Annotated in this window: 50 protein-coding genes; 21 read left to right on the top strand and 29 right to left on the bottom strand. The window is 74.0% G+C overall.

Going from position 1 to position 56,043, the window contains the following annotated elements:
- A partial coding sequence (locus tag EUS26_RS17400; RefSeq protein WP_238149005.1) for a hypothetical protein occupies positions 1–187 on the top strand: 187 nt, incomplete at its 5' end.
- A gap of 197 nt (positions 188–384) precedes the next feature.
- Here the strand turns inward: EUS26_RS17400 and EUS26_RS14405 are convergent.
- The 5 genes from EUS26_RS14405 to EUS26_RS14385 all read right to left on the bottom strand — a co-directional run bounded on the left by EUS26_RS14405 (position 385) and on the right by EUS26_RS14385 (position 7,502).
- Complete coding sequence (locus EUS26_RS14405; RefSeq protein WP_238148999.1) at positions 385–591, bottom strand: toxin; 207 nt, start codon at positions 589–591, stop codon at positions 385–387.
- A 29-nt stretch (positions 592–620) separates the two neighbouring features.
- Positions 621–875, bottom strand: a complete 255-nt coding sequence (locus EUS26_RS14400) for a ribbon-helix-helix domain-containing protein (protein ID WP_130014523.1) — start codon at positions 873–875, stop codon at positions 621–623.
- Positions 876–1,444: 569 nt separating this feature from the next.
- Positions 1,445–2,605: a tyrosine-type recombinase/integrase gene (locus EUS26_RS14395; RefSeq protein ID WP_130014522.1), complete on the bottom strand. Its 1,161-nt coding sequence runs from the start codon at positions 2,603–2,605 to the stop codon at positions 1,445–1,447.
- Between the two features lie 306 nt (positions 2,606–2,911).
- On the bottom strand, positions 2,912–3,862 hold the full coding sequence (locus EUS26_RS14390) for an NmrA family NAD(P)-binding protein (RefSeq protein WP_130014521.1): 951 nt from the start codon (positions 3,860–3,862) through the stop codon (positions 2,912–2,914).
- Positions 3,863–4,076: 214 nt separating this feature from the next.
- On the bottom strand, positions 4,077–7,502 hold the full coding sequence (locus EUS26_RS14385) for an ATP-binding protein (protein WP_165368634.1): 3,426 nt from the start codon (positions 7,500–7,502) through the stop codon (positions 4,077–4,079).
- Between the two features lie 141 nt (positions 7,503–7,643).
- Here EUS26_RS14385 and EUS26_RS14380 point away from each other — a divergent pair, with 141 nt between their 5' ends.
- The 6 genes from EUS26_RS14380 to EUS26_RS14355 are packed head-to-tail and all read left to right on the top strand — an operon-like array spanning position 7,644 to position 13,440.
- Positions 7,644–10,631, top strand: coding sequence for a DUF4040 family protein (locus EUS26_RS14380; protein ID WP_130014519.1), 2,988 nt, complete (start codon positions 7,644–7,646; stop codon positions 10,629–10,631).
- On the top strand, positions 10,628–10,960 hold the full coding sequence (locus tag EUS26_RS14375; protein WP_130014518.1) for a sodium:proton antiporter: 333 nt from the start codon (positions 10,628–10,630) through the stop codon (positions 10,958–10,960). The genes EUS26_RS14380 and EUS26_RS14375 overlap by 4 nt, the downstream gene beginning before the upstream one ends.
- Positions 10,957–12,471 (top strand): monovalent cation/H+ antiporter subunit D family protein, encoded by a 1,515-nt coding sequence (locus EUS26_RS14370; RefSeq protein ID WP_337590224.1) that lies wholly within the window; start codon positions 10,957–10,959, stop codon positions 12,469–12,471. The genes EUS26_RS14375 and EUS26_RS14370 overlap by 4 nt, the downstream gene beginning before the upstream one ends.
- Positions 12,468–12,848 carry a Na+/H+ antiporter subunit E gene (locus EUS26_RS14365; RefSeq protein ID WP_130014517.1) on the top strand — a complete coding sequence of 127 codons (381 nt, stop codon included), beginning with the start codon at positions 12,468–12,470 and terminating at the stop codon, positions 12,846–12,848. The genes EUS26_RS14370 and EUS26_RS14365 overlap by 4 nt, the downstream gene beginning before the upstream one ends.
- Positions 12,845–13,105, top strand: coding sequence for a transporter (locus tag EUS26_RS14360; protein WP_130014516.1), 261 nt, complete (start codon positions 12,845–12,847; stop codon positions 13,103–13,105). The genes EUS26_RS14365 and EUS26_RS14360 overlap by 4 nt, the downstream gene beginning before the upstream one ends.
- Positions 13,102–13,440, top strand: coding sequence for a cation:proton antiporter (locus tag EUS26_RS14355; RefSeq protein WP_130014515.1), 339 nt, complete (start codon positions 13,102–13,104; stop codon positions 13,438–13,440). Before EUS26_RS14360 ends, EUS26_RS14355 begins: the two co-directional genes overlap by 4 nt.
- A gap of 78 nt (positions 13,441–13,518) precedes the next feature.
- Here EUS26_RS14355 and EUS26_RS14350 read toward each other — a convergent pair whose 3' ends face one another.
- The 6 genes from EUS26_RS14350 to EUS26_RS14325 all read right to left on the bottom strand — a co-directional run bounded on the left by EUS26_RS14350 (position 13,519) and on the right by EUS26_RS14325 (position 21,686).
- Complete coding sequence (locus EUS26_RS14350; RefSeq protein WP_130014514.1) at positions 13,519–14,079, bottom strand: DUF5063 domain-containing protein; 561 nt, start codon at positions 14,077–14,079, stop codon at positions 13,519–13,521.
- 86 nt (positions 14,080–14,165) lie between these two features.
- Entirely contained in the window at positions 14,166–14,783 is a 618-nt protein-coding gene (gene recR, locus EUS26_RS14345) for a recombination mediator RecR (protein WP_130014513.1), read from the bottom strand.
- A gap of 92 nt (positions 14,784–14,875) precedes the next feature.
- Positions 14,876–15,559, bottom strand: coding sequence for a lysophospholipid acyltransferase family protein (locus EUS26_RS14340; protein WP_130014512.1), 684 nt, complete (start codon positions 15,557–15,559; stop codon positions 14,876–14,878).
- Positions 15,560–15,572: 13 nt separating this feature from the next.
- A complete protein-coding gene (locus tag EUS26_RS17155) occupies positions 15,573–18,320 on the bottom strand; it encodes a DNA polymerase III subunit gamma and tau (RefSeq protein WP_202865162.1) in 2,748 nt (915 codons plus the stop codon).
- 10 nt (positions 18,321–18,330) lie between these two features.
- Positions 18,331–20,583, bottom strand: a complete 2,253-nt coding sequence (locus tag EUS26_RS14330; RefSeq protein WP_130014511.1) for a HelD family protein — start codon at positions 20,581–20,583, stop codon at positions 18,331–18,333.
- Between the two features lie 86 nt (positions 20,584–20,669).
- Complete coding sequence (locus EUS26_RS14325; protein WP_165368633.1) at positions 20,670–21,686, bottom strand: helix-turn-helix transcriptional regulator; 1,017 nt, start codon at positions 21,684–21,686, stop codon at positions 20,670–20,672.
- Between the two features lie 304 nt (positions 21,687–21,990).
- Here EUS26_RS14325 and purD point away from each other — a divergent pair, with 304 nt between their 5' ends.
- The 4 genes from purD to EUS26_RS14305 are packed head-to-tail and all read left to right on the top strand — an operon-like array spanning position 21,991 to position 28,989.
- Positions 21,991–23,274 carry a phosphoribosylamine--glycine ligase gene (purD, locus tag EUS26_RS14320; RefSeq protein WP_130014509.1) on the top strand — a complete coding sequence of 428 codons (1,284 nt, stop codon included), beginning with the start codon at positions 21,991–21,993 and terminating at the stop codon, positions 23,272–23,274.
- Between the two features lies 1 nt (position 23,275).
- Positions 23,276–24,235: a phosphoribosylaminoimidazolesuccinocarboxamide synthase gene (locus tag EUS26_RS14315; protein WP_130014508.1), complete on the top strand. Its 960-nt coding sequence runs from the start codon at positions 23,276–23,278 to the stop codon at positions 24,233–24,235.
- A 35-nt stretch (positions 24,236–24,270) separates the two neighbouring features.
- Positions 24,271–28,299 carry a phosphoribosylformylglycinamidine synthase gene (gene purL / locus EUS26_RS14310; RefSeq protein WP_130014507.1) on the top strand — a complete coding sequence of 1,343 codons (4,029 nt, stop codon included), beginning with the start codon at positions 24,271–24,273 and terminating at the stop codon, positions 28,297–28,299.
- A gap of 57 nt (positions 28,300–28,356) precedes the next feature.
- Positions 28,357–28,989, top strand: a complete 633-nt coding sequence (locus EUS26_RS14305; RefSeq protein WP_130014506.1) for an alpha/beta fold hydrolase — start codon at positions 28,357–28,359, stop codon at positions 28,987–28,989.
- Between the two features lie 75 nt (positions 28,990–29,064).
- Here the strand turns inward: EUS26_RS14305 and EUS26_RS14300 are convergent, their stop codons facing one another.
- Positions 29,065–29,496, bottom strand: a complete 432-nt coding sequence (locus EUS26_RS14300; protein ID WP_130014505.1) for a VOC family protein — start codon at positions 29,494–29,496, stop codon at positions 29,065–29,067.
- A 141-nt stretch (positions 29,497–29,637) separates the two neighbouring features.
- Between EUS26_RS14300 and EUS26_RS14295 the strand changes: the two genes are divergently transcribed.
- From EUS26_RS14295 to EUS26_RS14285, 3 genes are read left to right on the top strand one after another with little or no spacing between them, the layout of a single operon-like run.
- Positions 29,638–30,153: a pyridoxamine 5'-phosphate oxidase family protein gene (locus tag EUS26_RS14295; protein ID WP_130014504.1), complete on the top strand. Its 516-nt coding sequence runs from the start codon at positions 29,638–29,640 to the stop codon at positions 30,151–30,153.
- A 1-nt stretch (position 30,154) separates the two neighbouring features.
- Positions 30,155–30,877, top strand: coding sequence for a YdeI/OmpD-associated family protein (locus EUS26_RS14290; protein WP_202865161.1), 723 nt, complete (start codon positions 30,155–30,157; stop codon positions 30,875–30,877).
- Positions 30,874–31,944, top strand: coding sequence for a winged helix DNA-binding domain-containing protein (locus EUS26_RS14285; RefSeq protein ID WP_130014503.1), 1,071 nt, complete (start codon positions 30,874–30,876; stop codon positions 31,942–31,944). Before EUS26_RS14290 ends, EUS26_RS14285 begins: the two co-directional genes overlap by 4 nt.
- 66 nt (positions 31,945–32,010) lie before the next feature.
- On the opposite strand, the gene EUS26_RS14280 is transcribed toward EUS26_RS14285, so the two are convergent.
- From EUS26_RS14280 to fbaA, 6 genes are all read right to left on the bottom strand, one after another.
- The gene (locus EUS26_RS14280) at positions 32,011–32,658 is read right to left on the bottom strand and encodes a maleylpyruvate isomerase family mycothiol-dependent enzyme (RefSeq protein WP_202865160.1); all 648 of its coding nucleotides are present in this window, start codon (positions 32,656–32,658) and stop codon (positions 32,011–32,013) included.
- 190 nt (positions 32,659–32,848) lie between these two features.
- Entirely contained in the window at positions 32,849–33,319 is a 471-nt protein-coding gene (locus tag EUS26_RS14275) for an SRPBCC family protein (RefSeq protein WP_130014501.1), read from the bottom strand.
- A gap of 68 nt (positions 33,320–33,387) precedes the next feature.
- The gene (locus EUS26_RS14270) at positions 33,388–34,686 is read right to left on the bottom strand and encodes an adenylosuccinate synthase (RefSeq protein WP_130014500.1); all 1,299 of its coding nucleotides are present in this window, start codon (positions 34,684–34,686) and stop codon (positions 33,388–33,390) included.
- 72 nt (positions 34,687–34,758) lie between these two features.
- Positions 34,759–35,727, bottom strand: coding sequence for a helix-turn-helix domain-containing protein (locus tag EUS26_RS14265; RefSeq protein WP_130014499.1), 969 nt, complete (start codon positions 35,725–35,727; stop codon positions 34,759–34,761).
- A gap of 167 nt (positions 35,728–35,894) precedes the next feature.
- On the bottom strand, positions 35,895–36,311 hold the full coding sequence (locus tag EUS26_RS14260; RefSeq protein WP_130014498.1) for a DUF3151 domain-containing protein: 417 nt from the start codon (positions 36,309–36,311) through the stop codon (positions 35,895–35,897).
- Positions 36,308–37,336, bottom strand: coding sequence for a class II fructose-bisphosphate aldolase (gene fbaA, locus EUS26_RS14255; protein WP_130014497.1), 1,029 nt, complete (start codon positions 37,334–37,336; stop codon positions 36,308–36,310). Before fbaA ends, EUS26_RS14260 begins: the two co-directional genes overlap by 4 nt.
- Positions 37,337–37,419: 83 nt before the next feature.
- Here fbaA and EUS26_RS14250 point away from each other — a divergent pair, with 83 nt between their 5' ends.
- Genes EUS26_RS14250 through EUS26_RS14240 form a run of 3 tightly spaced genes read left to right on the top strand, consistent with a single transcriptional unit; the run spans position 37,420 to position 40,774 of the window.
- Positions 37,420–39,006 (top strand): circularly permuted type 2 ATP-grasp protein, encoded by a 1,587-nt coding sequence (locus tag EUS26_RS14250; RefSeq protein WP_130014496.1) that lies wholly within the window; start codon positions 37,420–37,422, stop codon positions 39,004–39,006.
- Complete coding sequence (locus EUS26_RS14245) at positions 39,000–39,932, top strand: alpha-E domain-containing protein (RefSeq protein WP_130014495.1); 933 nt, start codon at positions 39,000–39,002, stop codon at positions 39,930–39,932. Before EUS26_RS14250 ends, EUS26_RS14245 begins: the two co-directional genes overlap by 7 nt.
- On the top strand, positions 39,932–40,774 hold the full coding sequence (locus EUS26_RS14240; protein ID WP_130014494.1) for a transglutaminase family protein: 843 nt from the start codon (positions 39,932–39,934) through the stop codon (positions 40,772–40,774). The genes EUS26_RS14245 and EUS26_RS14240 overlap by 1 nt, the downstream gene beginning before the upstream one ends.
- A gap of 60 nt (positions 40,775–40,834) precedes the next feature.
- On the opposite strand, the gene EUS26_RS14235 is transcribed toward EUS26_RS14240, so the two are convergent.
- Complete coding sequence (locus EUS26_RS14235; protein WP_130014493.1) at positions 40,835–41,638, bottom strand: transglutaminase-like domain-containing protein; 804 nt, start codon at positions 41,636–41,638, stop codon at positions 40,835–40,837.
- Positions 41,639–41,642: 4 nt separating this feature from the next.
- Positions 41,643–42,287, bottom strand: coding sequence for a TrmH family RNA methyltransferase (locus EUS26_RS14230; RefSeq protein ID WP_130014492.1), 645 nt, complete (start codon positions 42,285–42,287; stop codon positions 41,643–41,645).
- Between the two features lie 140 nt (positions 42,288–42,427).
- Here EUS26_RS14230 and EUS26_RS14225 point away from each other — a divergent pair, with 140 nt between their 5' ends.
- Positions 42,428–44,107, top strand: a complete 1,680-nt coding sequence (locus tag EUS26_RS14225; protein WP_130014491.1) for a sunset domain-containing protein — start codon at positions 42,428–42,430, stop codon at positions 44,105–44,107.
- A gap of 28 nt (positions 44,108–44,135) precedes the next feature.
- On the opposite strand, the gene pyrE is transcribed toward EUS26_RS14225, so the two are convergent.
- The 4 genes from pyrE to EUS26_RS14205 all read right to left on the bottom strand — a co-directional run bounded on the left by pyrE (position 44,136) and on the right by EUS26_RS14205 (position 47,857).
- Positions 44,136–44,684, bottom strand: coding sequence for an orotate phosphoribosyltransferase (pyrE, locus tag EUS26_RS14220; RefSeq protein ID WP_130014490.1), 549 nt, complete (start codon positions 44,682–44,684; stop codon positions 44,136–44,138).
- Between the two features lie 76 nt (positions 44,685–44,760).
- Positions 44,761–46,143, bottom strand: coding sequence for a glycoside hydrolase family 15 protein (locus EUS26_RS14215; RefSeq protein ID WP_130014489.1), 1,383 nt, complete (start codon positions 46,141–46,143; stop codon positions 44,761–44,763).
- Entirely contained in the window at positions 46,140–46,925 is a 786-nt protein-coding gene (locus tag EUS26_RS14210; protein ID WP_130014488.1) for an SDR family NAD(P)-dependent oxidoreductase, read from the bottom strand. Before EUS26_RS14210 ends, EUS26_RS14215 begins: the two co-directional genes overlap by 4 nt.
- A 131-nt stretch (positions 46,926–47,056) precedes the next feature.
- Positions 47,057–47,857 carry a deoxyribonuclease IV gene (locus EUS26_RS14205; protein ID WP_130014487.1) on the bottom strand — a complete coding sequence of 267 codons (801 nt, stop codon included), beginning with the start codon at positions 47,855–47,857 and terminating at the stop codon, positions 47,057–47,059.
- A gap of 162 nt (positions 47,858–48,019) precedes the next feature.
- On the opposite strand from EUS26_RS14205, the gene EUS26_RS14200 reads away from it, so the two are divergent.
- Positions 48,020–48,430, top strand: coding sequence for an SRPBCC family protein (locus EUS26_RS14200; protein ID WP_130014486.1), 411 nt, complete (start codon positions 48,020–48,022; stop codon positions 48,428–48,430).
- Here the strand turns inward: EUS26_RS14200 and aztD are convergent, their stop codons facing one another.
- Complete coding sequence (gene aztD, locus EUS26_RS14195; protein WP_130014485.1) at positions 48,431–49,906, bottom strand: zinc metallochaperone AztD; 1,476 nt, start codon at positions 49,904–49,906, stop codon at positions 48,431–48,433. It abuts the gene before it with no gap.
- 106 nt (positions 49,907–50,012) lie between these two features.
- Positions 50,013–50,465 carry a DUF2231 domain-containing protein gene (locus EUS26_RS14190; RefSeq protein ID WP_130014484.1) on the bottom strand — a complete coding sequence of 151 codons (453 nt, stop codon included), beginning with the start codon at positions 50,463–50,465 and terminating at the stop codon, positions 50,013–50,015.
- 113 nt (positions 50,466–50,578) lie between these two features.
- On the opposite strand from EUS26_RS14190, the gene EUS26_RS14185 reads away from it, so the two are divergent.
- On the top strand, positions 50,579–51,397 hold the full coding sequence (locus tag EUS26_RS14185; RefSeq protein WP_130014483.1) for an exodeoxyribonuclease III: 819 nt from the start codon (positions 50,579–50,581) through the stop codon (positions 51,395–51,397).
- 24 nt (positions 51,398–51,421) lie between these two features.
- Here the strand turns inward: EUS26_RS14185 and EUS26_RS14180 are convergent, their stop codons facing one another.
- The gene (locus EUS26_RS14180; RefSeq protein WP_238148998.1) at positions 51,422–52,642 is read right to left on the bottom strand and encodes an MFS transporter; all 1,221 of its coding nucleotides are present in this window, start codon (positions 52,640–52,642) and stop codon (positions 51,422–51,424) included.
- Positions 52,639–53,220, bottom strand: coding sequence for an HhH-GPD-type base excision DNA repair protein (locus EUS26_RS14175; RefSeq protein ID WP_130014482.1), 582 nt, complete (start codon positions 53,218–53,220; stop codon positions 52,639–52,641). The genes EUS26_RS14180 and EUS26_RS14175 overlap by 4 nt, the downstream gene beginning before the upstream one ends.
- 118 nt (positions 53,221–53,338) lie before the next feature.
- Between EUS26_RS14175 and EUS26_RS14170 the strand changes: the two genes are divergently transcribed.
- Positions 53,339–54,274: a ribonuclease HI family protein gene (locus EUS26_RS14170; protein ID WP_130014481.1), complete on the top strand. Its 936-nt coding sequence runs from the start codon at positions 53,339–53,341 to the stop codon at positions 54,272–54,274.
- A 12-nt stretch (positions 54,275–54,286) separates the two neighbouring features.
- Here the strand turns inward: EUS26_RS14170 and EUS26_RS14165 are convergent.
- Positions 54,287–56,043 (bottom strand): MFS transporter (locus EUS26_RS14165; RefSeq protein ID WP_337590223.1); only part of this gene is annotated, 1,757 nt, incomplete at its 5' end.

Below are 56,043 nucleotides of genomic sequence, written 5' to 3'. Positions count from 1 at the left end.
GATGCTCGAACAGGTGAGCGGCTTGCTGGTCGATCTCGAAGGGCTCGATGTCATCGAGCGCTTCCAGGTCGAACGCTTCGCTCACACGCCAAGTGTATTACAGACGACTACGCACACAACTGCCGCGTGGCGCATGTTCCTAGCCGGTGCTGTTGGGCACGGGCCACGTCCCGCCTGTCGCTGCTAGTGTGCCGAGAGTCAGTCACTGCCAAGGAGGACCGCTCTTGCGAAAGCAAGCGTCGCGAGCTCACATGGTGGACTCTCTTACTGCCCATCCTCTTGTTCCTGGTAGTTATCGTGACCCTGTCGTTCAACTAGATAGTGCGGCCGGGTAGCCGACGGAGGAACACCGGCTGGCATGCGCTCATGCCGCCGGTCGCATGTTCAGTTGAGCAGATGCAGGTACTGTCGCCGAGCCTTCATGGCATGGATGACGAGTTGGTGCCCGCTGTCGAAAGTGAGAATCGCCATCTCGAGAAGACGGCCGCTCCGGTCGAAGCCCAACACGAATTGCTTGGCCGGCATGTCATCGTCCGGTTCGCTGGCGTAGCTCCAGTTCTCGGCCGCGTAGACGATGTCGAGTTCGCTCACTCCATGCTTGAGTGCTGAGGGGTTGACCTTCACGCGACGTAGGCACGAAGAGCAGCACGGATCAGCTCAGAGCGGGTGGTGTGATCTCGCTCCGCGCGCTCGTCTAGCGCGCTGAGCAGAGTGTCGTCGAGGCGGACGGGCACCACCCGAGCGGGTCCGTCGCCCATCGGCTTGCGGCCCCGCTTGCGAAGTTGTTCGACGTCGTAGCCCTGCTCAGCCTCGTCGGCCCACTCCTGGATCATCTCGTCGGTGACGGGCACTCCCTTGATCTTCTCCACCCACATATCGTAATACGGTTTGGGTGCCGTGTCACGAGCGACCCGTTCGTGTCACTCGTCCTCACCCCTCTTGCCGAGGACTGCCTGCGCGCCCATGACCAGGATCTTCGGGTCCCCAGTGACGTCGCAGGCAGCCCTGAGCAGGCGTGCCAGCTGCTGGCGGTTCAGGCCGCCGGCGCGCGCCTCTCACGGAAGGTCCGGAGCGCCTGGGTCCGTTCGGTCTCGTTCAGACCGCCGGCGAACGGGGAGTTCTGGCGCAGTTCGCGCGCCCGGGGGCTGGTGCTGAGGATCGTGTTGACCGTCTGCTCCAGTCCCTGGGTGAGGATGCTGTCCCACTGACGGAGGTACTCGACCGTTCGGCCATCCGCCCGGATGCATGGAGCTCCAGCGTCGGATGTTCTCCCGTGCCAGCCTCATGACGTCCTCCGGCCCGGTGAGCAGGTGGGTGAGCATCGCCTGGTGAAGCCACAGTTGCTGACGCTGCTCCTCCGTCATAGACGGGCCCTCGAGCAGGGCGTCGACAGGACCCTGCCCTGGGCGCATTCCGCCATCCAGCCGTGGGAGGCAAGCGACGTTCACAGTTCGTCCCGGCGCGGTGAACCGACCTCGACCATCGCCGAGAGCGCCTCCGCGATCCTGGCGTCCCTGTCCGCCGCGGCGTGCTGGTAGCGCAGTGCCGCCTTGTGCGTCGAGTGGCCGAGCCGAGCCATCAGCTCAGCCAGCGTCGCTCCCGCCTGCGCCGCGAACACCGCTCCCGTGTGTCGCAGGTCGTGCCAGCGCAGGTCCGGACGCCCGGCCGCTGCCCGCGCGGGGTGCCATGCCTTGTTGAGGGTGGACACGGCCAGGTGCTGCGCGGGGTTGGTCTTGGCGTGGAACAGCAGCGCGTCCGGTCGCTTGTCCTCCATCGCGTCCAGGTGCGCCTGGATGGCGGGCATGATCGCGGACGGCAGCGTGACGGTGCGGATGCCGGCCTCGCTCTTGGGGTCGCCCACGACGAACAGTGGTCGACGACGCGCCGCCACGGTCTCGGGGTCCTCACCAGGCAGGCGCACCACGGCGCGGGTCACATGGACGACGTTGCCGAACAGGTCCTTGCGACGCAGCTCCGCCACCTCACCCCATCGGAGCCCACCCCAGGCGGACAGGAGCACGGCGGCCCGCAGCTGGGGCGGCATGTTCTCCACGACCGTCGCCAGCTCCGTCGGCGTCGCAGGCTGGATGCGGTGGCGGCGGCGTGGCGGTGAGCCCGCCTCGCGCAGCCGACAGGGGTTGACGTCGATCAGGGGCGGGTCGTCCTTGCGGGCTGCCTCTAGGACCGTGCGCAGCAGAGCGTAGGCGTGGGCACGGGCCGTGGCCTTGTCCGGGTCCATCCGGCGCCACCACTCTCGCACCGTGTCGGTGGTGATCGCGTTCACGGTGAGCTGGCCGAAGGCGGGAAGGAGGTAACGGTCGAGCTGGCCGGCGTAGAGCACCCTGGTCCGCGGCTTGAGATCCTGCCGTTCCTCCAGCCACCCCTGCGCGTACTCGCTGAAGGTCACCGACCGGCGTCGCCTCTCCCGGGTCAGGATCCACCCGGTGTCCAGCTCCGTGCGCTTGGTCCGCAACCAGGCCTCCGCCGCGTCCCTGCTCGCGAACGTGCGCGGCGCCTTGTGCTCCAGCGCCTCCCACGTGTAGCGGGCCTGCCACTTCCCCGACGGCAGACGACGCACCGAGCCGAACCGTCGTTCGCGTGCCATGCCGCCGCCTTTCGTGCCATGAACGTGCCTGGAGATGTGACATCTCCTGCCCTCTCGTGACCACCCGCGTCCTGAGTAACAGTGTGCCCTTTGCGCAGGTCAAACAGCATATCTGCTGATCGGCACCAGCGCCCCAAAATGCCCTGGTGTCATTTTCAAATCCTGTCACCCCGACGTGGGGATGTCACTGGACATCCCGGACGGCGGACCCACGACACCGTGGGTCCGCCGTCCGCTTGTCCCCGCGCCGCGATGCCGGCCCCGGGTCGCCCGGTCCCAGCCCATCGGTCGAGGCCCGCGGCTCTCCTACGCCCGGCTCGTCAGCTCCGCGGAGGCCTCCCCCGGCCGTGGGACCGGCATGTCCCCGACGGCCCGTCGGACGTACTCGTCGAACGAGGTCGCAGGTCGTCCGAGGAGCCGCTCGGTCGTCGCGAGGTCGCGGGCACGCGTCGGCACGGCGAAGCGGCGGAGCAGGCGCAACGTCGCGAGCCAGTCCTCCAGACGCTGCCCGTGCAGGTGCGACCTCAGGGCGTCCTCGAGCGCCTCGTCGTCGTCGCCCGCATACCGGACAGGTGTGCCGAGGGCCTGCTGCCAGCCGGCGGCACACTCGGGACCCGTGAGGGAGCGGGGGCCGACGACCGGGTACGTGCCGGACGGGAAGTCCGGCTCCGCCAGGGCCCGGGCAGCGATCTCGCCGAGGTCGCGCAGGTCGACCCGGTTGAGCCCCTTCGGGTGGCAGGGGTGGACGAAGCGGCCCGCGCGGATGACGTCGAGCAGGACCTCGTCGTTCTGCATGAAGTTGCTCACCGCGAGGAGGACGGGACGCGTGCGCGACGTCTGCACCATGCGGGCGATGGCCATCTTGCCCCGGTAGCGCGGCAGCACGTGCCCGTAGTACCGGCGCAGCACCCACGACAGGAGGGCGTTCGGGGCGTCGACCACGACTCCGGCGTAGACGATGCGGACGCCGGCGGCCTCGCAGGCACGGACGACGTCGGTGCTGAGCGCCACCTCGTCCTCGTCGTGCGGCGAGATGTGGAAGACCGCCCGCACACCGGTCAGTGCCGCCTGCAGGGCCGCGGGGTCACGGAGGTCAACGACGCGCACGTCGAGCCCGTCGGTGCTCCCCAGACGCGCGGGATCGCGGACGAGGACGCGCGCCCCGACGCCACGACGCCGCAGGGCGGCCAGCACCTCCCTCCCCATGAGACCGGTGCCGCCGAGGACGAGGATGTCGGAAGGGAGGGTGCTGTTCATCGATGCTCCTGATGGTCGCGGCGGGGCGTTCCCGCCATCGGTGTTGTCACGCGGTCCACGCTGCCCACCCCCGCTTGGACCGCTCTTGGTCTCCCCGTCACCACCACCCCACGCGGTCACCCAAGCCCGACCCAAGTGGCGCGGATGACGCCCCCGGGGACGCGGATCCTGCACTGGACCCCGGCGCCGGACCCACCGACCGGCGGCGCGGCGCTCAGAGACCGAGCACCTGCCGCCGGTCCGCCAGCCAGCCGAGATAGCCGGAGAGCCCCCAGGTCGTGGCCAGCGCCTCAGCCGCCGTCGCCGCGCGCCGGGCTCCCTCGACGTCGCCGAGCACGGCGAGGCCGACGGCGAGGTAGCCGTCGACGGGCCCGAAGTTGAGCGAGATGCCGGCCACGACCATCCGGCCGCTGGCAGCGCGCAGCACGTCGACCGCCTGGGCCGCCAATGCAGGGTCGGCGAGCCGGCCGGCGATGTCAGCACACTGAGCCGCCTCCATGGTCGAGTGCCACAGGTCTCCCACCGGGGGGAGCGGAGCACGCGCGAGCGAGGCGCGCACCTCCTCGAGCCGCCCGGCGCGGGTCAGCTGGAAGAGCGAACCGACGAGCAGGAACGGGTCGTCGTGGACCTCCTGGTAGCGCCGGATCTGCTCGGCGACGGCCGGCGCCAGGGCCGGTCGCCAGGAGGCCGCCGCGAAGGCGAGGGTGAAGTCGAGCAGGTCGTCGGCCGGGGTCGTCACCTCGGTCCGCATCTCGCGGAGTCGCGCCTCGAGCACATCGGCCTCATCGTGCTGCCCCGACATGAGGTGCAGGCTCAGCCGCACGAGCCCCAGGGCGAACTCGACGTAGGGCAGGCGGCGACGTCGGGCGATCGTCTCGGCCGCCGCGGACTCGGTCGTCCACGTCATGAGGTCGGCGGCCTCCGCCGCAGCACCGGCCAGCGCGGTCCGGGCCACGGCCTCGGCGGCCTCGTCACCGGACTGCCGGGCGGCCTCGATCTCCTCGCGGGACAGCTCGAGCCTCCGGTCGAGGCAGCGAGGCCTCCAGAGCGCCAGCCAGGCGGTGCGCGCAGCCCACCCGCGCAGCTCGGGGTCGCCCAGTCGTCGGGCCATGGCGAGCGCCTCGTCGGTCAGCGCCTCGATCTCCGGCTCGGATCCTGCGGCGTAGTACAGCTGCACCGCGAGTGCGAGCATGAGCTGGCAGCGGGTGGAGGAGTCGTGGGTCCCGGCGGCACGCAGGGCCGAGCGGAGGTCCTCGACGAGGTCGACGGCCACCGCGCCGAAGGACTGCGGCAGCCAGACGTTGTAGCGCGTCAGCCCGGCCACGGCCGTCGCGACCCGCTCCGGGTCCTCGTCCGAGCGTGCCAGCCGGACCGCCTCCCCTACCGCCTCGACCGCGGCGCCCCAGCGTGCAGCCCGAGCGGCGACATCGGTGAACGCGAGGAGCAGGGCGTAGCGATCGGCCTGCGTGGCGGACGGGTCCAGGCCCTGACTGGCGAGCGCCGCCGCATACAGCTCGCTCGCCTCCACGTTGGCAGAGTCCCTCCGTGCCTCCAGGGCGGCGGCCGCCGCCGCCCTCCAGGCGGTGGCAGCGTGGACCGGGCCCGCCGCCAGCCAGTGCCGGGCCAGCTCGAAGGTCCGGTTCACGGCGGTCAGATCGCCCGGCGGCGCCTCCTGCAGCGCCTGGGCGATGCGGGCGTGCACCCGGGTCAGCTGGCCCGGCGGCGCGGCGGCGGCCACGGCGTCCCGGGTGAGGGCGTGCTCGAAGGCGAGCAGGCCGTCGTCGCGGACGTGCACGGTCCCGATCCTCCGGGCGGGCTCGAGCAGCCGGTCCGCCTCGTCCGCACTCCATCCCGACACCCGGGCGAGCAGGAGCGGCGAGTGCTCGCGCCCCAGGGCGGCCGAGAAGAGCAGCAGGTCCCGGGTCTCCTCCGGCAGGTCCTCCAACCGCTCGGAGACCACGGCGCGCACCGAGTCGGGGACCGTGCCCTGCCAACCGCCGCCACCGAGCCCCAACCTCGTCAGCTCGACCAGGAAGAACGGGTTCCCCCCGGTGCGGGCGCACCAGGCGTCGACCGGCGCCAGGGAGGTGTCGCCACCCATCGAGGCGACGAGCTCCCGGGCCTGTGCGAGATCCAGCCCGCCGAGCTCGACGACCCGGGCTCCCCGGCGGGCCAGGACGGCTCCGAGGTCGAGGAGCGTGCCGGTCGGACGCGGGTGGACCCGCCGGGTGAGGAGCACGGCCAGCCGGTCACCGGGTTCGATGCTGTCGGTCAGGTGGGCCAGGGCTCTGAGGGTGCGGGTGTCGGCCCAGTGGAGGTCCTCGACGACCAGGAGCACCGGGCGATCGGCGGCGGCGGAACGGACCGCGTCGACGAGCGCCTCCTGGACCGCGAAGGCACGACCCGGGTCGTCCTCCTGGTCGGGCGAGCGGGTCAGCGCGGAGGGACGGTCGATGCCGAGGGCATGGAGGATGCGGTACCAGGGCCACAGCGGCGGGGCACCCTCGTCCTGGGAGCAGCGGGCGACCGCCACCGTGAATCCGTGCTCCCGGGCGGCCGCCACGGCGTCCTGGACCAGTCGGGTCTTGCCGATCCCCGGCTCACCCACCGCGACGAGGATGTCGGGGAGGCCGGCCGCCGCAGACCCCAGCACGGCCGCGAGAGCCCGACGCTCCGGCTCGCGGCCGACGGTGGGCCGCGGTGGGCGAGGGTGCGGCTCGCGGCCGACGGTGGGCCGCGGTGGGCGAGGGTGCGGTGGACTGCTGGACCGTGATGGGCCGCGGTCCTGCCCCGGTGTCTCGACGACGACAGGCGCTGGGGTCAGGGACGTGTAGAGGGCCGGGTCCTGCCGCAGGACGGCCTCCTCGAGGCCCCGCACCTCGGGGCCGGGGCGCAGGCCCAGCTCGTCGTCCAGCAGCCGACCGTAGCCGCGCAGCGCATCGAGGGACTCGGCCTGGCGGCCGGCCCGGAGGAGGGCCAGGGCGTGGATGCACCGTGGCCTCTCCCGGAGCGGGTCCTGACGGATGGTCTGCTCACCCGCGGCGACGACCGCCGCGTGCTCACCGAGGGCGAGCAGGCCCAGGAGCAGGTCCTCCTGGGCGGTGGCCCGCAGCTCCTCGAGCGCCACCCGGTCGGCCACGACATCCGGGTGGTCGCCCAGGTCGGAGAACGCGCGTCCGCGCCACCGTCCGAGCGCCTGCTCCAGCCCGTCCGCGCAGGCCGCCACGGTCCCGACGTCCCGGACGGCGTCGGACCGCCCGGTCGTGAGGAGCGACCAGAGCGGCCCCAGGGTGGAGTGGGCCTCCCGGACCTCGGCCGCGAACACCTCGGCGTCGACCGTCACGCGCTCGGCCGCGAGGCGGTACCCGTCGGGGCTGGTGATGATGACACTGGAGGGGGCGCGGGGCGCGAGCCCGGGTTCGAGCACCCGGCGCAGGGTGCTGAGGTAGGCGTGCAGCGTGCCGTGCGCACCTGGTGGCGGGGCCTCGCCCCAGACGAGGTCGACCAGCCGGTCCGCGTTCACCGCCCGTCCGGGTTCGAGGGCGAGCGCGGCCAGGACGGCACGCGACCTCCGGGCCATGTCGCCGAGCGGCCCGTCCGGACCGACGGCGATCGTCGTGCCGAGCACCCCGACCTCCACGACGCGATGGTAGTGGAGACGCCCCCGCGTCGGCAGCAGCATGACGTGGGCGGCAGTCCGCCGGGTTGGTAGCCTGCTGTTCATGTTCCGCCCGGTCGACCGATGCCCCGCTGGCACCGGCCTGTCCAGGGCGGGTGCGACGTGAGCCTGCTCTGGACCCTCGTCATCTCCGCGGTGACCGTCGTCGCGACCTTCCCGCTGACCAAGCTCCTCGGCCGGCACGCCGGCTGGCCCATCGCGGCGCTGTACCTCGCGGCGGCGGCGGCCTACTGGCCCGCGGCGTCGCAGGTCATGCACCACGGCACCGTCGAGTGGTCGGTCCCGTGGGTCCCCACCCTCGGCCTGGAGCTCGCCCTGCGGGCGGACGGCCTGGGCACCGTCTTCACCTTCATCGCCCTGGTCATCGGGGCGGTCGTGCTGGCCTACTCCACCGCATACCTCAAGCCGGGTCGCAACCTCACCTTCTACTTCTACATGGCGATGTTCACCGTCTCCATGGTGGGGCTGGTGCTCGCCGACGACCTCATCCTGCTGTTCCTGTGCTGGGAGCTCACCAGCCTCGCCAGCTTCTTCCTCATCGCCCGGTCGGGGTATGCCGGTGAGGCCGCCTCGATGCGCACCCTGCTCATCACCTTCCTCGGCGGGCTCGGGCTGCTGGGCGCGGTCACCGCGATCATCGTCCGCACCGGGACGACCTCGCTCTCCGAGGCGCTGGCGCACGAGGTGTGGGACACCAGCCCCGGTTTCACGGCCGCCGTGGCGCTGCTGGTCATCCTCGCGGCGTTCACCAAGTCGGCCCAGTTCCCCTTCCACGTGTGGCTGCCGGACGCCATGGCCGCCGCGACCCCCGTCAGCGCCTACCTGCACGCCGCCGCGGTAGTCAAGGCCGGCATCTTCCTGCTCATGCGCTTCTCCCCGGCCTTCCACGACGTGCCGGTGTGGAACGTCCTGCTCATCACCACGGGCCTGGTCACCTGCGGGATCGGCGGCTGGTTCGCGCTGCAGAAGACCGACCTCAAGAAGCTCATGGCCTACTCCACGGTCAGCCAGCTCGGGCTCATCGTCGCCACCATCGGCGTCGGCACGGAGTACGCCCTGGCCGCCGCGATCCTGCACGTCATCGCGCACGCGCTCTTCAAGTCGGGGCTGTTCATGATGGTCGGCGTCGTCGACCACGCGACCGGCACCCGCGACGTCCGGCGTATGCCGGTGCTCTCCAGCGCCATGCCGGTCGCCTTCTGGGTCACCGTCCTCGGCTGCGCCTCCATGGCCGGCGTGCCCCCGATGCTGGGCTTCGTCTCCAAGGAGAGCATCCTCACCTCGATGCTCGACTCGCCGTTCGGTGCGGTCGCCTCCTGGGCGGCCTTCCTCGGCGTGGCGCTCACCGCGGTGCTGACCTTCGCCTACTGCGCCAAGATCGTCTTCAACGGCTTCTACGACGGTCGCGGCCAGGCCAAGTGGCCCGAGGACCGCCCGCTGCACACCACCCCGTGGGCGCTCGGCACCTTCGCCGCCATCCCCATCGTCGTCGGCCTGCCCCTCGCCTTCGTCGTGGGCATCCTCGACACCCCGGTGGGTCGCGCCACGGCTGCCATGCTGCCCGCCGACGCCGAGGAGCCGCACCCGCACCTCGCCCTGTGGCACGGCATCAACCTCGAGCTCGTCACCTCGCTGGCCATCATCGCGGTCGGGGTGCTCGTCATCCTGCGCCGCCGCTTCTTCTTCCCGGCCCGCGAGCACGACACCTTCTCCTTCGACGGCGCCGACGTCATCCGGGTCATCAACGACTCCGCGGCCGACGTCGGCAAGTCGCTGGCCGCCCTGGCCCGCGCCGACAACCCCACCCGCCACGTCGCGGTGCAGTTCCTCGCGCTGGCCGCCCTCGTGCTCGGCGGCGTGGGTGTCCTCGTCGGCGGCGACCACCTGCTGCCGGTGCAGGAGGGGCTGGTCAGCCCGATCGACGCCGTCGTCCTCGTCATCATCGCCGCGGCCGTGGTCGTCCTCACCCGGGCCGACTCGCGGCTCGCGGCCGTGGTCGCGCTCTCCACCGTCGGCGCGGCCGTGACCGTCCAGATCTTCGCTCTCGGCGCCCCGGACGTCGGCATGACCCAGCTGCTCGTCGAGGCGCTGACCGTGCTCATGATCATGCTGGTGCTGCAGCGCCTCCCGCGGACCTTCGGACGCGGGCCACGGTGGGGCAACAAGGCGGCCTTGGCCCTGGCGCTGCTCGGCGGGCTCTCGGCCGGCGTGGCGGCCTGGGCCCTGACCGGTCGCCGCGACCGCAGCGAGATCGCCCTCTGGTACCTCAACGAGGGTCCGGTCGAGACCAGCGGCGACAACGTCGTCAACACCATCCTCGTCGAGTTCCGCGCCCTCGACACCTTCGGCGAGCTCACCGTGCTGGGGATGGCCGCCGCCGCCATGGTCGCCATCGTGTCCACGGTCCGCGACCGCTACCTCGACCCGCCCCCGGAGTCGGACCACAACTACGTGCCGCCTCCGGAGGTGCCGCTGGCCGGGGAGGGCACCACGGCATACCGCGCGATCAGCGAGGCGTGGGGCAACGCCGTCCCGATGCAGATCATGGTCCGGGTCACCGCGCCCCTGCTGGCGATCATCTCCGCCATCCTCTTCCTGCGCGGGCACAACTCCCCCGGCGGTGGCTTCATCGCCGCGCTCGTCGGGTCGGCCATCGTCGCCCTCATCTACCTCGCCACCTCCCGCGACCGCGCCGTCGGGCCCCCGCGGCTGCCCCTGCGCCTCGTCGCGGTGGGCGTGCTCATCGCCATCGGCACCGGCATCTGGGGCCTGCTCGGGCACGAGTCCTTCCTGGAGCCGCTGCACGGCTACGTCGGCGACGTCCACGTCAGCACCTCGATGGTCTTCGACCTCGGCGTCTACCTCGCCGTGCTCGGGCTCGTCATGGAGGCCTTCAACCTCCTGGGCGCCACCGGGGGCCGCGAGGGCACCCGGGAGCGGGCGGACGAGTCGGTCGAGGGCGAGATCGGCGGGCCGATGGACACCTCCCGCGGTGAGCGGTATGCCGAGACCCGGCTGGGGATCCCCGGGCGCCGGTCCACCTACCTGCAGCAGGACGTCCCGCCCCGACGAGGAGGTGACGCGCCGTGATCCTGCCCCTGACCATCGGCGTCCTGACCGCCGGAGCCATTTACCTCATGCTGCAGCGCGGCATGGTGCGCATCATCTTCGGCCTGTCCCTGCTCGCGCACGCCGCGAACCTGCTCATCCTCTCCGCCGGGGTCACCGCGTGGCGCGGCGAGCCGTTCCCGGAGGCCGCCGGGGCCGCCGACGCCGGTGACCCGCTGCCGCAGGCCTTCGTCCTCACCGCGATCGTCATCGCCCTGGCGGTGACCGTGCTCATGCTCGCCATGGCCGTCATCGGGCACAACGACGACACCAAGCGGATGCCCGAGACCGGGGAGACCCACCGCCGATGATGACCGCCGCCCTCCTCCCCTTCCTCGCGGTGCTGCCGATCGCCGCGTCCGCCGCGACCGTGCTGTGGCGCAACGCGACCTGGCAACGGGTCTGGCTGCTCGGCATACCGGTCCTCACCGCGCTCGCCGCGCTCGACCTGCTGCTGCAGCACCGGGACACCCCGGTCATCGCGGAGAACGTCGGCGCCTTCGTGCCCGGCGTCGCGATCCCCTTCGTGTCCGACACGTTCAGCGCGCTGATGATCCTGGTGACCTCGTTCACCGTGCTCATGTGCCTGGTCTTCATGACCGCCACCGGGGAGAACCGCTACCGGCTGGTGACCCCTCTGGTGCTCATGCTCCTGGGCGGGGTCAACGGCGCCTTCCTCACCGGCGACCTGTTCAACCTCTTCGTCTTCGTCGAGGTGATGCTGCTGCCCAGCTACGCGCTCATCGCGGTCACCGGCACGTGGCGTCGCCTCGGCATCGGCCGCACCTTCGTGGTCGTCAACCTGCTGACGAGCACGATCCTGCTCATCGGCGTCGGCCTGGTCTACGCCACCGCGGAGACGGTCAACCTCGCGCTCCTCGTCGGGGCCGGCAGCGACCCCCGCACCATGCTCAGCTCCGGCGTCGTGCTGCTGGCGCTGTCGATCAAGGCCGCCATCGTGCCGCTGCACACCTGGCTGCCGCGGACCTACCCCGCCACCTCGGCCTCGGTGATGGCCCTCTTCAGCGCCCTGCACACCAAGGTCGCGCTGTACGCCCTCTACCGCATCACCTCGACGCTCTACGAGGGTCAGCCGCCGTGGATCATGGTGCTCGCCGTCCTCGTGGGCCTGTCGCTGGTGGTCGGGTCCTACAGCACCTTCAGCGAGCGGGTCATGCGCCGGGCGCTGTCGTGGCAGATGGTCGCCGGGGTCGGGCACATCATGCTGGGCCTCATGCTGTTCACCCAGTTCTCCCTGGGCGCCGGCATCTTCTACATGATCCACCACATCATCACGATGGGCGCCCTCATCCTCGGCGCCGGGGCGATCGAGCAGACCTACGGATCGGGCCGCTACGAGCGGCTCTCGGGCATCATCCGCCGCGACCGGCTGCTGACCATCGGCTACGCCCTCGCGCTGATGTCCCTCATCGGCCTGCCGCCCAGCTCCGGCTTCTTCGGCAAGGTCGGGCTGGTGCAGGCGTCCGCGCAGGCCGGCGGTGCCTGGCAGGCCGTCTTCATCACGCTCATCTTCGTCGGCGCCCTCGGGTCGCTCGTCGCCATGCAGCGGCTGTGGGTGGGCGTGTTCTGGGGGCCCGACATGGAGGACTACCTCCCCGACTCGCCGGAGACCGGCCGCGGCGCCAAGGTCAAGCTCACCGACGACATCCGGGTCACGCCGCGGCTGCTGGCACCGATGGCGGTCCTGGTGCTGACCCAGCTGACGATGTTCGTCCTCGCCGGCCCGCTCATGCAGGTCACCACGCGGGCGGCCGAGGGCCTGGTCGAGCTCGCGCCCTACGTGCAGGCGGTGACCGGATGATCCCCAACCCGCTGCGCGTCGGGGTCTACGGCGCCTGGCTCGCCGGCGAGGTCATCCGCGGCGCGCTCCGCATCGGCGCCGACGTCGTCACCCCCGGGCTGCGCATGTCGCCGGCCATCGTGGCGCTGCCCCTGCACTGCGAGACCGACCTGGAGATCAGCACGATGGCCTCCTCGATCACCATCACGCCAGGGACCATCACCCTCGGCATCGCCCCCCGCACCGGCGACTCGCCCCCCACCCTCTACGTCCATGCGCTCTACGGGGCGGACCGCGAGGAGGTCATCACCGAGCTGCGCGACATGGAGCGGCGGCTGCTGGTCATGACCCGGGGTCGGCAGGCCGGCGAGCGGAGCATGCAGGAGGAGCCGTCGTGACCGTCATCGTCTGGATCACCGTCGCGATCCTGCTGCTCGCGGCCGTCCTCGGCCTGGTGCGGGTGCTGCTGTCCCGCGACGACGCCTCGGTCGCCGCGGTGAGCGACCTCGTCTACTTCTGCGCCGTCGGGATCTTCCTCATGGTCGGGCTCGCCGCGGAGTCGATCGTGCTCCTGGACGTGGCGTCGCTGGCCGCCCTCATCGGGATCCTCGCGACAGTGTCGCTGGCCCGCATCCTCACCAGGGGGCGCCGATGAGTGCCGTGCTGACCGTCATCACCGGGGTGCTGTGCATCGGGGGGGCCATCTTCGTCCTGCTCAGCGCCATCGCCATGCTGCGCTCGCGGGACGGCCTGTCCCGGATCAACGTGCTCTCCGGGGCGACCGGCATGGGCCTGCCGTGGATCGCGACAGGGGTCTACATCGAGCACGTGCAGACGCACGGCTTCGACGTCGTCACCCTCCTCAAGCTGCTCGTCGCCATCGCCGGCTTCGTCATCATGAGCTCGGTCGCCTCCAACGCCCTGGGGCGGGCCGCCTACCGCTCCGGCGCCCCCCTCGACCCCGCCACGGAGCCGAACGAGCTGGCCTGAGGGGCGACGCGGCATACCCGTCGGTCGGTGCCGGTCGTCTCCGGCACGGGTCCCGGTCGCTGCGTCAGCGGAGGCCGGTCAGGTCACCGCGTGCAGCGCGGCGAGCTCGGCCTCCATGACCTCCTCGTCGTCCGCGTCGAGGCGGACGTGCGCGAGCAGGGTGTGCAGCACCCGCAGAGCGCTGGCGGCGCGCTCGCCCCACGAGGAGAGGTAGCTGAACTGCCACCACCACATGGCCTCGGTGGGGCGTCCGGCGAGGTAGTGCTCCTGCCCGTGGGCGAGGTCTGCCGCCACCGCGACGAGGTCGTCCGAGAGGGAGCCGCGGGTCACCTCGCCGGTGATGACCGGGTCCTCGAGGTCGCAGTAGTCGTCGAGCCCGCCGAGCAGCGTGCGCAGGGCCTCCCGCACCCGCTCCAGGTCCGGGTCCGGGCCGGGGTCTGGCTCGAAGCGCTCGGCCGGCACGACGTCGACCAGAGCACCCAGGCGCGCCCCCGCGCCGCACAGCTGGCCGACGCTGAGCAGCAGGAGCGGCAGCGCGGAGGCGTCCGCCTCCCCGGACGCCACCTCCTCCAGGCTGGCGAAGTAGGCACTCACCTCGGCGTGCATGTCCTGCGCCGGTTGACCCCAGTCGTCGACCATGACCCCACCCTAGGGGCAAATCCGGGCTCGCGTCGGGGACGACGCCGCCCTCGTGGACCGGCGAGCCCGGCCCGGGCGCGGGTGGGTCAGGCCGAGGGGGTGCCGGTCGAGATCATCCGCCGCCCCTCGAAGGCGCGCCCGAGGGTGACCTCGTCGGCGTACTCCAGGTCGCCGCCGACGGGCAGCCCCGAGGCCAGCCGGCTGACCCGGACGCCGTCGTAGGGCTTGAGGAGGCGGGCGAGGTAGGTCGCCGTCGCCTCCCCCTCGAGGTTGGGGTCGGTCGCGATGATGACCTCGGCGACCTCACCGTCGGCCAGCCGGGCGACCAGCTCGCGGACCCGCAGGTCCTCCGGCCCCACGCCCCCGATGGGGTTGATGGCTCCGCCGAGCACGTGGTAGCGCCCGCGGAACTCCCGGGTGCGCTCGATGGCGGCCACGTCCTGGCTCTGCTCCACCACGCAGATCATGCTGGGGTCGCGCCGGTCGTCCAGGCAGATCCGGCAGCGCTCGGCCTCGGCGACGTTGCCGCACACCTCGCAGAACCGGACCTTCTCCCGGATCTGCAGCAGCGCGTCGGCGAGGCGGGTGATGTCGTCGGGGTCGGCCGCGAGCAGGTGGAAGGCCATCCGCTGCGCCCCCTTGGGGCCCACGCCGGGCAGCCGCCCCAGCTCGTCGATCAGGTCCTGGACCACGCCCTCATACACAGCAGGCCACTGTATGCCGTGGCCCTGACACCCGCGCACCGGCTCGCCCGGACGTCGGCCCGCCCGCCGTCGTCGCGGCTGCGCGCCGCCGCTCAGGCCGGGGTGTCGGGGGCGTCGCTGGAGCGCTGGGCGTACTCGCCGGCCCACTCCTGCCCGGAGAGCTCGAGGATCCGCTGCATGACCTCGTCGGTGAGCTCGCGCCGCGCCCGGCCCTGGGGGACGCCGTCGAAACGGTCGGCCACCCGGATCGGCGCACCGAACTCCACCCGCACCGTGGCCCGGCGCGGGAGGCGGCTCCCGACCGGCTGGATGTCCTGGGTCCCCTGCAGCCCGACGGGGACGACCGGGCAGCCGGCCTCCAGGGCCAGCCAGGCGACCCCCGTCCGGCCGCGGTAGAGGCGCCCGTCGCGCGACCGGGTGCCCTCGGGGTAGATGCCGAAGGCACCGCCGTCCCGGAGGTGCTGCAGGGCCAGGTCGAGGGACTTCTGCGCCGCCCGGGTGTCGTCCCGGTCGACGGGGATGGAGCCGACGCCGGTGAACCACTCACGGCTGATCCAGCCCTTGACCCCGGTCCCGGTGAAGTACTCGGACTTGGCGAGGAAGGCCACCTGCCGCGGGGCGGTGAGCGGGATGACGACGCTGTCGATGAAGGAACGGTGGTTGCTGGCGAGGATGACCGGGCCCTCCATCGGGACGTTCTCGCGGCCCACGACCTCGGGCCGCCAGATCGCGGTGGCCAGGGGGGTGACCACGGGATGGAGCAGCTCGTAGATCATGCCTGGGTCGTCCTCACGCCACGGGGTCGTCGTTGATGGCGATGACAGTACCGCCTAGGACGCTCTCCACCACAGGCTGCCCGACCGCGCCGGAGGTCGCCAGATCCTCGTCGTCCTCGCTCGGGTCGTCGCCGTCGGGCGTGCGTCCCGCCCGGCCCGTGGGTGGGGTCCGGCCCGCCCCGGGCGCGGGCGCGGGCGGGGACACGGGCGGGCCCGCCGGCGGTCCGTCGACGTCGTCACCGGACGAGGACGGGGAGGGCGCGTCGTCCACGCCGGACCCGGGTGCCGGGCCCTGCGTGGTCGCCCAGGAGGGCGCCCCCTGGGTGGAGGCGCGCTGCGACCAGTCCGGCTGGTCCGGTGCCGGGCCGCTCTGGCGTCCACCGGCACCGAGCTGCTCGGCCAGCCCGGGGCTGGCGCTCGCGCCCGTCTGCTCGTGGTGGCCGGGGCTGGGACCGGCGCCCGCACCGCCACGCCCGCGCACCCGCACCGTCCCGGCACCGGGACCCGGACCGGCGGGGGCCTGACCCGGGCTCGACGCCGAGTCTCCTCGGGTCCGCAGCCGGCCGCGCATGGGCGCGTCGGGGATGCTCTCGGGCAGAGAGGTCGGGCGCGCAGGCTCCGGCCGGTCGACCGCGTGGTGCGGCGCGCCGCCGTGGGCCGGCTCCCCCAGATCCTCCGGCGGGGCCCAGTCGTCGGGCTCCGGAGGCTCCTCCGGAGCTCGCTCGGGCTCGTCCTCGGGCGGCTGCGGCGAGTCTGGCGACGCGTCCTGGGCAGACGGGCCCGTGCCCTGGGGACCGTGGCCCGGGGCGCTCTGCCGCGGGCGGGCACCCCCCTCGTCACCTCGAGGTGACGCGGACGTGTCTTCCGGGCCGCGCCCCTGTGGCGGTGTCCCGTCCGTCGACGGTCGCCCTCCGGCCGGTCCCGGCGTCCCGTCCGGCGGGGTCGACCCGACGGGGCGCCCGGTGGCGGGTCCGCCTCCGGGGGTGTCCCCGGTGACGGCCGTCGAGCCCCCGCCCCCGCCGCCGAGGACGGTGGCCTCGATCCGGGTGTCGAGTGCGAGGGCGTCCAGGACCCCCTGCCGCAGCGCCTCCTCGTTGGAGGTGCCCATGAAGTGCCGGATCCACCGTTCGTCCGGCATACCGACGAGGAGGCGCCGACCGTCGAAGTCGACGACCTGGATCGACTCCAGCGCGCCGGCCGTGCGACGGCTGATGGACCGCACCGCGGTGATGATCTCCGGCCAGTGCCGACGCAGCGCCGCCGTGTCCAGGTGGCCGGGGGCCTGCTGCGGCGACCCCGGCTGCTGCGGCTCGGCAGGCCCGCCCCCCGGCGACCCGGCCCCGGGCGACCCGTCCCGCTGCGGCTGGGCGGGCCCCGTCGCGTCGGGTGCCCTGCCCGACGCGGCATCCTGCGGGCTCTCACCTCCCGGCTCGGCCGCGGGGCCCCGGGCGCCCGGCGTCTCCTGCCGGTCCCCGCCCCGCACCGCGGCCATCGCGGCCTGCCGCGGTGTCGGCCGGGCGTCGCCACCTCGCTCCTCGCCGGGGCTGTCACCGGTGCCGGGTTGGGAGGGCCCGGCGGGGACGCCCGCCGACGGGGCGCCGCCGGCGCCGAGCCGGCGCTCGATCCGGTCCAGCCGGGCCCCGTGGCCCTCCTCACCCTGGGCCGCGGGCAGCAGCAGCCGGGCGGCGAGCAGCTCCAGGACCAGCCGGTAGGAGACCGCACCGGTCATCTCCGACAGCCCCCGGCTCACCAGGTCGGCCGAGCGCGACAGCCCGGCGGCGCCGTGGGCCTGCGCCTGCCGGCGCATCCGCTCCACCTGGTCCGCGGGCAGCCCCGGCAGCAGGCCCCCGGCCTGGTCACCCACCGCGGCCAGGACGATGAGGTCGCGGTAGCGCTCGAGCAGGTCCTCGACGAAGCGCCGCGGGTCGTGACCGGACTCCATCACCCGGTCGACCTGCGCGAAGACCGTGGCGGCGTCACCGGCCGCGAGCGCCTCGACGACGGCGTCCAGGAGCTCCACGTCGGTGAAGCCCAGCAGCGCGGCCGTGCGCTCGTAGGTCAGGCCGTCCTCGCCCGCCCCGGAGATGAGCTGGTCGAGCACCGACAGCGAGTCGCGGACGGACCCTCCGCCCGCCCGGGTCACGAAGGACAGGACGCCCGGCTCGAGGTGCACGCCCTCGGCCTTACACAGCTGCTCGAGGTAGGCCGTGAGCCGCTGCGGCGGGACGAGGTGGAAGGGGTAGTGGTGGGTGCGTGATCGGATGGTCGCCAGGACCTTCTCCGGCTCCGTGGTCGCGAAGATGAACTTCACGTGCGGGGGCGGCTCCTCGACGACCTTGAGCAGGGAGTTGAAGCCCTCCCGGCTCACCATGTGGGCCTCGTCGATGATGTAGATCTTGTAGCGCGACGTCGCGGGCCCGAAGGCCGCGCGCTCGCGCAGCTCCCGGGTGTCGTCCACCCGCCCGTGGCTGGCCGCGTCGATCTCGATGACGTCGACCGAGCCGGCGCCGTCACGGGCCAGCGCCACGCACGACTCGCAGGTCCCGCAGGGCTCGGGGGTGGGGCCCTGCTCGCAGTTCAGGCAGCGGGCGAGGATGCGCGCGCTGGTCGTCTTGCCGCAGCCCCGGGGGCCGGAGAAGAGGTAGGCGTGGCTCACCCGCTCCGAGCGCAGCGCCTGCATGAGCGGCTCGGTGACGTGCTCCTGCCCGATGACGTCCGCGAAGGTCTCCGGCCGGTAGCGGCGGTACAGGGCGATGCTCACGGGACCGACCCTAACGGCCCCCACCGACGGACGGCACCGGGTCGTCCACAGGTCGCAGGATGGTGCTGCGGTGCGCGGCCCGGGTGAGCACGACGTAGAGGGCCCGCACCCCGCCCGGCGACTCGGCGACGATCGCGTCCGGGTCCACCACGACGGTGGCGTCGTACTCGAGGCCCTTGGTCGACAGCGGGTCGACGAGCACCACCTGGTCCCCTGACTCACCCCCGGCGAGCCGCTCGTGCCAGGACCAGGGCGCGATGACCGCGATCGACCCCGTGACCTGCGTCCGCAGGTCCTCGACCTCCGCGGCCACCCGCGCCGGCAGCTCGTCCGCACGGACCGTCAGGTCCCGCGGCTCGTGGCCGGTCTCCCGCACCGCCTCGGGGATGTCGGCGTCCGGCACGTGCTCGGTGATCAGCCGCGCCGCGAGGTCGAAGATCTCCCGGGCGTTGCGGTAGTTGGTGTCCATGTGGAACGCCTGCCGGGGCGCCCCGCCGAAGGCCTCCTCGCGCGCCTGCCCGGCCTCGGCGAGGTCGTCCCACGAGGCCTGCGCCAGGTCGCCCACGACCGTCCACGAGGCCCACCGGCCACGCCGGCCGAGCATCCGCCACTGCATCGGGGAGAGGTCCTGCGCCTCGTCGACGAGCACGTGGGCATACTCCTCGGTCTCCCCCACCCGACCGGCGAGCAGCCGCTCGAGCGGGTCGGCGGACCTGCGCTGCCCACCGCCGGCACCGGACGCCGACGACGGGGGCTCGGCCCGCCCGTCGGCACCGACCCGCAGCGCGGCCACGCCGTACTGGCTGGCGTCGTCGAGCTCCTCGATCTCGTAGAACCCGCGCTCCTCGCTGGGGAGGTCGACCACGGGCCCGAGCCGGGCGGCGAGGTCGTCGACGAGGGCCACGTCGGCCACGGTCCACGAGCCGAGCCGCAGGGCCTCCTGGTAGGACGCCGCGAGACCGGCGGCGTCCGCGGCACCGAGCCCGCCGAGCCGTCCCACCACGACCTCGTCGGCCAGCCACAGCAGCACCTCGCGCGGGTCCAGAGGTCGCCACCACTGGCGCATGAACGCCTCGACGTCGCCGGAGTCCCGGAACCGGTCCACGAAGTCGTCGCGCTCGCCGTGCTCCACCTGCGACCACGCGAGGTGCGCCAGGGCGTCCACCGCCGCGTCGTAACCGGCGTTGCGGTGGTGGTGGCGCAGCACCTGGCCGCGCGCCCGGTCGAGGTCGGGGGCGTCCAGCCGGATGGCGTGCCCGGCGACGAACGTCCGGAGCTGCACCGGCGCGCCGGGGATCGGCTCACGGACCAGGCGGGAGAGCAGCCGGCGGATGCGCAGGCTGCCCTTGGTCGCGGCGACCGCGGGCGGGTCGAGCCGGGTGGCGGTGATGCCGCCCAGGACGTCACCGAGCGAGCGGAGCACGACCGAGTCCTCCCCCAGGGAGGGCAGGACGCGCTCGATGTAGGCGGTGTAGGCGGCGGACGGGCCGACGACCAGCACCCCGCCGCCCTCGAACCGGCGACGGTCGGAGTAGAGCAGGTAGGCCGCCCGGTGCAGCGCCACGACGGTCTTGCCGGTGCCCGGGCCACCGGTGATCTCGGTGACGCCGCGGGCGGGGGCCCGGATGGCCTCGTCCTGGTGCTGCTGGATGGTGGCGACGATGTCGCGCATCCGGGCACCGCGGCTGCGGGTGAGGGCGGCCAGGAGCGCCCCGTCACCGACCACGACGACGTCGTCGGGAGCCTCCGCCACCATGAGGTCGTCCTCGACCCCGACGACCTGCACCCCCCGGCACCGCAGCACCCGACGCCGCAGGACGCCCTGCGGGTCCACGGGCGTCGCGCGGTAGAACGGCGCCGCGGCCGGGGCCCGCCAGTCCACGACCAGCGGCTCGTAGTCGTCGTCGCGCACCCCCAGCCGGCCGACGTAGCGGACCTCGCGGGTGGACCCGTCCTCGTCGGCGACCGCGTGCTCCAGGTCCAGCCGGCCGAAGACCAGCCCCTCGTGCTGGTGCTCCAGGGAGGCCCGGCGCCGGTGGGCCGAGTAGACCAGGGCGTCCCGCTCGAAGAGGCCGGCGAGCTCCTCCTCCCGCGGGTCGCCCGTGCCCCGGCGGTCCGTCTGCCCGCGGGCCATCCCCTCCGCGTGCACCAGCTCGACCCGCGCGGCGGCCTTGCCGAGCTCGGCGTAGACCTTGTCCACGTGCGCCTGCTCGGTGGCGATCTCGGCCGCGACCCTCTGGTCGGTCGTCGCCAGCTCGGTCATCCACCCACCTCCCGTGCGATCTCGAAGGAGCCGCGGCACCGCCACGGGCGGCCCCCGCAAAGTGGACAGTCTATCGGGCCGCTCGGTCAGACCCAGCCACGGCGGACCGCCTGCGCCCCCGCGTGGAAGCGGGTGGCGGCGCCGAGGTGCTCCATGACGTAGCGGACCCGACGCTCGACGGTGCGCACCGAGATGTCGCACCGGCGGGCGATGACCTGGTCCGAGGCGCCGCTGGCCAGCAGGGTGAGGATGGTCTGGTCGCGCTCGTCCAGGGGTGCCGCCGACCCGCCGACCTCCTTGCGCCGGGCGGCGTCCCGCATCGGCCCGTAGGGCGCCGCCAGCATCCAGGTGCGCTCGATGAGGCTGGAGACGGCGGCCACCGGGGCCTGCATGCGGGCCTCGAACGACCCCACCCCGTCGGGGTCGAACCTGCTGATGTCCACCAGGGTCGCGTCGTCGTCGCAGACGACCGCGGTCACCGGCACCCCGTTGCCGGTGCGGACGAGGGCGCCGTCGCGCACCGCCTGCTCCATCACCGCCACCGTGGCCGGCAGCTCCAGCAGGCTCGTGTCGAGGATCAGCCGCCGGTCCACCCCCGCCCGCACGGAGAGCAGCCCGGGGTCGTCCGCCGCGAGCTCCAGCAGCCTCCGGCTCGCGACCGAGCCGTCGATGGCCCACCACAGCCGCTCGGTCGTCGCCAGGTGCATCGCGGTGATGCGGCCGACGATGTCGTCGACGCCACCGAGGAAGTCCATGCCGGGCACGACCCGACGCACGCCCCCGTCCGCCGCCCGGCGCCACGCGCGCTCCAGCTCGCCGGCCGTGGCGCGGGCCAGCCGCAGCCGGTGCTCGGTCTCGGCGGCGTACCGGGCCACCGCCTCGCGTGGCGGCACGACGTCCCAGGTGTCCGGCGCGCCACCCGGGCGCAGGAAGCCGCGCGCCACCAGCTCGTCGGTGGCGTCGTCGATCTCGTCGTCGCCCAGGCCGCCCTCGCGCAGGGCGGCCCGCGAGGGGGAGCCGAGGCGGACCGCCCGGCGGAAGACGCCGGAGAGGAAGTCCTCGTAGGCCGAACCGTGCGGTCGCGCCGCCTGATGAGCGTCCATGAGGACATGGTGGCGGATGTCCGCCAACGGCAGCATTCCGACGCGCCGCGGCGTGACATCGACCCGTCGCGTGTGCGACTGTGGAGCGGTCGGCTCCGGCCGGCGCAGGGATCGTGTGAGTCGCGTGGGCAGCCCCCCATCAGCCCGCGTCGACCCTGCCCTGCTGACGGCCCTCCTGGGAGATATCCCCCCTGCCTCCCAGGAGGGTCGTCCTACGTCCGGGCCCGGGCCGCTGCCCCCGCCACTCACCCCGCCGCTCACCCGTGGCCGCTGCACCCCGCCGCTGCCGATAGGCTGCTGGCCCGTGGTGGTCCTCGTCCTCGGCTCCGGTGCCCGCGAGCACGCCCTCGTGCACTCCCTCACCCGTGACCCCTCGGTCGACGCGGTGCTGGCCCTGCCGGGCAACCCCGGTATCGCCGCGCTGGCGCGCTGCCTGCCCGGCGACCCCGCGGACCCCCGCTCCGTGGTCGAGGTCGTCCTCGCCGAGGGGGTCGACCTGGTCGTCGTCGGGCCGGAGGCGCCCCTCGTCGCCGGGGTCGCCGACGCGGTGCGCGCCGCCGGTGTCGACTGCTTCGGGCCGGGCGCCGGCGCAGCCCGCCTCGAGGGCAGCAAGGCCTTCGCCAAGGAGGTCATGGCCGCGGCCGGGGTGCCGACGGCCGCCGCGCACGTGTGCACCACCCTCGCGCAGGTCGAGGAGGCGCTGGACGCCACCGGTGCCCCCTACGTCGTCAAGGAGGACGGGCTCGCCGCCGGCAAGGGCGTCGTGGTCACCGAGGACCGCGGGGCCGCCCTGCAGCACGCGGACGCCTGCCTGTCCCGCGAGGGAGGGACCGTCGTCGTCGAGGAGCACCTCGACGGTCCCGAGGTCTCGCTCTTCTGCCTCAGCGACGGCACCGACGTCGTGGCGCTGGACCCGGCGCAGGACTTCAAGCGGGTCGGCGAGGGCGACACGGGACCCAACACCGGCGGCATGGGCGCCTACTCGCCGACGGCCTGGGCGCCGGCGCATCTCGTGCCGCAGGTGCTGGACACCGTCGCCCGTCCCACGGTCGTGGAGATGGCTCGGCGGGGTATGCCGTTCGTCGGCCTCCTCTACGTCGGCCTGGCGCTGACCCGTTCCGGCCCGCGGGTCGTGGAGTTCAACGCCCGCTTCGGCGACCCGGAGACCCAGGTGGTGCTCGCCCGGCTGCGCACCCCGCTGGCGGGAGTGCTGCGGGCCGCGGCGCGCGGCGAGCTGACGACCCTGCCGCCGCTGGAGTGGGACCCCCGCCCCAGCGTCAACGTCGTCGTCGCCGCCGAGCACTACCCGTCGACGCCCGCCACCGGTGACCCGGTCACCGGCATCGACGACGCCGAGCAGGTCCCCGGGGTGCACGTGCTGCACGCCGGCACGCGCGGCGGGCCGGGCACCCTGGTGTCCGCGGGCGGGCGGGTGCTGAGCGTCGTCGCCGTGGCCGACGACCTGGCGCAGGCCCGGGAGCGGGCCTACGAGGCGGTCGCCCGGATCGGCCTGCGCGGCAGCCACACCCGGCCCGACATCGCGCTCGCCGCGGCCGAGGGCCGCGTGACCGCCCCCGAGGAGGGCTGAGATGACCCTGACCGTCCCCGGGCACGAGCTCCTCTACTCCGGCAAGGTCCGCGGGCTCTACGTCCCGTCCGACCCACGGACCGGCGAGCGGGACGACACCCGGCTGCTCCTGGTCGCCTCCGACCGCATCAGCGCCTACGACCACGTGCTGCGCACGCCCGTCCCGGACAAGGGCGCGATCCTCACCCGGATGTCGCTGTGGTGGTTCGACCAGCTGGCCGACCTCGTGCCGCACCACGTCGTCTCCACCGACGTGCCGGACGAGGTCCGGGGCCGGGCGGTCTACGTGCGTCGGCTGACCATGCTGCCGGTCGAGTGCGTCGCCCGGGCCTACCTGACCGGCGGCGGCCTGGCGGAGTACGCCGCGACGGGGACCGTCTCCGGGGTGCGGCTGCCCGAGGGCCTCGTCGACGGCTCACGGCTGCCCGAGCCGGTCTTCACCCCCAGCACGAAGGCCCCGCAGGGCGAGCACGACCAGCCCATCAGCCTCGACCGAGTCCGCGACCTCGTCGGCCCCGCCCTGGCCGAGCGGGTGCGCGACCTCACCGTGGCCATCCTGGCGCGCGGCGACGAGATCGCCTCGGGCCGCGGCATCCTCATCGCCGACACCAAGGTCGAGTTCGGCGTCGACCCCGCCGACCTCCCGCCGCCCGGCCCCGACGGCCGCACCGACTGGCGGGCCGTGGACCCGGACCGTGCGGAGGTCCGTCTGGCCGACGAGGTGCTCACCCCGGACTCCTCCCGCTTCTGGCGCGCGCGGGACTGGGAGCCGGGGCGGCCGCAGACGTCCTACGACAAGCAGGTGCTGCGCGACTGGCTCACCTCCCCGGCCAGCGGCTGGGACCGCGCGTCCGACACCCCTCCCCCCGCGCTCCCGCCGGACGTCGTGGACCTCACCCGGTCCCGCTACGTCGAGGCCTACGAGGCCCTCACCGGCCAGACCTTCCACCCCACGGCCTGACCGGCCGCCCCCACCCGCCAGGAGCCCGCACCGACATGGCCGCCCCCGACCTCGTCCTCACCACCGTGCCGGGCGGGTCCGCCCTCTCCGCCTTCCGCGCCGAGGGCCTGCTGCGCCGGCTGCGCCAGGTGGCGCCCCAGGTCGACGCGGTCACGGCCCGCCACGTCCACGTCGTCGCGACCGACCACGGGCCGGGCCCGGAGGAGCAGGAGGCGCTGCGCGCCATCCTCGACCACGGCGAGCCCTGGCCGGGCGACGAGGGCGCCGACGACGGGGCCGGTGAGGAGCGGCATACCTCGCTGGTCGTCGTCACCCCCCGGCTCGGCACCATCTCGCCGTGGTCGAGCAAGGCAACCGACATCCTGCACAACTGCGGCCTGCGGGTGCGCCGCGTGGAGCGGGTGACCGAGTTCCACCTCAGCACCGAGGACGGGCCGCTGGACGAGCCGACGTGGACGGCCTGCGCGCAGCTCCTGCACGACCGGATGACCGAGTCCGCGCTCCCGACGCGGGAGGCCACCGCGCTGCTCTTCGCCGAGCGGGAGGCCGCCCCGCTGGAGCGGGTCGACGTGCTCGGGCGCGGCCGGCAGGCGCTGGAGGAGGCCGACACCGCCTTCGGGCTGGCGCTCTCCGCGGACGAGATCGACTACCTCGTGGAGTCCTTCACCACGTTGCGCCGCAACCCGACCGACGTCGAGCTGACGATGTTCGCGCAGGCCAACTCCGAGCACTGCCGGCACAAGATCTTCAACGCCGACTTCGTCATCGACGGCGAGGTCCAGGAGCACAGCCTCTTCGGGATGATCCGGCACACCGAGGCCGTCGCCGGCCGGGGCACCGTCGTGGCCTACAAGGACAACGCCTCGGTCATGGAGGGCGGGCGGGTCGCGCGCTTCCTCCCCGAGGGTGACGGCGCGGGCCACGGGGAGCGGTATGCCGTGCGCGAGGACACCGTCCACGTCCTCATGAAGGTGGAGACGCACAACCACCCCACCGCGATCTCCCCCTTCCCCGGCGCCGCGACCGGTGCGGGCGGGGAGATCCGCGACGAGGGCGCCACCGGTCGCGGCAGCGCGCCGAAGGCCGGCCTGACCGGCTTCGCGGTCTCGCACCTGCACCTGCCGGGCACCGAGGAGCCCTGGGAGACAGCCGATCCCGGACCGGGCGCCCCCGACCACCTCGCGACCCCCCTGGACATCATGGTCGACGGGCCGCTGGGCGCGGCGGCCTTCAACAACGAGTTCGGCCGGCCCGGTCTCGGGGGGTTCTTCCGGGTCTACGAGCAGACCGTGGACGGGGTGCGCCGCGGCTTCCACAAGCCGGTCATGAGCGCCGGCGGGCTCGGGTCCATCAGCGCCGACCAGACCGAGAAGGTCCGCTTCCCGGCCGGGACGCTGCTCGTGCAGCTCGGCGGGCCGGGCATGCGCATCGGGATGGGCGGTGGCGCGGCCAGCTCGATGGCGGCCGGCACCAACGCCGCCGAGCTCGACTTCGACTCGGTGCAGCGCGGCAACCCGGAGATGCAGCGGCGGGCGCAGGAGGTGATCAACCACTGCTGGTCGCGTGGCGCCGACAACCCGGTGCTCGCGATCCACGACGTGGGTGCGGGCGGGCTCTCCAACGCCTTCCCCGAGCTGGTCGACGACGCCGGGCTCGGCGCCCGCTTCGACCTGTCCGCCGTGCCGCTGGCCGAGTCCGGTCTGTCGCCCAAGGAGATCTGGTCCAACGAGAGCCAGGAGCGCTACGTCCTGGCGATCGCGCCGTCCTCGCTGGAGGACTTCGCGGCCCTCTGCGAGCGCGAGCGCTGCCCCTACGCCGTCGTCGGTGCCGCGCAGGCCGACACCCAGCTCGTGGTCGTCCACGGGCGGGAGCAGCTCGAGGGGCCGGTGGCCTCCGTGGACGCGGCGTCGGGAGCCGTCACCGACGACGCCTCCGGCCCGAGCGCCGACGACCCGGTGGACATGCCCATGGGGGTGCTGCTGGGCAAGCCGCCGCGGATGACCCGGGACGTGCACCGCGTGGTGCGGCGGACCGCCGAGCTCGACCTGGGCGGGTGGGACGCCACCGCCGTGCGGGAGGCGGCCTACGCGGTCCTGCGCCACCCCAGCGTCGCCTCCAAGCGCTTCCTCATCACCATCGGCGACCGCACCGTCGGTGGCCTCACCCACCGGGACCAGATGGTCGGGCCGTGGCAGGTGCCGGTCGCCGACGTCGCGGTCACGCTGTCCGACCACGTCGGGCTCGCCGGCCAGGCCATGGCCACCGGCGAGCGCATGCCCCTCGCGGCCGTCGACGCGCCCGCGTCCGGGCGGATGGCCGTCGGCGAGGCGCTGACCAACCTGCTCGCCGCCCCGGTCGCACCCCTCGAGGACGGCTCACCCCTGTCGGGGATCAAGCTGTCCTGCAACTGGATGGCGGCCTGCGGGGAGCCCGGCGAGGACGCCGCGCTGCACGACACCGTGCGGGCCGTCGGGATGGAGCTGTGCCCGGCGCTGGGCGTCTCGGTGCCGGTCGGCAAGGACTCGCTGTCGATGCGGACCCGGTGGACCGACGAGGACGGCACCCAGCAGCAGGTCACCTCCCCCGTCTCCCTCGTCGTCTCGGCCTTCGCCTCGCTGCCCGACGTACGCGGCACCCTGACGCCGCAGCTGCACGAGGGGTCCGCGCTGCTGCTCGTCGACCTCGGGGGCGGTCGGCACCGGCTGGGCGGCTCCGTCCTGGCCCAGGTGCGCGGGGAGTTCGGCGGGACGGTCCCGGACCTCGACGACCCGGCGCGCCTCACCGGGCTCGCCGCGGCACTGGCCGAGCTGCGGGCGCGGGGGCTCGTCACGGCATACCACGACCGCTCGGACGGCGGCCTCTGGACGGCGCTGGTCGAGATGGCCCTCGCCGGGGGCGTCGGGCTCGACGTGGTCGTGCCGGCCGGCGCGCTGCCCGCGCTCTTCACCGAGGAGCTGGGCGTGGTGCTCGAGGTGCCGGCCGGTCGGGTGGACGAGGCCCAGACGGTGCTGGGCGCCCACGGCCTGCTCGACCACGCGAGTGTGCTGGGCGGCTCGACGGCGGGGCGCCGGGTGCGGGTGCGCGCCGGGGACGTCCTGCTCGACGAGGAGCTCACGGAGCTGGCGCAGGCGTGGGACGAGGTGTCGTGGCGGATCGCGTCGCTGCGCGACAACCCGGCCTGCGCCGACGAGGAGCACGCCGCCGTGGGGCGCGACGAGCCCGGTCTGGTCGTGGCGCCGTCCTTCGACCCGGCCGACGACGTCGCCGCCCCCTACGTCTCGCGCGGGGTCCGGCCCCGGGTGGCCGTCCTGCGCGAGCAGGGGGTCAACAGCCACGTGGAGACCGCGTACGCCTTCCACCGGGCCGGTTTCGACGCGCTGGACGTGCACATGACCGACCTGCAGGCGGGCCGGGTCGACCTGTCCGACCCCGGACTGGTCGGGCTGGTGGCGGCGGGCGGGTTCTCCTACGGCGACACCCTGGGGGCCGGCGAGGGCTGGGCCAGGTCGGTCCTGTTCAACCCCGGCCTCACCGAAGCCTTCGCGGGCTTCTTCGCCCGACCCGACACCTTCGCGCTGGGCCTGTGCAACGGGTGCCAGATGTTCGCGGCGCTGACCGGGCTGATCCCCGGGGCGTCGGCGTGGCCGCGCTTCGTGCGCAACCGCAGCGAGCAGTACGAGGCCCGGCTCTCGCAGGTCGAGGTGCTCGACAGCCCCTCGCTGTTCTTCGCCGGCATGGCGGGGTCCCGGCTGCCGATCGCCGTGGCGCACGGCGAGGGCCGGGCCGACTTCTCCCGGCAGGGCGACGAGGCCGCCGTCGCCGATCTCGCCGCGGTGCGCTACGTCGACGGGTGGGGAGAGGCGGCGACGGCATACCCGCAGAACCCGAACGGCTCCCCCGGCGGCCTCACCGCGGTGACCACCCCGGACGGGCGGTTCACCGCGATGATGCCGCACCCGGAGCGGGTCGCGCGCAACGCGCAGCTGTCGTGGACCAGCGGCCCGGCGGAACAGGAGAGCCCCTGGTTGCGGATGTTCCGCAACGCCCGGGTCTGGGTCGGGTAGCGCCCCGGGCCCGCGGGTCGGCGATGAGTGCGGCGGGGTCGGTCGGTCGGACCTGACATGAGACACCTCCTCGTGCCCGGGGCCGGAGGACAGGCCTGGGACTGGCACCGCCTCGTCCCGCTGCTGGACGACGCCGTGGCCGTCGAGCTCCCCGCGGGCGACGACAGGGCCGGTCTGCGCGCGTATGCGGACGCCGTCACCGCCGCGGCAGGCCCGGACCCCGGGCCGGTCGTCGTCGTCGGCCACTCGATGGGCGGGCTGACGGCGCCTCTGGTCTGCGAGCGGCTGGACGTCCGTCGGCTCGTGCTGCTCAACGCGATGATCCCGGCGCCGGGCGAGAGCGGCGCGCAGTGGTGGGAGGGCTCCGGTCACTCGAGCGTCGACATCGGCGAGTTCGACGAGGTCCAGCACTTCTACCACGACCTGCCGCCGGACCTGCGGGCCGAGGCCCTGGCCCGGCCGGACGCGCGGCAGAGCGAGACGCCGTTCACCGAGCCGTGGCCGCTGACGGCGTGGCCGGAGGTGCCGACGGAGGTGGTCGCCGGCGCCGAGGACCGCCTCTTCCCGGTGTCCTTCCAACGCCGCCTGGCCCGCGAGCGCCTCGGGCTCGGGGTCACGGTGGTGCCCGGCGGGCACATGGCGGCGCTGAGCCGACCGCAGGAGCTGGCGGCGGCCCTGCAGCGCAGGTAGGGCCCGGAGCGGGAGAGCCATCAGGGCCGTCGCGCCCCCAGCGCCTCGTCCCGAGCACGACCCCGCCCCGGTGGCTCAGGTGTGCCGTGCCCAGGCGTCGAGCGCGGCCTGCACCTCGTCGTCGGTCATCGCGACCGGGGTCCCGACGATCCACTGGTGGCCGAACGGGTCCCGGAACCGGCCCTGCCGCGCGCCGTAGGGCTGGTCCGCCACCGGGAAGACCTCCGACGCCCCCTGCGCCAGGGCCCGCTGCATCACCGCGTCCGGGTCGTCGGTGAGGACGTCCAGGACCACGCCCCCGCCACCCCCCGGAGGGGCCGGGTCGGTGTCGTCGGCCTCCTTCACCTGCAGCTGGGCACCGCGCGGCAGGTCCAGCGAAGCGAAGACCACGGTGTCGCCGACGGCATACCTCGAGCGCGGGCGGGCACCCAGCACGGCCCGGTAGAACGCGATGGCCGCGTCGGCACCCCGGACGACGAGCTTGGGCGAGACCTGGACGCCGCTCATGCGCCCAGGCTGGCAGCGCCGGGCCGTGTCGGCAACCCCCTGCCCGGAGGCCGGGCGGCAGCGGTCCCGGGTCCAGGGTGCCCACCCCGACCGGCCTGCTGGGCGTCGCGGTGTGTCGGTCCCACGGTCTACGGTGCCGGTATGCCGCCGACGAGCAGCCCGCGCACCGACCGCCCGACCCTGCCGGAGGGGTACGGCCTGCCGGACGGCACGGAGGGCACCCTGGCCTGGGAGGACGTGGAGCAGCGGCTGCGGGAGGCCCAGCACTACTGGCTGGCCAGTGTGCGACCCGACGGCCGACCGCACTCGGTGCCGCGCTGGGGCGTGTGGCTGGACGGCCGGTTCTGGTACGACGGCGCCCCCACGACCCGGCACACCCGCAACGTCGAGGCCAACCCGGCGGTCACCCTGACCCTCGAGAGCGGCACCGAGGTCGTCATCGTCGAGGGCACGTCGCGGGCGACCCGGGCCGACCCGGAGCCGCTGGGCGCCCGGCTGGCCACGGCGTTCACCAAGTACGCCGACGCCGGCTACTCCCCCGGCGCCGACTCCTGGTCCGGCGAGGACGGCGGCGGGCTCCGGGTCGTCACGCCCCGGCGGGTGCTCGCGTGGACCAGCTTCCCGACCGACTGCACGCGCTTCACCTTCGGGGGCTGAGGTGGCCGGGCGGGAGGGCGGGACACCGGAGCGACCGGCGCGGTTCTTCGACGGCCCGGAGGACTTCCGAGCCTGGCTGGAGGAGCACCACGCGACCGCCGACGAGCTCTGGATGGGTCTGCACAAGAAGCACGTGCAGCCACAGGGACTGACGTGGGCCGAGGCGGTGCCGGAGGCGCTGTGCTTCGGGTGGATCGACTCGGTGAGCCAGCGCATCGACGACGACAGCCGCCGGCAGCGCTGGACGCCGCGCCGGCGCGGCAGCATCTGGAGCGCGGTCAACGTCGCGCACGTCGAGCGGTTGCTCGCCGAGGGACGGATGCACCCTGCCGGCATCGCGGCCTTCGAGGCGCGGACCGCCGAGCGCACCGCCGTCTACTCCTTCGAGCGGCCCCCGGACGCCTTCGACGCCGCGCAGGAGCAGTCGCTGCGGGCCAGCCCTGCGGCGTGGGCCTTCTGGGAGGCCGCCACGCCGAGCTACCGCAGGACGGTGACCGGATGGGTGACCAGCGCGAAGCGCGAGGCCACCCGGGCGAGCCGGATGCAGCAGCTCCTCGAGGACTGCGCGGCCGGCCGGCTCGTTCCGCCGCAGCGGTACGGCAGCACTCCCGCCTGGCTCGCGCGGGCCGCCACCGCGGCCGAGCAGGCGACGGAGGGGCCGACGACGGACCGGCCGGCGACGGACCGGCAGGCGTCGGACGCACAGGACCGGCAGGGACCGTGAGCCCGCGTCGCTGGACACCGGACGACGTCGCCCGGATGCGGCTGCTCTCGCAACGCCTGGTCGAGCCGCTCGCGACGCCCGGGGACGTCGTGCGTCACCTCACCTGCGTCCAGGGGCAGGACCTCCCCGGTTCGACCGCCTCGATCGCGCTGCGCACCCGGTCGCGACGACTGTCCGAGGTGCGGGCCGCCTACGACGCCGGTGAGGTGGTGCGCAGCTGGCCGATGCGGGGCACGCTGTTCGTCGTCCCGGCCGAGGACCTCGGGTGGATGCTGGACCTCACCTCGACCAAGGTCCTGCGCGAGACCACGCGCCGCCGCGAGCAGCTGGGTCTGGACGACGCGGCCCTCACCCGGGCCGAGGAGGTCGCCCGGTCCGTGCTGACCGGGCCCGGGCTCACCCGTACCGCGCTGCTGGCGGCCTGGGAGGAGGCGGGGCACCGCACCGACCCCGGCCGTGGCTACCACTCCATCTTCCACCTCGCGGTGCGGGGCGTGCTGTGCCTCGGGCCGACAGAGGGTCGCGAGCAGCGCTTCGTCCTCCGCGAGGAGTGGATCACCTCCTCGCGCAGGCCCGAGCCCGAGGCTGCCGTCCTCGAGTGGTTCGTCCGCTACGTCTCCAGCCACGGCCCGGTGCCGGCCGCCGACTTCCTCTGGTGGACCAAGCTGCTCCGGCGCGACCTCGCGCCGGTGCTGGAGATCGCGCGGGCCCGGCTCGAGGTCGTCGACGTCGACGGGGTCGAGCACTGGGTCGATCCCGTCGTGGTGGAGAGGTATGCCGGGGCACGGCGGGCGACCTCGGCCCCACTGCTGCTCCCGGGCTTCGACGAGCTGGTGCTGGGCTACGGCAACCGCCGCGCCGTTCTCAGCCGGGACGAGGAGGCGGCCGTCGTCCCGGGCGGCAACGGGGTGTTCCGGCCGACCGTCGTGCGGGCGGGCAGGGCGGTGGGCACCTGGCGTCGGCCCGCCCGGGCCGGTGAGCCCGTGGTGGTCGAGCCCTTCGGCGACGCCCTGCCCGGGCCGGTCGACCGCGCCCTGCCCCGATTGACCAGGGACCTGCCGGCCTGACCACCACGGCGCAGCCGTGCGTCGAGGTCGCCGCCGGGGCTCCCAGCCGACGGCACGGGTCGTCGCCTACGTCCCTATGCGCTCGGCGAGGATGGCGACGCCGGGGCCGGTGACGTCGGCGAGGAACGCCTCGCGACCGGCCAGCACCATGGTGAGCGCCACCGTGGCACCGGCGACCTCGGGGCCGCTGCCGACGTCCAGGTCGCTGTCGTCGGCCCGGATCCGTAGACCGGCGGCCGTGGTGCGGCTGGGCACGGTGAAGTCCCGCGAGACGAAGAAGCGCGCCACCAGCTCCGCCCGCTCCGGCGGTGTCGCGCCCGGCAGCCCGAGCGGGCGGAGGATGTCCTGGCCGTGGACGACGACCTCCCCCAGCCACGCCGGCGTGTGCCCGGAGGCAGCCGTGGTGCTCGTGACGACCTCCCGGAAACCGGCCAGCGTGTCCTGCGGCGTGGCGCCGAGGTGCTCCTCGAGACGGCGCTGGTTGTGCAGGTCGAAGTCCAGGCGGGCGCCCAGCACGCTGAGCAGCCATCGCGCCCGCCCGACGCTGGCGGCCGCCGTCAGGTGGGCCACCACCTCGCGCACGCCCCACCGGCCGCACAGGCTCGGTGCCTCCCACTGCTCGGGGGTGAGCTCGTCGAGCCGGGCGGCGAGCGCGGCCCGTTCCGCGTGGACCGCCGCCCAGAGGTCCTTCGTCGTCGGGTCGGACACCGGCATACCTCCTCGGTCGTCGACCAGTCTGCGACAGCGCTCGCGCCCGGTGCTGGCCCGACACGCGTCCGGTGCCGCCGGAACACGCGTCCTGTGCGGCCGGAACACGCGTCCTGTGAGGTGGGGTGACGGGAGGGGGCACGCGCGAGGTGGGGGGAGGGGGGACGCGCGAGGTGGCGCGAGGTGGCGGGAGGGGCTAACCGGTGGCCTGCGCGTCCTGCTCCTCACGCAGGACCAGGCGCAGCCGCTCCAGGTCGCGGCGCATGGCGCGCTTCATGCCGAGGGTGACCGCGCCGGAGGCCAGGGTGGTCATCGCCGACGGCCGACCGGCGTTGCGGACGCTCATGCCCGTGCGGGGCCGGCCCGTCCCGCCCGGTTCCTCGTCCCACCAGGTGTAGGTCGTCTCCATCGGGAACGGCCCGTCCTCGGTGCGCATGACCATCCGCTCCTGCGGCACCAGGTCGACGATGACGTAGGTGTAGGCCAGCTGCCGCCCGAGGAAGCGGGCCACGAAGTCGATACGGGCCCCCTCGACCACCTCGGCCGGCCCCCGCCAGCGGACCGACCGGATGTTGGCGTACCACCGCATCGCCTGGTCCGGGTCGCCCGAGACCGCCGCCACGAGCGCTCGTGGCGCGTCGAAGATCGTGGCCACGGTGACGTCCATGAGGTCAATCTAGACCTCGCCGCCGCGGACCTGCGCCGCCCGCCCGGGCAGCCCCCGGTCGGCGCGGATCAGGCCTCGTCACGCCCCAGCAGGTCGTGCCGGACGATGACCTCGTCGCGCCCGGGCCCGATGCCGATGACCGAGATGCGCGTGCCGATGAGCTCCTCGAGACGCTCGACGTAGCGCTGCGCCGCCTCCGGGAGGTCGGCGAACTCGCGAGCCCCGGTGATGTCCTCGCTCCAGCCGGGCAGTTCCTCGTAGACCGGCCGGGCGTGGTGGACGTCGGACTGGTTGACCGGCATCTCCTCGACGCGCTCCCCCTGCACGTCGTAGGCGACGCAGACGGGGATGGTGTCCAGCCCGGTGAGGACGTCGAGCTTGGTGAGCACGAGGTCGGTGAGGCCGTTGACCCGCCGGGCGTAGCGCCCGATGACGACGTCCGCCCAGCCGCACCGCCGCGGCCGGCCCGTCGTCGTGCCGAACTCCGCGCCCACGGTGCGCAGGTGCTCGCCGTGCTCGTCCTCCAGCTCGGTGGGGAAGGGACCCTCGCCGACCCGGGTCGTGTAGGCCTTGAACACCCCGACCACCCGGTCGATGCGGGTGGGCGGCACCCCGGACCCAGTGCAGGCGCCACCGGCCGTGGCGTTGGAGGAGGTCACGAAGGGGTAGGTGCCGTGGTCGACGTCGAGCAGCGTGGCCTGCCCGGCCTCGAAGAGCACGGTCCGCCCCTGGTCGAGCGCCTGCCCCAGCTCCAGGACCGTGTCGGTCACCATCGGGCGGATGCGCTCCGCGTGCCGCAGCAGCTCGTCCATCACCTCGTCGACCTCGACCGCGCGGCGGTTGTAGATCTTGAGCAGCATCTGGTTCTTGGTCTCCAGGGCCGCCTCGACCTTCTGCCGCAGGATCGACTCGTCGTACAGGTCCTGCACCCGGATGCCGACCCGGCTCATCTTGTCGGCGTAGGTGGGGCCGATGCCGCGTCCGGTCGTGCCGATCCGCCGCTTGCCGAGGAAGCGCTCGGTCACCTTGTCGAGGACCCGGTTGTAGGGCGGTATGACGTGGGCGCTCGCGCTGATGCGCAGCAGCGAGGTGTCGATGCCCCGCGCCTCCAGCCCGTCCAGCTCCTCGATGAGGACGCCGAGGTCGACGACGACACCGTTGCCGATGACCGGGGTGCACCCGGGCGAGAGGATGCCGCTGGGCAGCAGGTGCAGGGCGTACTTCTGGTCACCGATGACGACCGTGTGCCCGGCGTTGTTGCCCCCGTTGAACTTCACGACGTAGTCGATCTCGGAGCCCAGCAGGTCGGTCGCCTTGCCCTTTCCCTCGTCACCCCACTGGGTGCCGACCAGGACGATCGCTGGCATGGCTGGACGCCTTCCTCTCGGGGCTGCGGACGCCTCACCCTATCGGCGTCCGGGCCCGGGGCGGACCACGCGTCAGCCGAGGAGCCCGCGGCGGCTGACGGCGGCCCCCAGCTGGAAGCGGGTGTCCGCCCCGTGCTCGTCCATCAGCCCCGCGATGCGGCGGCGCACGGTGCGCAGCCCCAGGCCCAGCTGGCGGGCGATCGCCTCGTCCTTGAAACCCAGGGACAGCAGCTCGAGCAGCTTGACGTCCTGCGCCGAGGCGTCCCGGGACAGCACCGGCTCGGCCCGCCGCCACAGCTCGTCGAAGAGCGCGACGAAGGCGTCGATGACGACCGGCGACCGCAGCAGGAGGTGGTCGGGGTCCTCGCCGGCCTCCCGCAGCAGCACCCCGGACCTGCCGAAGATGCTGAACTCCACGGTCATCGCCTCGTCGGCCAGGTAGCGCTGCTGCTCACCGGACCCGGCGCGCCGCTGGGCGACCGGACGCCACCGCGGGTCGGCCAGCACCGACAGCGGGAGGATGGACCGCAGGTCACGTCGACCGCTCGTCGCCCCCTCGCGGTGCTGACGCACCAGGTCCTCGTCCGACGGACCCACCCGGGTGGTCGCCTGCAGGATGGCTCCGCGCGAGGTCCTGGACAGGTGCTCGACGACGGCCGCGACCTCCGAGGGCGCCACCTGCTCCCACGGCGGCACCCGGGGTCCGGAGAGCTGCAGCCCGCGACGGTAGTCGGACTCGAAGCTCTCCAGGGACTCCCGCAGGTCGAGCAGCCGGCGCCGGCGCTCGTCCAGGTCGGTCTCCTCAGCGTCGAGCAGGCGCCCGACGCCGGCCCGGGGGTCGTCCGCCTCCACCGCCCCGTCCACGACGCGACGGGCGAGCCGCAGCCGCTCGAGGTCGCCCATGACACATTGGGCCTGCTGGATCCTCCAGCCGAGGGCCTCGGCGTGCTCGGGCAGGGTGGCCGCCGGCGAGCGCAGGACGTGGCGGTAGAGCTGCTCGGCCTCCGGCGAGAGACCCACCCCTGACGGTTGAGCATTCACCTGTGGCAGGTTACGGCCACTGGCACCGTTGGGCCAGCCCGCATCCCCATCTCGTGCTTGGATGTCCTGGTCGGACCGCACGTCAGGGGACGCGATCGCTCCGACTCATGGGGAGCGGGCGGCACCCGGGGAGGTCACGGACCCGGGCGCCGCCCGCAACCAGGGGTTCAGCAGCCGAGCTCGCGGGCCGCAGTGGCCGACGAGGCGCGCAGGAACTCCGTGCACCGGTGCTGCTCCTCGGTCTCCCCGATCCGTCCCGCCGCCGCGGCCAGCGCGCCCAAGGCGCGCAGGAAGCCCTGGTTGGGCTCGTGCTCCCACGGCACCGGACCCTGGCCGCGCCATCCGGCCCGGCGCAGCTGGTCCAGCCCGCGGTGGTAACCGGTCCGCGCGAAGGCGTAGGCCGACACGTCGTCCCCCTCGTGCAGGGCGTCCTCGGCGAGCATCGCCCAGGCCAGGCACGAGGAGGGGTATGCCGCCGCCACCGTCCGCGGGTCGCCCTCGGCCAGCGCCCGCGCGGCCGGGTCCTCGGGCAGCTCGGTCGGCGGGATGCCGAGCAGGTCGGAGGACCCCAGCCCCGCGGTCACCGGTGGGTCCCGGCGGAGCGCAGGTGCTCGCAGGCCTCGACGACGCGGGCCGACATCGCCGTCTCGGCGACCTTGCCCCACGAGCGCGGGTCGTACTGCTTCTTGTTGCCGACCTCGCCGTCCACCTTGAGCACGCCGTCGTAGTTGCTGAGCATGAAGCCGGCGACCGGGCGGGTGAAGGCGTACTGGGTGTCGGTGTCGATGTTCATCTTGACCACGCCGTAGTCGACGGCGTCGGAGATCTCCTGCGCGCTGGACCCGGAGCCACCGTGGAAGACCAGGTCGAACGGGCGGCTCTCGGCGTCCCGGCCGAGGGCCTTGGCCGCCGCCTCCTGGGCGGTCTGCAGGATCTCCGGGCGCAGCTTGACGTTGCCCGGCTTGTAGACGCCGTGCACGTTGCCGAAGGTCAGGGCCGCCAGGAAGCGACCCTGGTCACCGGTGCCGAGCGCCTCGATCGTGGCCACCGCGTCCTCCGGGGTGGTGTAGAGCTGGTCGTTGATCTCGTTGGCGACGCCGTCCTCCTCGCCGCCGACAACACCGATCTCGACCTCGAGGATGATCTTGGCCTGGCGGCACTGCTCGAGCAGCTCCTCGGCGATCTGCAGGTTCTCGTCCAGCGGCACCGCGGAGCCGTCCCACATGTGCGACTGGAAGTAGGGCAGCCCGCCCTCCTTCACCCGCTCGACGGACGCGGCGAGCAGCGGCCGGACGAAGCCGTCGAGCTTGTCCTTGGGGCAGTGGTCGGTGTGCAGCGCGATGTTGACGTCGTACTTCTTCGCGACCTCGTGGGCGAAGGCGCTGAACGCCATCGCGCCGGTCACCATGTCCTTGACCCCCTGGCCGGACCAGTACTCCGCACCACCGGTCGAGACCTGGATGATGCCGTCCGACCCGGCGTCCGCGAACCCCTTGATGGCGGCGTTGAAAGTCTGGCTGCTGCTGACGTTGATGGCCGGGTACGCGAAGTTGCCGGCCTTGGCCCGGTCGATCATGTCGGCGTAGACCTCGGGGGTGGCGATGGGCATGGTGGTCCTCCTCGGGACGCGGTGACGTCAGGTCGTCACCCATGCTTCCACAGCGGCGGCACGCTCTCCTCTAGGGTTGCGGTATGACTGGCGCGTTCACCGACTACCCGACCACGCCGACCATCTACGACGAGACGGTGACCACCGACGGCGGCGTCAGACCCGGCTACGAGCAGATCTCCACGCAGTTCGACACCTTCGGCCTCGAGGACGTCCGCAACCGTGGGGAGTACGTCAGCAAGAGCTACCACGACCAGGGCGTCACCTTCGACTTCGAGGGCGAGGAACGACCCTTCCCGCTGGACATCGTCCCCCGGGTCATCGAGGCGGACACCTGGTCGCACGTGGAGGCGGGGGTGGCCCAGCGGGTGACGGCCCTCGAGGCCTTCCTGGCCGACATCTACGGCCCGATGCAGATCATCACGGACAAGGTGATCCCCCGCCACATCGTGACCAGCAGCAGCCACTACCACCGGGTGGCCTTCGACATCCAGCCCGGCAACGGGGTGCGGGTGCACGTCTCGGGCATCGACCTCATCCGCGACGACGCCGGTGAGTTCCGGGTGCTCGAGGACAACGTGCGCATCCCCAGCGGGGTGTCCTACGTCCTCACCAACCGCCGGGCCATGACCTCGACCCTGCCCGAGGTGGTCGGGACCCACCGCATCCGGCCGGTCGCGGCATACCCCAGCCGTCTGCTCCGCGCGCTGCGGGCCGCGGCACCCTCCGGCATCACCGACCCCGAGGTCGTCGTGCTCACCCCGGGCCCCTACAACTCGGCCTACTTCGAGCACTCGCTGCTCGCCCGGCTCATGGGCTGCCGGCTCGTCGAGGGCCGCGACCTGGTCACCCAGGGCGGGCGCGTCATGATGCGCACCACCCACGGGCTGCAGCCGGTGCACGTCATCTACCGCCGGGTCGACGACGACTTCCTCGACCCGGTCGCCTTCCGCAACGACTCGGTGCTCGGCTGCCCGGGCGTCCTGAACGCGGCCCGCGCGGGCAACGTCACCATCGCCAACGCCGTCGGCAACGGCGTCGCCGACGACAAGCTCATGTACTCCTACGTGCCCGACATCATCCGGTACTACCTGGGCGAGGAGCCGATCCTGCCCAACGTCGACACCTGGCGTCTCGAGGACCCGACCCACCGCGAGGAGGTCATGGACCGGCTCGACGAGCTCGTGCTCAAGCCGGTCGACGGCTCCGGCGGCAAGGGCATCGTCATCGGCCCACAGGCGAGCAAGGCCGAGCTGGACCAGCTGCGCGAGACCGTCACCGCGGCCCCGCGCGGCTGGATCGCGCAGCCGGTCGTGCAGCTGTCCACGGTGCCGACGATGGTCGAGGACGGGCTGCGCCCGCGGCACGTCGACCTCCGGCCGTTCGCCATCAACGACGGCGAGAAGGTGTGGGTCCTGCCCGGCGGGCTCACCCGGGTCGCGCTGGGAGAGGGCGAGCTCATCGTCAACTCCAGCCGCGGCGGCGGCTCCAAGGACACCTGGGTGCTCTCCGGGGACGGCCGGCGCACCCGGGTCGAGCCCCGCGCCCAGCGCCAGGTGCAGATCGGGACCGCCCCGCAGGTGGCGCTCAAGCGCTCCGAGGCCGAACCCGCCGAGCAGGAGCAGCAGCAGCAACAGTCCGCCGCCGACGAAGGAGGCCCCCGGTGCTGAGCCGCATCGCCGAGTCGCTCTTCTGGATCGGCCGCTACCTGGAGCGCGCCGAGGACACCTCGCGCCTGCTCGATGTGCACCTCACCCTCCTGCTCGAGGACCCGGTCGTGGACGAGGAGGCCACCAGCGAGGTGCTGCTGCGGGTCATGGGCATCGACGGCGAGGCCAGCCCGGACCATCAGACGGTGCTGCAGCTCCTGGGCTGGGACGAGACCTCCCTCACCTCGATGGTGGCCGCGTTCTACGGCGCCCGGGAGAGCGCGCGCCGCTCCCGGGAGACGGTCTCGCTGGAGATGTGGGAGGCGGTCAACACCACGTGGAACATGATGCGCGGCAACCGCCTGCAGCACGTGCCGGCGCACCGGGCCTGCCAGCTGGTGCGCGAGCGCTGCGCCGTCGTCGGGGGCATCGCGGACACGACGATGACCCACGACGAGGGCTGGCAGTACATGATGCTGGGGCGCCAGCTCGAGCGGGTCGACATGACGTCGCGGATCATCGAGTCGGCCGCCTACAACGCCGACAGCCCGTATGCCTGGACGCAGACCCTGCGCGCCTGCGGGGCGCACCACGCGTTCATCCGCACCTACCGCGGTGCCGCCACCGACGCCCAGGCGGCGGAGTTCCTGCTGCTGGACCGCCTGTTCCCGCGCTCGGTGCTGGTGTCCCTGCAGGCCGCCGAGGAGGCGCTGGCGGCCCTGGAGGCCACCACCGGTGGCCGCCGCACCGGACTGACCGGTGAGGCGCTGCGGGCGCTGGGCCGCGCCCGCGCTGAGCTCGAGTTCGGATCCCTGGAGGAGACCATGGCCCACCTGCCCGAACGGATGAGCCGCCTGCAGCGCACCTGCAGCGCGGTCAACGACGCCGTGTCCGACCACTACTTCGACGGCGCCGGGGCGTCCGTCTGGCGGGCGGGGGTGCGCTGATGCTGCTGCGTGTCGTGCACCGCACCGGCTACGAGTACGCCGGCATGGCTTCGCACTCCTTCAACGAGGCCCGGATGTCGCCGCGGTCGACGCTGCACCAGGCGGTGCTGCATACCAAGGTCGACATCTCGCCCACGGCGTGGACCAACACCTACACCGACTACTGGGGCACCACGGTCACCCAGTTCGAGGTGCACGAGCCGCACCCGCGGATGGCGGTCACCGCCTCGGCCACGGTCGACGTGCAGCGCCCCGAGGTCACCGGGCACGGTCTGAGCTGGGAGGAGGTGCGCGACCCCGAGGTCTTCGACGACCTCAGCGAGTACCTCCTCACCTCCCCCATGGTCGAGCCGCCCGCCGAGCTCAAGGCCAGGGTCGAGGAGATCGCCGGCCGCAGCCGGACCCCCGGCGACTGCGCCCGCGAGGTCGTGGAGCTCATCCACGACGAGATGGAGTACGTCTCCGGGTCGACCGGCGTGCACACCCGCGCGTCGGAGGCGTGGGCGAACCGCTCCGGCGTCTGCCAGGACATGTCGAACCTCACCATCGGCTGCCTGCGCTCGGTGGGCATCCCCGCCTGCTACGTCAGCGGCTACCTGCTGCCCGCGCGCGAGCCCGAGATCGGCACCCCCTACACCGGGGAGTCGCACGCGTGGGTGCGCTGGTGGGACGGGGAGTGGGTTGGCATGGACCCGACCAACGCCATCCAGCCGGGCGGGCGGCACGTCGAGGTGGCCCGCGGCCGGGAGTACGGCGACGTGCCGCCGCTGCGCGGGATCTACACCGGCACCAAGAGCAGCTCGATGTTCGTCGAGGTCGAGCTCACCGCGCTGCGGTCCTGACCTGACGGCAAACCGTCCGACCCGTGGACCCCCACGGGTCGGACGGCCGGGCCCGTGCGGTCAGCCGATCGCGACGGTGCTCCGGTGGTCGTCCTCGGGCAGGTCGCCGTCGGCGACCGCGCTGACCTCCAGGGTGCCGAAGCTCAGGCCGCCGGAGTGGACGGTGAGGAAGGACGTCTCGCTGGCGTCGGCGCCGCTGCTGATCCGCACGAGCGAGGGCCGCGGGGCGAGGCGGGTGGGGTCGACCACGACCCAGCGGTCCTCCACCGCCGCCTCGACGACCGCGTGGAAGTCCATCGGCGAGAGCCCGGGCGCGTAGCACGCGACGAGCCGGGCCGGTATGCCGCGGGCCCGGAGCAGCGCGAGCGTCAGGTGCGCGAAGTCGCGGCAGACGCCACGCCGGGCGAGGTAGGTGTCGCTCGCCCCGTCGGTCACGGTGGACGAGCCGACGACGTAGCGGATGTGCTCGTGCACCCAGTCGGCCACGTCCAGCACCCCCTGCTCGCCGACGACCTCGCCGACCTCGGCCCGGGCCACCGACTCCAGCCGGTCCAGGTCGACGTACCGGCTCGGGCGGACGTAGCGGATGCGCTCGAGCGGGCTGACCCCCGGGCTGGCGCCGCCACCGGCGGCCGTCACGGCGTAGCTGATCCGCAGCTCGCCGGGCTGCACGTCGCGGATCATGTGCCACCGGGTGCCCGACACCTCGTCCAGCACGTCCTGCACCTCGACGTCCTGGCCGTCGAGGGTCACGGAGAAGGTCTCGTCCTGGCGGTCGACGTGCTCGGCGACGGTCACCCCCAGGGTGGCCTCGACCGGGGACGTCACGGTGGCGGTCAGGTCGGCGGTGAGGTGTCGGTGCATGCGCTCATGGTCTCAGGTCGGCCGCGTGCTGCAGCGCCCAGTGGTACATGACGATCGCCGCGGCCGCGCCCGCGTTGAGCGACCGGGTGGAGCCGTGCTGGGTGATCGCCAGCACGTCCACGCAGCCGCGGACCGCCTCGGCGCTCAGCCCCGGGCCCTCCTGCCCGAGCAGGAGCACGCAGTCCCGGGGCACGGCATACCGCTCCAGGGGCACCGAGCCCGGCACGTTGTCCACACCCAGGACCGGCAGCCCCGCCCCGTCCGCCCAGCGGAGCAGGGCGGCGACGTCCGGGTGGTGGTGCTCGTGCAGGTAGCGGTCGGTGACCATCGCCCCGCGCCGGTTCCAGCGGCGGCGGCCCACGATGTGGACCGCGGCGGCGTTGAAGGCGTTCGCGGTGCGGACGACCGAGCCGATGTTGAAGTCGTGGCCCCAGTTCTCGATCGCGACGTGGAACCCGTGCCGGCGGGTGTCGAGGTCGGCCACCACCGCCTCGTGACGCCAGTAGCGGTAGCGGTCCAGGACGTTGCGGCGGTCGCCACCGGCGAGGAGCTCGGGGTCGAGGTGCGCCGGCAGGTCGCCCGACTCGAGGGCCGGCCACGGGCCCTCCCACGGACCGACCCCCACGGGGGCCTCGGGCGGCTCGCTCATCTGCAGCATTGTCGCACCGCGGCGTCGGTCTGCCGTGGCCGACCTGGGGGTTTCGCACTACGGTGGGGGTCGGTCGCGGGCACCAGCCCGCCACGTACCCGACTTGCGGCCGCACCGGGCCGCCGAACGGAGGGACCACGATGGACACCACCACCTGGATCCTGCTGATCCTGCTGCTGCTCCTCGTCGGCATCGTCATCTTCTGGCTGCTGCGGCGCCCGGGCGGCGACGGCGACGCGGCCCTCGACGCCCGCGACCACGACGAGCTGGGGGCCCGGGAGGGCCAGGGCGCCGGCGCCGTCGACACCCGGGACGGCAGCACCGACGCCGACGTGCCGATGGCGGACCCGGTGACGGGGCAGACCGGGCCGGCCCCGACGGCCGAGCCGGTGGGCGGCACCGAGGTCCACCGGGCTTCCGACGAGGACGGCACGGCGGGGACCGACGAGGGGTACGGCACCACCGGCACCGACGAGGGGTACGGCACCACCGGCACCGACGAGGGGTATGCCGGGCCGGCGGTCGAGTCCCGCTACGACGAGCGGCCCGAGGGCACGACGGGCGGCGCGGAGGTCGACCGGGAGGACGAGGGCCACCAGCAGACCTTCGCCCCGGTGGTCGACGAGCGGGACGGCAGCCTCGAGCAGCCGTCCGAGCACGGGGTGGACGAGCGGCGGGACGACGGCTGGGGCGACACCGCCGCCGAGGACCGCATGGTGGGCGAGGACGAGGTGGTGCAGCCTGAGGACGAGGTGGCCCGGCGCCACGACGAGGCTCCCGAGTTCACGGACCCCGCGGGCGCCCAGGACCCGGCTGGCGAGCCGCTGACCGCCGACGAGGTCCTGGCCTCGCAGGGCCACGTCACGACCGAGGACCAGACCGTCGGCGACGAGGCATACCGCGGCGACCTCTCCCCCGGTGACGACGCCTCCCACGACGACGACCAGGACCGCCAGGACGACCGCGTCGCCGGAGCCTCCGCCGCCGGTGCGGTGGGCGCGGCCGGCGCCGCGGGCGCGCTGGAGGACGAGAGTCGTGGCGACATGTGGGACACGCCCGACACCGCCCCCACCGACGCCTCCGTGACCGAGGAGCGCCAGGACGCCCGGTGGGACACCCCGGACACGGCCAGCACCGAGGGGGCGGCCGGCGACGGCACCGCGGGCGGGTCCTGGGGCACGCCCGACACGGCATACACCGACGTCCCTCCCGCCGAGGAGACTCAGGGCGGCGCCTGGGGTACGCCTGACACCGCCACCACCGAGGCCTCCGTCAGCGAGGACGCGCAGAGCGAGGGTTGGGACACCCCCGACACCGCACCCACCGACGTCCCTCCCGCTCCCGCCGAGGGGACGCCGGGCGGGGGCTGGGACACCCCCGACACCGCCACCACCGAGGCCTCCGTGGTCGACGAGCGCCACGACGACGCCTGGGTGGCCCCGGACACCAGCACCGGCGCTCCGGTCACCGAGAGCCCCGTCACCGCGGACGAGCGCCACGACGAGCACCGCGTCGAGGACACCTCCGAGACGTCGGCCGCCGCGGCGCCGGTGACGGGGAGCCCGGTCGCCGATGAGCACCCGGCCGCCCAGACGGAGTCCCCGGTGTTCGCCGAGTCCATCTACGGCGCCGGCTCCGCCGAGCCGCTGGAGGACGGGTCCGGCCCGTCGGGATGGACGATCAAGGGCAACACCGGGTCGATGCTGTTCCACACGCCCCAGTCGCCCAGCTACGACGGCGTGCGTGCGGAGGTCTGGTTCGAGAGCGAGGACGCGGCCCGCGCCGCCGGCTTCGCCCACTGGGACCGCCGCCAGCGCTGAGCGACGAGGCCTGGGCCTCGCGGGCGGGTCAGCCCGCGAGGCCCAGGTCGTCCAGCGCGTAGGCGGCGCGGTACGCGATGCCCTGCTCCTCGATGCGTTCCCGCGCCCCGCTGTCCCGGTCGACGATGACCGCGACCGCGACCACCTCGGCCCCCGCCTCGCGGACCGCCTCCACAGCGGTGAGCGGGGAGGTCCCGGTGGTGGAGGTGTCCTCGACGACGACGACGCGACGACCGGAGAGCGCCGGGCCCTCGATCCGTTGCTGCAGACCGTGGGCCTTCTCGCTCTTGCGGACGACGAAGGCGTCCAGCGGGTGCCCCTCCCGTCTCGCGGCCGCGTGCAGCATCGCCGCGGCGACCGGGTCCGCCCCCATCGTCAGCCCCCCGACGGCGTCGACCTCCAGGTCGTCGACGAGGTCGAGCATGACCTCGCCCACCAGCGGCGCGGCCTCGCCGTGCAGGGTGACGCGACGCAGGTCGACGTAGTAGTCGGCCTCCGCCCCGGAGGACAACCGCACCCTGCCGTGCACCACGGCCAGGTCGGTGATGTGACGGAGCAGACGGTCGCGAGAGGTCATGGCGCCCACCCTAGCCAGCGTCTCGGCGTCCGCCCCCGCGCGCGGGGAGGAGGCCGGGCGGCCGTGACCCGGCCGGTCAGGGGTGCGGGGCGCGCACGGCCAGCAGCACCAGCGCCGCGGTCCACCCCAGCGGCGCCACGGCGGCGGGGTCACCGTCGTGCAGCACCTTCTCCGGCAGCGCCCCCGCGTCCGTCCGGTGGGCTGCCAGCCAGTCCAGCCACCGGGCCGCTTCCTGCGGGTGCCCGTTGTGCGCCGCCGCGACGGCCTGCAGCGCCGTCTGCGGCGTCCAGGACACGCCGTCGTTGCGCCACCCGGCGCCCGGCGCCATGCCGCCGGCCGGCCGCAGCTGGGCCTGCTGCCCCCGCAGCCGCGCCGTGTCCGCCCCCCGCACCGGCTCGTCCAGGAAGGGCGGCAGCAGCAGCGTCACCGCGGCGTCCGGACGCCCACCGGCGTGCCGGGGGAACCGCGGCCCGAACTCCTCGACGATGCGGGACCGCAGGTCCTCGGCCGCCGGTGCCAGCCGGCGCGGGTCGACACCGGCCTGCGCCCACGCCGTCCCGGCGACCAGTCCCTGGGCGTGCAGGCCGGCCGCCGCCTCCAGGCCCATGAGGCTGGTGGCGGCGACGGCGAGGGTCAGCTCGTCCTCCGGGCGCTCCCAGTAGTCCGGCGAGGGCCGCGGCAGCCCGGTCTGCGGGTCGAGCCGGGCGAGCAGCCGCGCGGACGACCGGACCACCAGCGGGGTGAGCAGCTCGGCCACCTGCTGCCCCTCGGCGGCCGGCTCGGCACCGGCCCCGAGCCCGGACCCGGCGTCGCCCCCGGTCTCGGGCGGCGGCATACCCTCCTCGACCAGCGCGGCGGCCGCCCACAGCGCCCAGCCCGGCCCGTCCTCCTGCGGCTCCCGGTCGTCCGGGACGCCCCCGTCGCCCCCGGGCAGGTAGCGCGCCTGCATCGAGCCGTCGCCGGCCTGCAGCTCCTGCAGCAGGAGCAGGGTGCGCAGCGCGTCCTGCTGGTGCCCGGTGCGCGCGAACGCGACCGCGACGCAGGCGGCGTCGCGCGGCCAGACGTAGCGCCAGGCGGGGGACGGACCGGCGAGCACCGCGCCGGGCGCCGCGCCCGTGGGCGCGGTGAGGGTGTGCAGGTCGGCCAGGGCCGCGCGCACCATCGCCGCGCGCGGGTCGCTCGCCCCGGGCACCCAGCCGGAGGCGAGCCACGCCTGGCGCGACGCCTCGCGGGCGGCGAGGACGGACACCTCGAGGGGCACCGTGGCGGGGTCCGAGGACAGCGGGAGCCACCCGTCCGCCGAGCGCCCGGGGGCCACCTCGACCAGACGGCCCCACGCGTCGCGGGTCGCCGTCTCCTGGTGCAGGGGCACCTGCCGGTGGCTGCCCTGCCAGACCAGGGCGCCGCTGCTGACGAGCAGCACCGCGAGCGCCGCGGCCAGCCGGCTGCGCCGGCTCATCCCCGGGTGTCGCGGGGCCGCCGACGGGCGGCGAGGGAGCCGGCGACGGACCGGGTGAGCCGGCGCGGCGCCACCCGCAGGACACCGACCAGGGACCGGTAGGTCACCGACGGCACCGAGACGACCGTGCCCCGCGCGACGTCCTCGAGGGCGGTGCGCACGACGTCGCCCGCGTCGAGCCAGAGGGCGTCCGGGAGCCGCGACATGTTCATCTCGGCCCGGTCGTGGAACTCGGTGTGCACGAAACCGGGGCACAGCGCCGTCACCGTGACCCCGTGCGGGGCCAGCTCGGTCGCCAGCGCCTCGGAGAAGACGGTGACGTAGGACTTGATCGCCGAGTAGTGGCCCATCACCGCGAAGGACGCCACCGACGAGACGTTGAGGATGGCCCCGCGCCGGCGCTCCCGCATGGCCCCACCGGCGGCGTGCGAGAGCACCATGACGGCCCGCACCATGAGGTCGAGGGCCGCCTCCTCCTCGGCGAGATCGCCACGGACGAAGCCGCGTCGGCTCCCGAAGCCGGCGTTGTTGACGACCAGGTCCACCGGTCGGTCACGGTCGGCGACCCGGTCGGCGACCCGCCCGAGGGCCGCGCGGTCGGACAGGTCGGCCGGCAGGACCTCCACGCCCACGCCGTGCCGGGCGATGAGCTCGTCCGCGAGCGCGGTCAGCCGCCCCTCGTCCCGCGCCACCAGCACGAGGTCGTGGCCGCGGCGCGCGAGCTGCGCCGCGAACTCCCGTCCCAGTCCGGCGGAGGCCCCGGTCACCAGCGCTGTTCCCATGGCAGCAGGGTATGCCGGACCGTCCGGGACGGCGCGACGGCCGGTGGCACCCCCGCCGTCGGGTCGGTCGAGGTCGGCCGGTGGCACCCCCGCCGTCGGGTCGGTCGAGGTCGGCGGGTGGCCCGGACCGGCTAGAGGCGATCGCGGAGCCAGTCGAGGTCGGCGAGGTGCTCGTCGGCGCCGCCCGGGGTCTCCACCAGGGCGGGCGCCCCGGCGGCCCGGACGACGTCGGCGAGCTCGTCCGGCGGCACGTGGCCGGCGCCGAGGTTCGCGTGCCGGTCGGCGCCGGAGCCCGCGGCGTCCCGCGAGTCGTTGACGTGGACCAGGTCGATGCGTCCGGTGATGGCGCGCACCCGGTCGACGGCGTCACCCAGCTCGATGCCACCGGCCCAGGCGTGGCAGGTGTCCAGGCAGAAGCCGACGTGCTCGGCCCCCTCGGCCGCACCGACCGCGTCCCAGACGCGGGCGATGCGGTCCAGGTGGCGGGCCATGGCGTTGTCGCCGCCGGCGGTGTTCTCGATGAGGACCGGGGTGTCCCCGAAGGTCAGCGACTCGACGGCCTTGCGCCAGTTGTCGAAGCCCTTCTCCGGGTCGTCCTTGGCGTTGACGTGACCGCCGTGCACGATGAGGCCCTTGGCGCCGATCTGGGTGGCCGCGTCGAGGTGCTGCTGCAGCAGCTTGCGGGACGGGATGCGGATGCGGTTGTTGAGCGTGGCGACGTTGATGATGTACGGCGCGTGGACGTAGAGGTCGACCCCCGCCTCCTCGGCGTCGGCGCGCAGCGCGTCGGCCCCACCGGCATACCGGATCTCCGGCCCCTGGTAGCCCTGCGGGTCCCCCAGGAAGAACTGCACCAGCGGCGCCCGCCGCGCCCGCGCCTCGGCGATCGGGTCGGTCTGCTCGACGTGTGCTCCCAGGGCCGGCGCGCTCATACCCGCCATCGTAGGCACGGCACCGGACGCGCGGTCAGGCCCCACCGGACCACCGCGTCGTCCGGAGCACACGTCCTGTGTCGACGGAGGACGCGTCCGGTGTCGACGGAGGACGCGTCCTGTGCGGGCGGCGGGCGGCGTGGGGTGGCCTAGGGTGGCGGCATGGCCGAGTTCTGGTTCGACGTGCTGGTGCCGGGCCCGCCCGCCCAGGTGTGGGAGCGGCTGTGGGACCTCGACCGGCACACCGCCGCGATCCCCCTGACCACGACCGTCGGCGAGCCGCTCGGTCCGGGCGCCGGCTTCGTCGCCCGGACCCGCCTCGGCCCGGTCCACGTCGACGACGAGATGGTCGTGCGGCTCTGGGAGCCCTACGACCGGGCCGTCATCGAGAAGGTCGGCCGCCCCCTCACCGGCCGCATCGACGTCACCCTGCGCCCCGCGGGCGCCGACACCCGGATCCGCTGGGAGCAGACGTATGCCGTGGCCGGGGTGCCCGGCGCCGTCGCGGCGCTGGCGTCCCCGGCCGTGCGCGCGGCATACCTGCGTGCCGTGCGTCAGATCACGCGACCCTGATCAGGAGTCCGCGCCCTCCGTCTGCTCCTCGTGGTCGTGACCCTCGTGGTCGTGCTCCTCGCCCTCACCCTCGTGGTCGTGACCCTCGTCCTCGTGGTCCTCGTCCTCGTGCTGATGCTCGTGGGCGTGCTCCGGCTCGACGTCCCCGGTGACGCCCGAGAGCTCGTTGGGCTCGTGCGGCACGGTGGCCGAGTCGATGACGTCCATCGAGGCCAGGTCGACGATGTGGATCTCGCTCGTGGAGGGCTCGGACACGTAGGCGAACTGGCCCATGACGAAGAGCGTCGGCCGCGGGTCCTGCCACTCCATCGGCTCCTCCCACTCCTGCACGACCGGGATCTCCTCGGTGATCTCGCCGCTGTCCGGGTCGATGACGTGGAGCTGGCCGTCGGTGCCGAGGACGAGGGCCTCACCCTGCGGGCCGCGGCCCAGCGAGCGGAAGCTGTAGGACGTGCCCAGCTCGACGAGCTGCATCTGCGCGGTCTCGGTGTCGATGAGGCTGACCCGCTCCGGGCGCTCCAGCTCGGCGTCCTCGTCCACCTTGTAGTCGCCCAGGACGACGTGCGACTCCTCCGAGCCGGCGACGTTGCCCGTCCGGGCGTACTCGTCGGGGGCCTCGACCTTCGAGAAGCTGCCGTCGGCGAAGATCACCGGGCCGTCCTCGCAGCCGAGCACGACGGCCTCGCCCTCCGCGACGGTCTCGCCGTGCACCCCCGGGCACTCGTCCGTGGTGGCGATCTGCTCGCCGTCGGGTCCGGTGACCATGGCGCCGGTGCGCTCGTCCTCGGTGCCGACGGTCTGCAGCAGCGACCCGTCCTCGAGGTGCACCGCGACGCCGTGGTGGGGCTCGTCCACCTCGATCGACCCGGTGACCGGGAGCTCGCTCGCCGTGGCGTCCAGCTCGGCGGGGTCCAGGATGTCGATCCGACCGGCGCCGTCGAAGTAGAGGGCGGTCGTGCCGCCGTGCCGGACCACGTGGCCGGGGTGGGAACCGTCGGCGGTCAGGTCGGTGAGCCGCGGCTCGGTGGTGTAGCTGTGGTCGTGGTTGCCGTGCGGCTCGCTCCACGTCCCGGCGTCCAGGAGCCGGAAGGCGTCGCCGTCGGTGAGGAACAGGTGGCGCCCGTCACCGGCCGGGTTGAGCCGGGTGAAGCCCTCGGCCTCCATCTCCCCCACCACCTCGAGCGACAGGGCGTCGAGCACCATGACGCCGCCGTCGTAGGTGACCCCCAGCCGCGGGCTCGGGCCGCCGGCCTCGATGGTCGGGGCCGCCTCGGACTCACCTTCGGAGCCGTCTCCCGACTCCTCCTCGGAGGTCGTCTCGCTGGAGTCCGCGGACCTGTCGGACTCGGTGTCCCCGGTGCTGGCGGCGTCGGCCTCCTGCTCCGCGCTCCCCGCACCGGACGTCGTGGACCCCGTGGCACACCCCACGAGCAGGAGCGAGGCGGCCACGGTCAGGGGCAGAAGTCTTGTATGCATGTGGGAATCATTATCAATATCGGCGTGCAGGTCAAGTCGTCGCCCCGCGGGGTGCGGGGCGTCGTGCGGCGACCGCGACCGGCCCCGTCCGTTACCGAGAGCGGTGTCAGCCACCCCAGACGGACGTGGCGCCGGTGTGCCCGGCGAGCGTGACGGCGACGACCGCCCAGACCGCGGCCACGGCGGCCAGCACCCCGAGGGCCGTCCCGACCCACCCCGGCCACCGGCCCGCCCAGCGCGAGCGCCCCCACGGCGAGGTGGCCACCCAGTGCAGCACGCTGAGGACGGCGAGGATGATCCCGGCCACCCCGGTGCGGACGCCCCACGCCCCGTGCTCCTCCAGGATCTGGCTGCTGCCGACCGACTGCAGCAGGATCTCGCCGAAGCTCTGCGTCACCCGGGCGACGACGGCCGCGACGACGGCGAGCAGCGGCATACCCCAGCCCAGCCAGCGGCGGAAGCGCGGCAGCACGACGACCAGCAGCTGGGCGCCGGCCGCGAGCAGCAGGAGCACGATCGCGAAGTGGACGAGCAGGGGGTGGACCGGTAGACCCAGCATGACGACCTCCCGGGGCGGGTAGATGAAGACTCAACTGTTTCCCTCGTGGCTGGGATCCGCCTGTGAGCCAGCAGCGGGACACCTGGGGTCGGCGGGGCACGTAGGGTGCCCGTGTGCGTATCGCGACGTGGAACTGCAACAGCATCCGGACCAGGGTGGACCGTGCGGTCGACTTCCTGGACCGGCACGACGTCGACGTCCTCGCGCTGCAGGAGACCAAGTGCCGCGACGACCAGTTCCCGCTGCTGCCGTTCGAGCAGGCCGGGTACGAGGTCGCGCACGTCGGCCTGAACCAGTGGAACGGGGTGGCCATCGTCAGCCGGGTGGGGCTGGCCGACGTCGTCACGTCCTTCCCCGGCCAGCCCGCGTGGGCACCGGAGGGCGCCGAGCCCGCGGTCGAGGCCCGGGCGCTGGGGGCGACCTGCGGCGGGGTGCGGGTGTGGAGCCTCTACGTGCCCAACGGCCGGTCCCTGCAGGACCCCCACCTGGACTACAAGCTGCGCTGGCTCGAGGCGCTGCGGGACGCGGGCCAGGCGTGGCTCGAGCAGGACGCGGGGGCACCGGTCGCCCTCATGGGCGACTGGAACATCGCCCCCACCGACGACGACGTCTGGTCGGTGGAGTACTACGAGGGCAAGACGCACACCAGCCCGGCGGAGCGCGACGCCTTCGACGCGGTCGTCCGGGCGGGGTATGCCGACGTCACCCGCGAGCACACGCCCGGCCCGGGGACCTTCACCTACTGGGACTACACGCAGCTGGCCTTCCCCAAGCGGCGCGGCATGCGCATCGACTTCTGCCTCGGCTCGCCCGCCCTCGCGCAGCGGGTCGAGGGCGCCTTCATCGACCGCGAGGAGCGCAAGGGCAAGGGCGCCTCGGACCACGCCCCCGTCGTCGTGGACCTGGCCGACCGCCGAGCCTCTGACCGCTGAGCTCCCGACCGCCGGGTCCCGGCGTCAGCGGGGCGGGCGCGGCCGAGCCCGGGCCAGCGGCACGGTGAGCAGGCAGAGGAGGGCGGCGAGCGCCATACCCGGTCCGAAGCCGGAGGCCACCGCCACCCCGCCGACGACGAGCGAGCCGGTGGCGGTGCCGGTGTCGAAGCCGGCGTTCCACACCGCGCTGGCCGCGCCCACCCGACGGGGCCCGGCCGCCTCGAAGGCGCGCAGCATCGTCAGGGTCTGCAGGGTGCCGTAGCAGACCCCGACGAGGGCGCAGACGAGGATCCAGGGGAGCGCGCGGGAGGTGTCCACGGGGGTGCGGACCACCCACGCGAAGGAGCCCAGCACCAGCACGGTGACGAGCACCGCGGGCACGAGCAGCCGCTGCGCGCCGGTGCGGTCGGCGAGCCCGCCCACCTGCCACCGGGTCACGGCGGAGAGCAGCCCGACGGCGAAGAGCCCGGCTGCCGACAGCCAGGGCACCTCCACCATCTGCGGGGCGAAGGTGATGACGGCGCCCCCGGCGAAGGTGATGGCCAGCAGGACGAGCGTGGGCCGCAGCAGCGCCAGGGAGGTGGCCCGCGGCGTGCCCGGCTCGGCCACCTCGGTGTGGCCGGCGTCGTGCGTGGAGCGGTGGGGAAGGTGCCGTGCCACCGCGAGACAGGCGGGGATGCCGGCCAGAGGCAGCGCGCCGACGGCGAAGACCGGCCAGAAACCGACCGACTCGGCGACCCAGCCCCCCACCGGCATGACGACGACCAGCGGCAGGGACAGCGCGAAGGAGTAGGCCCCCACCGCCGCACCCCGCCGCGCCGGCTCGACGAGCAGCACCGCGGCGGCGTTGGCCGCCACCGTGAGGATGCCGAACCCCACCCCGCGGACCGCGGACAGGGCCAGGACCGGCCCGAGGTCGGCCGTGAGCAGGTGCAGCAGCGAGGGCACCCCGAGGAACACCATGCCGAGGGAGAGCACGAGGGCCCACCCCGCCCGGCGGACGGCCCACGGCACGGCGAACTGCGTGGCCACCGTGGTGCCGAGGAGCACGAAGTTGACCAGACCGGCCCCGGCGCTGTCCGCCCCGCCCGCGACCGCCCACAGCGGGGCGACCGGGAGCAGCGAGGCATACCCCGTGAACCCGGCGGTCGCGAGCAGCGCGAGCGCCAGCATGCCCGGGCTGGACCACACCGAGCCCCGGGGCGAGGTCAGGGCACCGGACGGTCCGAGGGGGGCGCCGCTCACCCCTGGGCAGCCTTGGCGGCGGCCTTCTTCTCCCTCTTGTAGGCCCGCACCTGCTGCAGCGAGTCGGCCCCCGTGACGTCCGCGATCGACATGTGCACGCCCTCCCGGCCGTAGTCGCCGGCCGCCTCGCGCCAGCCCTCCGCGCGCAGGCCCCGCTGCTTGCCCAGGAGCGCGAGGAAGATGCGGGCCTTCTGGTCACCGAAGCCGGGCAGCGCCTTGAGCCGCTTGAGCACCTCCCGGCCGTCCGGGTCGCCGTCGGTCCAGATCGCCGCGGTGTCGCCGTCGTAGTCGCGGACGACGGCGGTCGCGAGGTCGTGCACCCGCTGGCCCATCGACCTCGGGAAGCGGTGCACCGAGGGCGGGGTGGCGCACAGCGCGACGAACTCCTCGGGGTCGGTGTCCGCGATGGCCCGCGGGTCGACCGAGCCGAGCCGCTCGACGATCTTGCGGGGCCCGTCGAAGGCCACCTCCATGGGGATCTGCTGGTCCAGCAGCATGCCGGTCAGCAGGGCGAACGGGTGCTCGGTCAGGATGCGGTCGGCCTCGGCCTCGCCGACCAGGTGCAGGGTGCCGGTCATGCCGTCAGCCTAGGACCTCCCGCGGCGGAGCGGGCGGGGCAGCACCCGCGCACCCCACGACCACCCCGTCCCGCGCTCGGTGCCGGGGGGCGCCCTCCCGTCTCCTACCCTGGACCCCATGACTGTCGTGGCCGCCGCGGACGGATCCGCTCTCGAAAACCCTGGTCCGGCGGGCTGGGGGTGGTACGTCGACGCCGACCGCTGGGCCAGCGGCGGGTGGCGGCACGGCACCAACAACATGGGCGAGCTCACCGCGGTGCTGGACCTGCTGCAGCAGACCGCCGACCTCGACGACGACCTGCTGGTCCTGTGCGACTCGCAGTACGCCATCAAGTCCATCACCCAGTGGATGCCCGGGTGGAAGCGCCGCGGCTGGAAGAAGGGGGACGGCAAGCCGGTCGCCAACGTCGAGATCATCAAGGCGCTGGACGCCGCGATGCGCCCCAACGTGCGCTTCCAGTGGGTCAAGGGTCATGCCGGGCACGCGCTCAACGAGCAGGCCGACCGGCTGGCCAACGCCGCCGCCCAGGCGTATGCCGCGGGGCGCGAACCGAGCAGCGGCCCCGGCTTCGTGGTCGGGTCGGCGCCGACGGAGCACGCCTTCGAGGTCGGGGGCACGCGGCCGCAGGCGGACCTGTTCTCGCTGGGCGACGACGCTGTGGACGGGCCGGTCGGCGACGCTGTCGACGGGCCGCGGGGCGGGTCCGGCGACGAGCCGGCCGACGAGGACGAGGTGGTGGCGCTGGAGCGCTCGCTGCTCACCAGCGAGGTGCGCTCCGACCCCGCGGCCGTCGCGGCGCTGCTGCACCCGGCCTGGCAGGAGATCGGCCGCTCGGGCCGCCGGTGGAGCCGCGCGGAGATGCTCGAGGAGATCGCGCCGCTGGCCGACCGGGTGGAGCTCGAGGTGGTCGACGTGCAGCGCCTCTCGCGCGACCACGTGCTGCTGGTGTGGCGCGGCGTCGGGGCTGGGACCAGCACGGTGCGCAGCTCGCTGTGGCAACGCTCCGGGCAGCGGTGGCAGCAGCGCTTCCACCAGGGCACCCCGGAGGAGTAGGCCTCCCGCCCGTCAGCCCCGCTCACGCCCCGCCGGCCGCCAGCCCAGGGCGAGGGCGACCACCGCGGCGAGGGCCGCGGCATACCCCGCGCCGGTGAGGACGGTCTGCACCTGGACGACCGCGGCGTCGAGCAGCGCGTCGGTGTCGGTCGGGTCGGGCAGCGATCCGACCTCGAGCTGGAAGCGGCGCAGGCCCAGCGAGGTGAGCAGGGCGAGACCGACCACCATGCCGACCATGCGGGCGACGACCACGAGCGAGCTCACCGTGCCGTGGCCGTCCTGCCGGGCGTCGGCCAGCGCGGCGTCGTTGACCGGTGCGATGGCGAGGCCGACACCGAAGCCGGCACCGACCAGCGCGAGGGTGGTGGCGACCAGCTCGTCGAGCGAGGCCCGCTCCCAGCGCGCCATGGCGAAGATCGACACCGCGGCCAGGGCCAGGCCGGGCGCCGCGACCACCGCCGGGCCGACCCGGCGCAGCAGCCACCCGCCGAGCAGCGCCCCGACCGGCACCGCGACGAGGAACCGGACGAGGACCAGCGCCGCGTCGGTCTCGTCGGTGCCCTGGGTGAGACGCGACAGCAGCGGCACGTCCACGACGACCGCGACGAGGGACGCGCCGACGAGCAGGCTCACGACGAGGGCCGGCCAGACGCGGCGCCGCACGACACCGGCGGGGATGAGCGGGTTCGCCGCGAGGCGCTGCCGCAGGAGGAACGCCACCGTGGACGCGGCGCCGAGCGGCAGCAGCCACACCCCCCACGGGCCCAGCACCTCCTCCTCGGGGTCGGCCGTCGAGAAGGTCAGGACCAGCGACCCGAGCGCCACCGCGACGAAGGTGGCGCCGAGGAGGTCGGCGCGCAGCAGCAGCGGCAACCACCGGGGCGAGGTGACCAGCAGCAGGAGCAGGGTGACCACGGCCGCGGTCGCGCCGACCGGCGTCGCGACCCGGGACCCGGACGCCGGGTCGAACGGCACGAACGGCACCCCCAGCTCGATCGAGGTGGTCAGCGCCTCGGGCGCCCACAGGGTCAGCGTCCAGAGCGCGGACGCCAGCACCGCCAGCAGGTATGCCGTGCCCGTCACCCACCATCTGCGACGCCCGGACGCCCCAGGGGCAACCATGCGCGACGCTCGGTCGGGGCGGGGGGCAACCATGCGCGACGCCCGGTCGGGGGCGGGCGCCGCGGGGCGCAGGAGGGCGACGCCGAGGAGGGCGAGCAGCCCGAGGGCGACGTTGAGCCAGAAGATCTCCCGCCACCCGGCCACGGCGAGGACGAGCGCGCCGAGCAGCGGCCCCAGCACCGACCCCAGCTCCTGGACCGCTCCGACGACGCCGAGGGGCATGCCGCGGCGCCCGGGCGGCCACAGGTCGGCCACCAGCGCGAGGGTGGCCGGCACCAGCCCTCCCCCGCCCAGCCCCTGCAGGAAGCGGCCGCCCACCATGACCGGCAGCTCGACGGCGGCAGCGGTCACCGCGGAGCCGATGACGAAGACGACGAGGCACCAGAGGAGGATGCGGCGCCGGTCCACGAGGTCGGACACCCGCCCGATGAGCGGGAGCACGGCGATGTAGCCGAGCAGGAAGCCGGAGATGATCGGGGTCCCCCGCTGCAGCGACTCGATCCCGACGCCGACGCCGGCCATCATGTCGGTCAGCGCCAGGACGACGACGTAGGTGTCCGCCGCGGCCAGGGCCACCGCGAGCGCCGCGACGGCCAGCAGCGCCCGGGCGCCGCGCGCGGGCCTGGCGGCCGGGCGGGTGCTGGCCT

The organism is Serinicoccus sediminis (assembly GCF_004153545.1).
Lineage (GTDB): Bacteria > Actinomycetota > Actinomycetes > Actinomycetales > Dermatophilaceae > Ornithinicoccus > Ornithinicoccus sediminis_A.
Note: the sequence above shows the minus strand (reverse complement) of the source record. Positions and strands in the feature narration are given on the sequence as shown.

Excerpts from the sequence above, each read along its gene's own strand:
- EUS26_RS14400 (WP_130014523.1), bottom strand. The coding sequence starts at position 875 with ATGTGGGTGGAGAAGATCAAGGGAGTGCCCGTCACCGACGAGATGATC.
- EUS26_RS14395 (WP_130014522.1), bottom strand. The coding sequence starts at position 2,605 with ATGGCACGCGAACGACGGTTCGGCTCGGTGCGTCGTCTGCCGTCGGGG.
- EUS26_RS14390 (WP_130014521.1), bottom strand. The coding sequence starts at position 3,862 with ATGAACAGCACCCTCCCTTCCGACATCCTCGTCCTCGGCGGCACCGGT.
- EUS26_RS14370 (WP_337590224.1), top strand. The coding sequence starts at position 10,957 with ATGATGACCGCCGCCCTCCTCCCCTTCCTCGCGGTGCTGCCGATCGCC.
- EUS26_RS14365 (WP_130014517.1), top strand. The coding sequence starts at position 12,468 with ATGATCCCCAACCCGCTGCGCGTCGGGGTCTACGGCGCCTGGCTCGCC.
- EUS26_RS14355 (WP_130014515.1), top strand. The coding sequence starts at position 13,102 with ATGAGTGCCGTGCTGACCGTCATCACCGGGGTGCTGTGCATCGGGGGG.
- EUS26_RS14350 (WP_130014514.1), bottom strand. The coding sequence starts at position 14,079 with ATGGTCGACGACTGGGGTCAACCGGCGCAGGACATGCACGCCGAGGTG.
- EUS26_RS14340 (WP_130014512.1), bottom strand. The coding sequence starts at position 15,559 with ATGATCTACGAGCTGCTCCATCCCGTGGTCACCCCCCTGGCCACCGCG.
- EUS26_RS14330 (WP_130014511.1), bottom strand. The coding sequence starts at position 20,583 with ATGACCGAGCTGGCGACGACCGACCAGAGGGTCGCGGCCGAGATCGCC.
- EUS26_RS14325 (WP_165368633.1), bottom strand. The coding sequence starts at position 21,686 with ATGGACGCTCATCAGGCGGCGCGACCGCACGGTTCGGCCTACGAGGAC.
- EUS26_RS14315 (WP_130014508.1), top strand. The coding sequence starts at position 23,276 with ATGACCCTGACCGTCCCCGGGCACGAGCTCCTCTACTCCGGCAAGGTC.
- purL (WP_130014507.1), top strand. The coding sequence starts at position 24,271 with ATGGCCGCCCCCGACCTCGTCCTCACCACCGTGCCGGGCGGGTCCGCC.
- EUS26_RS14305 (WP_130014506.1), top strand. The coding sequence starts at position 28,357 with ATGAGACACCTCCTCGTGCCCGGGGCCGGAGGACAGGCCTGGGACTGG.
- EUS26_RS14300 (WP_130014505.1), bottom strand. The coding sequence starts at position 29,496 with ATGAGCGGCGTCCAGGTCTCGCCCAAGCTCGTCGTCCGGGGTGCCGAC.
- EUS26_RS14295 (WP_130014504.1), top strand. The coding sequence starts at position 29,638 with ATGCCGCCGACGAGCAGCCCGCGCACCGACCGCCCGACCCTGCCGGAG.
- EUS26_RS14280 (WP_202865160.1), bottom strand. The coding sequence starts at position 32,658 with ATGCCGGTGTCCGACCCGACGACGAAGGACCTCTGGGCGGCGGTCCAC.
- EUS26_RS14275 (WP_130014501.1), bottom strand. The coding sequence starts at position 33,319 with ATGGACGTCACCGTGGCCACGATCTTCGACGCGCCACGAGCGCTCGTG.
- EUS26_RS14270 (WP_130014500.1), bottom strand. The coding sequence starts at position 34,686 with ATGCCAGCGATCGTCCTGGTCGGCACCCAGTGGGGTGACGAGGGAAAG.
- fbaA (WP_130014497.1), bottom strand. The coding sequence starts at position 37,336 with ATGCCCATCGCCACCCCCGAGGTCTACGCCGACATGATCGACCGGGCC.
- EUS26_RS14250 (WP_130014496.1), top strand. The coding sequence starts at position 37,420 with ATGACTGGCGCGTTCACCGACTACCCGACCACGCCGACCATCTACGAC.
- EUS26_RS14240 (WP_130014494.1), top strand. The coding sequence starts at position 39,932 with ATGCTGCTGCGTGTCGTGCACCGCACCGGCTACGAGTACGCCGGCATG.
- EUS26_RS14235 (WP_130014493.1), bottom strand. The coding sequence starts at position 41,638 with ATGCACCGACACCTCACCGCCGACCTGACCGCCACCGTGACGTCCCCG.
- EUS26_RS14230 (WP_130014492.1), bottom strand. The coding sequence starts at position 42,287 with ATGAGCGAGCCGCCCGAGGCCCCCGTGGGGGTCGGTCCGTGGGAGGGC.
- EUS26_RS14225 (WP_130014491.1), top strand. The coding sequence starts at position 42,428 with ATGGACACCACCACCTGGATCCTGCTGATCCTGCTGCTGCTCCTCGTC.
- pyrE (WP_130014490.1), bottom strand. The coding sequence starts at position 44,684 with ATGACCTCTCGCGACCGTCTGCTCCGTCACATCACCGACCTGGCCGTG.
- EUS26_RS14215 (WP_130014489.1), bottom strand. The coding sequence starts at position 46,143 with ATGAGCCGGCGCAGCCGGCTGGCCGCGGCGCTCGCGGTGCTGCTCGTC.
- EUS26_RS14210 (WP_130014488.1), bottom strand. The coding sequence starts at position 46,925 with ATGGGAACAGCGCTGGTGACCGGGGCCTCCGCCGGACTGGGACGGGAG.
- EUS26_RS14205 (WP_130014487.1), bottom strand. The coding sequence starts at position 47,857 with ATGAGCGCGCCGGCCCTGGGAGCACACGTCGAGCAGACCGACCCGATC.
- EUS26_RS14200 (WP_130014486.1), top strand. The coding sequence starts at position 48,020 with ATGGCCGAGTTCTGGTTCGACGTGCTGGTGCCGGGCCCGCCCGCCCAG.
- aztD (WP_130014485.1), bottom strand. The coding sequence starts at position 49,906 with ATGCATACAAGACTTCTGCCCCTGACCGTGGCCGCCTCGCTCCTGCTC.
- EUS26_RS14190 (WP_130014484.1), bottom strand. The coding sequence starts at position 50,465 with ATGCTGGGTCTACCGGTCCACCCCCTGCTCGTCCACTTCGCGATCGTG.
- EUS26_RS14175 (WP_130014482.1), bottom strand. The coding sequence starts at position 53,220 with ATGACCGGCACCCTGCACCTGGTCGGCGAGGCCGAGGCCGACCGCATC.
- EUS26_RS14170 (WP_130014481.1), top strand. The coding sequence starts at position 53,339 with ATGACTGTCGTGGCCGCCGCGGACGGATCCGCTCTCGAAAACCCTGGT.